Source organism: uncultured Anaerovibrio sp. (genome assembly GCA_902786545.1).
Classification (GTDB): domain Bacteria; phylum Bacillota; class Negativicutes; order Selenomonadales; family Selenomonadaceae; genus Anaerovibrio.
The window spans coordinates 1-53,296 of record CADACU010000011.1 but is presented as its reverse complement, the minus strand read 5'-3'; the positions used below and the strand labels follow the sequence as shown (position 1 = coordinate 53,296).

Genomic DNA, 53,296 nt, shown 5'->3' with positions numbered 1-53,296 from the left:
CCCCTACAAATCTCAATTTACTATTAAAATATCATGCTTATAATTGTGTTCAGTTAAGTGCAAGCACTATAAAAATGTCTGCCAAAACTGGTGATTTCAACGAAATCATACAAATAAGACACTTCTTGTTTATCTTTAAACTGTGTTTCCAGTTCTTTTTTATCACTTTTTAAATCATCACTATTGATAATACCATCATACACTTTTTTATTAGCAAACTGCTTCTCAAAATCCAAATCAATTAATTTAAGACGAGACAAATTTTCTAATGCTATTTTTAACTTATCTTTATTCTCAAACATGTTTTCTAAATATATGTAGCGTCCCATTACAAATTCCCGTTTTTCATTTAAATCTATTTTTATTCTTAATGCTGGTATTATTTTTCTTTGGTTTAACCAATCAAAAACTATTGCATCAAAAGGTGTCAACTGCTTTATAATTTCACCAAAAGATGGATGTACTTCACTTGCCTTATCTTCATTTAATGAATTAGCTATCAAAGAGGAAAACAACTGTCGTAATTCTGGCTCCTCAACACAAAATTTCATATTCTCCAAAGCTGTACACACTACATGAACATTAGGTTCTAACCTTTTATCATCTGGTATTTGTTCTATTTTCTCCTCTAATTCTTTAACAAATCTTTTCAATTCGTGATTATATTTTTCTCTTTTCAAAGCAGCTTTTTGGCTAATTCCCCCAAAAACTAAGTAGAAACAATCTGATAAAACTTGTCCTATTGTTGCACTTGTTTTATCTGTTAAGTTTCCTATTACTGTATCCACACTATCCGGTATTTTTATATTCTCTATATTTATTAAAACATTATTATCTGCCATTGTTCCTCCCAAAATATTACTACCTACATTATGTCACCAACTCATTTCAATAACTTTTCCAGCTCATCCATTTCCTTGCTGATTTCCGCTTCCAACGACCGGATATTCGCCATAATTTCACTGGTTGGCGGGTATTCCACTGGGATGTACTCTATCTCCTTGTATTTATTTATGGACAAGTCATAATCATTGTTCTCTATATCCTTTTTCGGTACCAAAAATGATTTATCTGTACGCTTTCTATCAGCTTCTCCGGCTAAATTCTTAAAACGTGCAATAATATCCGCAATATCATTTTCATTTACTGGGGTACGCTTATCATCCAGACTAAAACCATCTGCTGTCATATCATAGAACCAGACCTTATCTGTTCCGCCATGACCTGTCTTGGTAAATACAAGGATAGCTGTAGACACTCCGGCATAAGGCTTGAACACACCAGATGGCATAGAAATAACTGCTTCCAAGCGATTTTCATCCACAATAGCCTGACGAATAGCCTTATGTGCTTTGGAAGAACCAAACAATACTCCATCCGGAACTATGCAGGCACATCTGCCACCTACTTTTAACATTCGTAAGAACAATGCCAAAAACAGCAGCTCTGTTTTCTTGGTCTTACATACCTTCAGTAAGTCCGCAGATACTGCATCCGCATCAAGACTCCCCTTAAATGGTGGATTAGCCAAAATAATGGAATACTTTTCCTTGTCTTCATTTTGGTCAGATAAGCTGTCACGGTATTCAATAAACGGATTATCAATACCATGAGTCATCATGTTCATGGCACCGATACGAAGCATGGTTCTATCCATATCAAAGCCATTAAACATGGTATTCATGTAATGCTCTTTTTGGGCTTTGTTGAAGAATATTTCTTCCTTTTTGGTTTCTTTTAAATATTCTGCGGCAGATACCAAAAATCCGGAAGTACCACAGGCAGGATCACAAATTACATCATCAGCTTTCGGCTCCACCATCTCTACCATCATACGAATAATGTGTCTAGGGGTTCTGAACTGGCCATTTCTGCCAGCTGAAGCAATCTTGTTCAAGAGGTACTCATAAACATCACCACGGACATCAATAGACTGATTGGCATTCATCAGTTCATAGATTTCATCCAATGAGTCAACTACCTTCGACAACAGGAGCGGTGTAGGCAATTTGAAAATAGCATCGTCCATATATTTGCTGTAAGCACTGTTTTTATCCCCATGTAAATTTTTGATAAAAGGAAAAACCCATTCCTGCATTACAGTGTACATTCTGCCAGCTGGAAAATCATGAAACACAGACCATTTAAGCTGCTTCCCATTTATAGAGCGTTCCCCTATTTTCACATCATCAGCAAAAATGCTCTTATATGGCAATCCTAACATGGCACTTTCTTTTTCCCTCTTGTTGTCCACATCATCTAAATCCCTGATAAACATCAGGTATGTAATTTGTTCAATAACCTCAAGGGGATTTACCAGTCCACCAGCTGCAAATATATCCCAAAGTCCATCTATCTTGTTTTTTAATTCACCAGTAATCATAAAATTAATCCTCCGCATTCCAAACATACTTTGTGTAACGGCCCCCGCCAATCTTCTTTATCTCATTTTTTTTCAGAAGCGCTGCCAAAGCCCTCTGTACAGTTGTATCACTAATATCCGGATTTGTTGCTAATATCTCAGTTTTTGTTATAGTACCTATATGTGCCTTTATTATTTCACGAATTCTTTCCGGCTTAGAGAGTTTAGTATTTGCTACCAGCTTCACTCTTGATTCAAATTCTTTATAAGTGGAAACTATTACTCCCAGCATATAATTCACAAAAGGCTTATAATCATTGTTATTATCATGCCAACCTATAGAACTGTCCTGCAGAGCTTCATAATAAGTTTCTTTTGTTTCTTCAATAATTTTTTCTATACTAATATATTTCCCTACAATAAATCCTGACTTATAAAGCAACAGTAATGTAAGCAATCTACTCATTCGTCCATTGCCGTCATTAAAGGGATGAATACATAAAAAATCCAAAATAAACATTCCCATTAAAATCAATGGATCGACTTCATCTTTCGCTTCTTTAAAAGCCTTGCACAATTCTTCCAACGCTTCCGGAGTTTCCCAGGCAGGCACTGGATTAAATCTGATTTTCTCATTACCATTTTCATCTATTTCTCTTATAATATTGTCCGAAGTCTTAAAAACGCCACCGTCAACACTGCCAATATATTTATATAAATCCCTGTGTAATTGCAGGAAAAAATTAACATTAATTGGTATAAAATCATAGTTTTCGTGGATAGTATTAAGAACATCCCGATAACCTGCTATTTCAGACTCATCCCTATTTCGCGGTGTAGTCTTTTGTTGTACCAGATTTTTAAGTCTGTCATCAACTGTATAAATCCCTTCTATCCTATTTGAAGCTTCCGTACTTTGAATTTTAGCCAGCTCAAATAACTCTTTTAATTCATCTTTATGAGCCTCGATAAAAAGACGCTGTTCGCCTTTAAACTCATTGATAATTGCAAGTTTTTTTACAATCTCAGGTATTAGTAATTTCTCCCATTTTTCTTTATAACTATAATCTTTCATTCAACTACCTCATTTCAATCAACCTTTATCACCTACTACAATTATGATAAAGTTAATTCATTTTCATCATAATACTTTTTAATTTGGTAGTCAACAGTTTTAATTTAGTCATTTATGTATAAAATGACTAAATTAAAACTCAAAATGACATAGTTAAATCGTTACGACCAACTTACAAAACATAAAAAAACGGCAAATGCCAGAATGTAGCATTTACCGCTTTTTCATTTTAACATCAACTTAGTGTCAGTTTGTCTTATACGGCTTATAGTCCAATGGCTTGGTACAGCCCCATTTCTTCGCCACTTTTTGAAACATCTTGCGCTGTACAGTACGGAAAAATGCCATTAAAAGGAGTTTTATCGGCAACGGAAACACCTCTACACCGGTAAAATTCCGGCACTCTTGGCTAAAGAAATGCCCATCCATGGCAAAAATTCGTCCCATTTCCCGGTAAGGCTCGGTCATTCTATCCAGTTCCTTTCCTTGGGCAAACCTGATACCGAAATTATCCCCCTTCACCAAAGTGCCACCATATTTACAGCCCAGCAGCTCCGGCAACATCCTCAGATAGGCTTCCCCACAACGAAGCTGTGCTCCCTCGGCAAACCCACTCTGCAAAATAAAGGATATCTGGGTATCATCCTCCTTGGGTGCCAAAGTTTCCAGAAATTCCATCAGCAGCCCCGGTACACACTCCACATAAAGTGGCATTGCTATAACAATATTGTTATTTGTCCGAAACGCTTCCCTGAGTTCATCCCAGCTGTTACGGTCGGAAATCGCATAGACTTCACAGGTGCCGCCCTGTCCCTTAAGTCCAGCGGCAAATTTCTCAATAATTTTATCCGTATTACTATACTTTTTCACCCGGGGACTACCGTTAATAATCAATGCATGCATATTGCCGCCTCCTTTAACGCAGTCACCGGATAGGCGCCCAGAGAATGACAGTTCATATTCACAGCACATTTTTCTAACCATACCTGCAGGAAGGCCTGTTCCGCCTCCCCCTGATATATCAGTCCCAAATCCGCTGGCTTGGCATAACGGGTGATATGCCGCATCTGATTCCCACGAAACTCCAAATAAATACACAAAATAGGTATTATCCGGTCAAAAATCTTTTTCCCATTATGATTTAAAAAGCCGAGAGCTGTGTCGGAGATCACCCACACTTGGTCGGCAACAACAATCTTCTGTACTATCGCCCCATAATCATCCTTAATGGCACATATTCCCGGATCCTTCAGCCAGCAATGACCACAGCCAATGCAGTGATCAATATTCATATCTGCCGTATTGATGACTTCAAAATCCGTCTTTCTCTGATTCAGAAGCCAGTTGACTTTATTTGACAGTTCATTATTTGAAGTAGTGTTTATGATAAGAACCATAATTTCTCCATACCAAAGCATTCCATCTGAAAAACACCTCATCCGCCTCGCATAGCTCGGCACCTTCCCCTCAAGGGGAAGTCAGGGGGCTAAATAATTAAAAAATCTGTCCCGGCAAAACCTTCTTTTCCTTGAACGGGAACTGGGCATCAAAAGCCTCCAGCTCCGTCGGATTATTTTCAGCCACCATATAGCCGGCCGGTGGAGCATATTCCCCAGTGATACCGGACAAATAGCCTTTCTTCAATTCCCGGCAAAGGAAAAAGGATGCATCAGCCCCCTCCGGCAGTCCGTGATACCGTATGCCAAACTCACTGGCATAGGTGAAACCGCTCTTACCGTAGAACTCAATATTTCCCTCAAAGCACATAGCCCCACAGCCTGTTTGGGCTGCCTGTTCCAAACAGTAGTCCAATAATATTTTTCCATAACCCTGGCGCTTGTATTCCGGGGCAATAGAGATAGGCCCCATAGCCATAACCGGTATCATTTCCCCGTTATCAGCCTTAATATTAGCCCGCATAAATATATTCTGGCCAATAATTACGCCTCCCTTTTCCATAACAAAGTCCAGCTCCGGCACAAAATCCCGATCATCTCTCAGCTTGTGCAGCACATAATGCTCCACACAGCCAGGACGGTACACATTCCAAAACGCGTCCCGAACCAAGCTTTCCACTGCTCCATAATCCTTCTCTGTTTCCCGGCGAATTATTATATCATTTTTATTCATTTTTCCAGCTTCTTTCTATAAACACATATTCAGGTTTGCACCTGTACAATAGCACAGGCTTTCAACTTCTTTAACGCGTCTGGATTGTGTTCAATGATTGCCGCTACCTTCTGGCAGCTATCTAATTCCTTGCAATCACCGCAGGTGCTCATAGCCCTTTTCCGGGCACACTGGCGAATTTCACAATACTTTTCACAATATATCAGCTTCACCCCGTCACACCGACAGCCTTCACAGTTTATATCATCCGGCTTTATTGGTGAATTGTACAGCTCACTCCATGCCTTGGCTGTCTTTTCCCGCAAAGCATCGTCGTTATTTGCTGTAGCAATATAGGCATCACATTCCTGGCAATCCAGTCCGCAAAATGCAATCAGCTCATTCATAAATTTTCCTCCTAAATACACCATATAATCTCGTTAATTTGTTGTAATCCAATCATCCAAAAACTTCATCTGTGCCGCAGTGTGGAACCAATGCTCCCCCTTCTCCATAACCGTCAAAACCGCCTGATGTTTTTGGGCAAATTCCTGAATTGTTTTCAGAGAAGTCATGGTATCTTCGCTACCATATAAAATCCTGGTTGGCACATTCCAGCTGATAGGGTGCGTCCGCACATAGGTCAGATACTTCCAGGACAAGTCCTCGCCAAAAGAAGTTGGTATAACTCCTTGTTTTTCCAGCTCATCCTCAGTCACATTGGCCCAATCCATCATATCTGTTATAAGTTTTTCCATATCTACAATCGGTGAAATAAAATAGGCCTTCTTTACCAGCCCATCCAGCCCGCCGTTCATGCTGAATAAGGCTCCAATACTATTGGCAACCAATATTACATCATTAAATTTTTCCCTTAAAGCTTCTATGGCCTGCTTTATTTCCCGGCCAGTTTCCCATGGTGTAAAGGTCCGGTAATCCAGTCCAATCACCTCACTGCCTGGAAACAGTGCTTTGTAATGCTGGCTTTCTGCCGCGTTGCCGCCCTTTCCATGAACATATACTACTACAGTCATCCAATTCCCCTCTACTTGACAATAATTTGTGAATCATCAACCATTTCTTAATAAACCTTGTTTAATCATGTATGGCCTTCAAAGCCGCTTCCCGGGCATGAATCAAGGTTGTATCATATACCGGCAGCACACTGTCCTTATCCGTTATAAGGTAACCTCCCATTTATTCCGCGATGGTCTTATTCAAAATTTCATAATATGTAATGGTACTTTCCCAACTCATACCGCCCAATAATCCAATAGTTTTCACGGTAATTCCTCCAAACAATAAGCTCTCTGTCCTTTACACCAAATAACCAGCTTACTTTTTGACCAGCTCACTGAATATTTTATCCCGATCAAAATCTCCGGTAGGCAGTCCAGGAATTTCCTTATAGGCCTTGCAGAGGGCCAGACTCATTTCAGTGAACACACTGCTCATTTCCTGATCCGTATATGGACAATCATCAGTAACTATTAAGGTGGCAAAACTGAAGGCTATCAGCCAAAGATTTTGAAAATATCTGTCAGCAGTTTTGGCATCTATGTTATAAATGCGCATAAGGGAGTCCCTTACCAAATTCTGGGATAACCGGAGTGCCTCCATGGCACCGCCACCAGCTTCGCTTGGCTTAGTCAAAAACAACAATTTATAAAGCTCCGGCTCTTCCTTGGCGAAACGAATATACTGCTGGCCTACCCCCAAAAAGGGCACTGGCGCTGCCAAGCCTGCTTCAACATATTCCTGATAATGAGTCTTGGCCAGCTTATAGACATCATTCTTTAATTGTTCCATAGTATCAAACCAGGTAAATATAGGACGCGGTGACACCTTCAGCTCACCAGCCACTTCCCGGGCCGTTACAGCATCAATTCCTTTTTTTCGCACAATATTCATTGCGGCTTGTACAATCTCTTCCTTCTGAAATTTCACTTTAGGTGGCATATGGCATCCATCTCCTATCGCAACCATAAAACTTTAGTTATGCAACATTTGTTATGTAACAACTGTTATGATAAATGATGTTATTGGTAAAGTCAAGGAAAAAAATAAATATTCTTAGCCTTCCATTTCCTTATCCCCTATAGCTATATAGACAAAATAGTGATACAATAGAGAGAAACATTATTAACAAACATATGAAAAAGGATGTGCTATACTTGGATACTGCCCACCCCACACTTTTGTTAGGTGTAATATTCATTTTAATGCTGATCAATGTATTTTTTGCCATGGCAGAAACGGCGCTGACGGAAAGTCATAAAAGCCGTCTGGAAAAGCTGGTAGATGACAATGTGCCTGATGCCAAGGCAGCCCTTGAGCTGTTTGAATCCCCTGAGCTGGCCTTTGTTGTGGTGCAAATCGGTATCACCCTTATCAGTATTCTGCTGGGTGTGTCCATCAGCGTGCTGTTGGCACCGGTTATCAATGAGTATATATTACTCATCCCATATCACGAGCCATTGTCTCTGTTTATCAGTATTGCTCTGGTCACCTATCTCACCCTGCTGTTTTCCGAATTTCTGCCGAACTCCATTGCCCGGCGGGACCCGGAACGGACCCTTATCAACTGCCAGGGTACACTACGGACCCTCATCCGTCTTTCCCGGCCCTTTACCGCCATTTTAGGGATTTCCGCCTCATTCTGCCTCAGCTTTTTTGGTATTAACTTGAAATATGAAGATCCTGTAACAGAGGACGAGGTCAAGGATTTGATTGAACAGGGTACTGAGGACGGCACATTTGAAAAGACCGAGCAGGATTTGGTCGATCGGGTTTTCCATATGAGTGACCAGACAGCCTATTCACTGATGACCCCCCGCACCCAAATGATGTGGCTGGACATCAGCGATTCATTGGAACACAATCTGGACTTGATAAAGAATTCCTCGGAATCGATTATTCCTGTCGGCAAAGACAGTCTGGATGATTTCTGTGGTGTCATATACACCAAGGATATTTTAAACGCGGCCTTGGATAACCAGTCACTTGAACTGGAGCCGTTCATCCGCAAGCCAATGTTTATCCCCCGCTCCATGGAAACCTTTCGGGTATTGGAGCAATTCAAGGAAACCGGTATTCACGAAGCTGTGGTGCTGGATGAATACGGTGGTGTTATCGGCTTTATCACCTTACAGGATATTCTTATCGAACTTATTGGTGATACCAATAATGTAAATGAGCAGGAACAGCTGCACATTGTTCCGAAGGAAGATAATGTGTGGTACATTGATGGCCTGTGCTCCATTGATGATTTCAAGGAAAAATTTGATATTGACGAGCTGCCGGAGGAAGAGCAGGACCATTATCAGACCATGGGGGGATTTGTCACTGCCCTCTTTGGCTATATCCCGAAAAAAGGGGAAACTGTTGAATGGGATGATTTTACCTTTGAAATACTCCGACTGGATAAATACCGGATTGACAAAATAATTTGCACCCAAAAGGATGAACCGATACCAGTTGACGAAGAAGCGTAAAAACTACAACAGCTGGCGAGCATATCTCCCAGCTCGTTGAAACGCTAATTGGAAGATTTTTCTTCTAAAGAAGAAAAATTTGAACAATGGCGTTATAATCTAAAGGAGGACCGACTATGCTTCGATATGTAAAACCTCTGATTACAGGTATATTGCTTCTGCTATTTGTTCTCTGCCCCTTCAGTGCTCAAGCTGAAAAACTAAACTGGGTGGACAGCACCTATGATTTTACCAAAGTCAAAAAAGCCCTGGTTTACGATATCGATATGGTGGACACTGCTGAAATGGAAAGCGATTTGACAGAGAAAATCCTTTTGGAAGAATATCTAAAAACTGCCGCAAAGCCCCCTTATCGGCTCATTCGTCCCGACAAGGCAGCCGTTCTTTCCCCGGATAAGCCATCAGCTGCCGCTGATATCTATATAAAGGCTGAACTGTTGAAATGGCATGACGACTCATATGTAAAGTCCCCATATACCAGCTGGGAAACTGTCAGTTCGACCCGTAGAGTGAAAAAAGCTGATGGCACCTGGACCGAGGAAAGGTATTATGAAACAGTGCCGGTATATCACCCAGCTGAAATAGTTTATACATCCACCGTCCGAGTTAAGTTTGATGTATACGACTCCAAGACAGATAAACTGGTTATGTCCCGGGACGAGTTGCGGGAGCGAAGCTCCTCCCGGCATGGACAGCAAGGGATTTTCGGTCGTATCAGCAAATCCTTTTTTGATGACTTAGGCGAGAAACTTAATCAGGATGAATAGCACCAGACTGTCCTTTGACCATTATCAAACAAAAATGGGATGTGGAAAATGCAACAGCATTTTCCACATCCCTTTATTTTGCAAAAATATATATTTTTAGAATTGGAATTTCTGCAAGGAAGTCTGCAGTTCCTGAGCCAAATCAGCCAAGGACTGACTGGCATTGGCTATTTCAGTTGCAGAGGCACTTTGTTCCTCGGAAGCAGCCGAAACACTTTCCATTTCCTTGGAAACCTCATCCCCCTTACCGGCAATACGGGATGATTTCTCGTTAATGTTACGGGTATCCTCTGATACAGCCTGCAACTCGTTAATCATATTCTGCGCCCGTTCAACAACGCCATTGGACGCCACATTGATAGCCTGGAAGGTTTCCCGCAGTTTTTCCACCGAGGCACTGCCTTCACGCACAGCAGTACTGCCTTTTTGCATAGAAGAAACCGCCGCGTCAGTATTCTTCTGTATACCATTGATGAGGTCAGTAATCTGCTGAGCCGCATTCTGGGATTCTTCGGCCAATTTTCTGACTTCCTCAGCTACAACCGCAAAACCACGCCCCTGCTCACCGGCCCGGGCAGCCTCTATTGCCGCATTCAAGGCCAGCAAATTGGTCTGTCCGGCAATACCGGAAATTGTTTCCACAATCTGACCGATTTCCTGAGAGCTTTGTCCTAACTTATCAACCGTATCAGCCGACTCCTTTACGATAGCTTCTGCGGACAAAATCTGCTCAACGGCAAATTCAATCGCCTTCGTACCATCCTCAGCCTGGTCATTGGCCGCCTTGGCTTCTGTCGTAACAGCACCAGCCGCTGTACCAAGGTTCTTTACTGCCTTGTTGGAATTATCTACCGATTCCTTCATATCTTCCAACAGCTGCTGCTGTTCAATAACAGCGCTGGCCGAAATGGTAACATTCTGGGCAACCTGATCAGAGGCCTGCGCCGACTGACCAGCCGAAGCAGTTAATTCCTCCGAGCTGGCGGCCAGCTGTTCCGAAGATCGGCTAATCTGACGCATCAATTTATTAAGCGTATCACACACATTATCAATAGCATGTTCCATCGCCCCAAATTCATCACCACGGGTGGTCCGGTTTGAATTGGTACGGAAATCACCGTTGCTTAATTTGTGGCAAATTCCCATCATTTTCTGCAATGGTGAAGTAATCTCCTTGGTGATCCACAATGAAGCAACCACTAAAATTATCAAAGTCACAACGCTCAATACGAGCATATTACGGCGAGCTGCCGCACTCTCTTCATCATTGGCTTTATCGATGGCATCAGCTGCTTTAGCTGCTTCATCGGCCAGCTTTACCAAATCACTGGCTACCGCTATTGCCGACTTTGCACTGGTATTATATGCTTCCAGACCAGCAGCCTGCTGACCACTTTGGGACAGATTTACTGACTTTGTCAAACCTTGCTTTAATTCATTCCAATCCTTTACAGTTTTTGCATAAGCTTCAGCTGTTTCGGCTACACCACTATTGGCTTTATTAAAAGCCTCCAGACTTTCGTCCATCTCCTTTACAGCTGCATCAAACTTTTGCTTCAGATCCTGCATACGGGCCGGGTCATTTTGTACCGTAGTCATAATTACAGTCATGGTCTGGGCCGAACGCATTCCCTGGCGGGCATTGCCCAAATGAACAAGCCCAGTCACATTAACATTGTACAAATGAGTCATGTCATCCTGGGCCTTTTGCAGAGCCGATAGGCCAAAGAAGCTTATAAATGCCATTCCTATTGCTGCAATAATAGCAAGGATAAGCAGTTTATAAGCAACCTTAAGATTGTTCATAAATTGCATAAGCGTAGCCTCCCTTTTTACCAATGTGGTCATTAAGTCACGCAACGATTAAACCACATCACAATAATACACGCTTCAATAATGTCTATATTCGACAACAATCTATTTTTTCCTTCACCACATTGTATATATTGGTAAAATAAGACTAAAGCCCTTGCCTATAGGGCAAGGGCTTGCTGCTTAAATCAGTTCATACATATCCTTTGTTTGTTCCAAAATACTGTCACGCCGTTTTTTTGACTCGGCAAAAAAATCATGAACGGCCTGACGGTCACCGCTTTCGATGGCAACCACCACCTCAGCCAAAATCCCCTGTAAAAGTTTCAGGTGATTTGTAATGGCCTCCTGATTAGTCATACAGATGTCTGCCCACATATCCGCATTGGATGAGGCTATACGGGTAGTATCCTTAAAACCGCCTCCCGCCAATTTCAGGCAGGCCTCCTTGTCACCATGGCTGCGATTAAGCAGTGTCACCAGGCTGGCTGCTGTCACATGAGGAATATGACTTATCACCGAAGCACAACGATCGTGCTTAGCAATATCCAGAGTAGTGAGATTGGCTCCGGTTAGCTTAACCAAATCGCATATTTTATCATGGGCTTCCTTTGGTGCACCAGTGTTCTCTACAATTACATAGCATTTATTCTCAAATAAATCCTTCTTGGCAGCCGTTACGCCACTCATTTCCCGGCCGGTCATAGGATGTCCGGCAATATAATAAATATCCTTTGGCAAAAGTTCCTTCAGGCTATTCCAAATGAACTGCTTTGTACTGCCGGCATCGGTAATAATTGCTCCTTTTTTTAAAAAAGGAAGCATCTTTTTCACCATAGGTACCATCTGCAACACCGGAGTACTGAGAAAAATCACATCGGCATCCTGTACCACCTGCTGAATATCGTCGGATACAAAATCCACTGCCCCCAGCTCCTTGGCTTTATCCATGGAGCTTTTAGTACGGCATTGCCCCGTGATATAGATATCATCGCCCAGCTTATCCTTCAGGCATAGCCCCAGTGAACCACCAATCAGGCCGACACCAATAATGGCAAGATTTAACCTGGCCATATGATTACTCCCCTCTCAATATCTCGGACATACGCTTTATCTCGTCCATCACCTTGTTAAACTCTGCCGGAGTCAAGGACTGATCCCCATCGCAAAGAGCCACCTCCGGATGTGGATGAACCTCAATAATCAGGCCGTCAGCCCCAGCAGCAATCGCTGCCTTGGCCATTGGCCGCACCATACTGCGCCGTCCAGTACCATGACTAGGGTCAACAATAATTGGTAAATGGGACAGCTCCTTAACCGCTACTACCGCACTGAGGTCCAATGTATTTCTGGTATAGGTTTCGTAGGTACGGATTCCCCGCTCACAGAAAATCACATCATCACAACCGGCACTCATAACATATTCAGCTGCATTCAGCCACTCGTTGATAGTAGCACATAAACCACGCTTTAACAATACCGGACGACCGCAGCTACCTACTTCCTTCAGCAACTGGAAGTTCTGCATATTTCTGGCCCCAATCTGAAGCACATCGGCATATTCTGCCACTTCCTCCACAGTACGCTGATCCAGTACCTCGGTAACCACCTTCAAATTATATTTATCAGCCGCCTGACGAAGCATTTTCAGCCCTTCCTCGGCCATGCCCTGAAAATCATATGGGGAAGTCCGTGGTTTAAATGCACCACCCCGCAGGAACTGGGCACCTCCCTCGGCAACAGCCTTGGCCGCCTCCATCAGCTGATCCATGCTTTCGACGGCACAAGGGCCGGCCATTACCACCGGATGTCCGCCACCGATTTTTACACCGCCAATATCTATAACAGAGTCTTCATTTTTAAATTCCCGGCTTACCAGCTTGTATTTTTCAGTTATGCGAACTGTTTTTTCTACCCCTGGCAGTGCACAATGCATTTCCAGATTGCTGATGGCCTTTTTATCGCCAATAACCCCCACAATAGTCCGGGAAGTACCGGTGGACAGATGATATTCCAGACCCTCTGATTTGATTTTAATTTTTACCTTCTCTAAATCCGCTTCCGTTGAATTTGGTGACATTACAATAATCATAATAATTCCTCCTGCTAAATAAAAAAGCCCGCCCCTACAACAGGGACGAGCTACAACTCGCGGTACCACCCTGCTTGCCTTGGCAAGCCACTCTCATCAGGTACTAACATACCCTAGCCCATGGTAACGGAGGCGCCCGGCAAGGCCTACTATTAGGTTCAGCCTGCAGCTCACGGGTGTATTTCGTCAGTTTCTCCTGCTGTGTTGCACCTCCCCACAGCTCTCTGAAAGGGTCTGCTGATTACTTCTCCCGCTCAATGCCTTTTCAATATGAACATACTTTACAATTCACATCTGTTATTATAGCTAAATCATATTTTTGTGTCAAGCATATTGATCAGAATTATTTTCCTGCAGGCCAATCAAACTCACACCCTGTATATCATAGCTATTTCGTTACAATTAGGAAACTTTGGACAATCAATACATTCCTTCCAAATTTTATGTGGCAGGTCATTTTTGCTTATTTCACTAAAACCACATTTGGCAAAGAACTTATCCTGATAGGTCAAGGTAAATACCTCCGTTATCCCCAGTTCCTGACCTTCTTCAATGAGGCCACGAACAATTTTCCGGCCAATGCCCTGCCGGCTATGAGCCGGGTCTACAGCCAACGAGCGAATCTCAGCCATATTTTCCCAAGTAATATGCAGACCGCCCACACCTACTATACCATCTTGCTCGTCCACGGCCACTATCATATCCCGCAGGGATTCATACAGGGCATTACGAGACCGGGCCAACATCAGCCCTTCGTCGGCATAATGGTTAACCAGCTCATATATTTCTTCTATATCAACAAATTTTGCTTTACGATAAATCAAATTACTTCACTCCAAAAACCACGGTATAAATCACAGTTCACAGCCTGGACACAGTTCATTTAGTGGACATTCCCCGCACAGGGGCTTTCGGGCCTTGCACAGCTTGCGACCATGCCAAATAAGCCAATGATGCGCTGCTGACCACTTGTCCTTGGGAATAGCTTTCATCAGTCCCTGCTCCACCTTCAGAGGAGTATCACCGGGAGCCAGCTTCAGTCGATTAGCTACCCGAAATACATGGGTATCCACTGCAATAGCCGGTCGCTCAAAGGCAATACTGGTTACCACATTAGCCGTCTTGCGTCCCACACCAGGCAATGTCAGCAGAATATCATAATCCTCCGGTACCTGTCCGGCAAATTTATCCACCAGCGTCTGACAGGTGGCCATTATATTTTTAGCCTTGTTGCGATATAGTCCACAATCCCTTATCTCCTGTTCCAGGGCCGTAAGTCCCATATTCACAATAGACTGAGCATCAGGCGCCTTTTTAAACAGACGGGCCGTGGTAATATTCACCCGTTTGTCGGTACACTGGGCCGATAAAATAACCGCAATCAATAGTTCAAAGGGATTTTTGAAAATAAGGGCCGGTTTGGTATCCTTATACAGTTCCCCTAAAATTTTTATTTGTTGTTCCTTGATTTGTTTGGTTACGCGCATAATATGTCCCCAGATAAACCGACATCAGTTGGTCAAGCTGCGCAACGGCGCCGGAATACGGCCACCTCGTGCAATAAAGGCCTCTGAACTCCACTGACTGCGAACCGGAACAATAGGACAGCGACCCAAAAGGCCACCAAACTCCACACTGTCACCTACTTTTTTACCAGGAACCGGAATCACCCGAACAGCAGTGGTTTTGTTATTTATCATACCGATAGCTGCTTCATCGGCAATTATTCCCGAAATAGTAGCAGCAGTAGTATCACCCTCTACAGCTATCATATCCAGTCCCACTGAGCAGACGCAGGTCATGGCCTCCAGCTTCTCAATGGACAATGAACCGCACTCAATGGCATCTATCATTCCCTGGTCCTCACTGACCGGGATAAATGCTCCGGAGAGACCTCCTACATGGGATGACGCCATAAGGCCACCCTTTTTCACCGCATCATTCAACAGAGCCAAGGCCGCCGTAGTACCTGGTGCACCACAGCTTTCCAGTCCCATTTCCTCCAACACATTGGCCACAGAGTCACCTACAGCCGGTGTTGGTGCCAAAGACAAATCTATAATGCCAAACGGAACCCCCAAACGGCGGGAAGCCTCGCGGGCTACCAACTGCCCCACTCTGGTAATCTTAAAGGCTGTCTTCTTGATTGTTTCAGCTACCTCAGTAAAATCGGCCCCCTTCAAATCTTCCAGAGCATGTTTTACTACCCCCGGACCACTGACCCCGACACTGACTACCTTTTCAGCCTCACTAACTCCGTGGAAAGCTCCGGCCATAAATGGATTATCCCCCGGTGCATTACAGAATACCACCAGTTTGGCACAGCCAATGGCATCCTGATCCCGGGTCAGCTCAGCTGTACGCTTGATAACCTCCCCCATCTGGCGGACACAGTCCATATTTATACCAGCCTTGGTGGAACCAAGATTTACAGACGAACAAACCACCTCGGTGGAAGACAGGGCCTGGGGAATGGAGTCGATAAGGATTTTATCCCCTTTGGTAAAACCCTTCTCCACCAAAGCTGAAAATCCACCGATAAAATTAACCCCAACTTCCTTGGCAGCCTTGTCCAACACCTCGGCCACCGGCACATAAGAATCCGTTTCACAGGCTTCGGCTGCAATGGCAATCGGCGTAACAGAAATACGCTTATGAATTATTGGAATACCGTATTTAGCCTCGATATCCTCACCGGTCTTAACCAAAAATTCAGCACTCTTGGTAATCTTGTCATAGACATTTTTGCAAAACTGATTGATATTGGGATGAGCGCAATCCCGGAGAGAAATCCCCATGGTGATGGTACGCACATCCAGCTTGTTTTCCGTAATCATACGGTTTGTTTCTAAAATATTGTCAACGGTAATCACTTGGCAGACCTCCACAGCTTACATCAGACATTGTGCATAATATTGAATATTTCCTGATTTTGGACCTTAATTTCCAGATTCATTTCCTGTCCTTTTTCTTTCAGGAGCTTCTGAATATCTGCCAGCTTAACCGAGTTATCGGTAAGTTCAGCCATCATGACCATATTGAAAAAACCATCTACGATATTCTGGTTTACACTGGTAATATTGACCTTCTTGGTGGCCAAAATCCCACTGACATTGGCGATAATCCCTACCTGGTCTTTTCCGAAGATAGTTACTACTAATTTCATGATTTCATTCTCTCCCTTTATCCGATATTATTTGCCACGGGGCTTTGTTCGACTACATTCAGTTGGGTTTTAAAGCTTCAACTGAGTAAGTCTCATTTTACTAAGCATAAATACAGTATTGTGTAATTATACCACTTTATGTATAAATATACAACAACACATTACTTTTAATTCATTTCATCAGCCTGCATCAATAAATCCAGAATTGCCACCTCATCTGACGACAAATTTGTTTTTTCACCACTATGATGCCGTAATACTATTCTGGCCTCCCGGTCCAGTCCCATTTCCTGTAACAGCTTGCAACTCAGTTCAGCATGATGATAATACCTATACATCATATCCTTTATCGGGGCCTTGCTGGCGGCCTGACCTTGTTTCATCGCCCAGTTATGAAAAAATTTATCCAGTAAAACAGCATATGATTTTTTCAACGAATCCATGTCCGGGCCCCGGCCTATATCATGCAGGAGGCAGCACCGCTGCAAGAGAGCCATATCAATATTTTTCACTGCACCGGCCAACGCTCGGGCATCTGCCAATACATTTAACGAATGCCGCTGATCAGCTAAATTCATTCGATAAAAAGCCTGGCGTGCTTTAGCAGGCAACAGGTCACTAATCATATTTTGCTCATCCCGGTTCGGGGCCTTGGCTGATATTCCCCGAAAAAACTGTACTACTCTACTGCTCATTATTTGATATATATCAGCTGCTGATATCCCTTTCCCCCACGGCATTCTTCCGCTTCCGGCTCACTGGATGGTCCGGGAGCCAACTCACAGGCCTCACCAGCCCGGCGCAATTTCTGTACAGCCTTTATCGCCTCAGTTGCTTTGCCGGCGGCAAAAGCTACATACACATCCCGCTGCTTTTTCTCACATTTTAGTCCATGGCGCTCCAAGGCCAGCATTATCCGCTCAATTCCCACAGCAAATCCGGTAGCTGACAATTCCGTCCCAAAATCGGTCAGCATATTGTCATATCGGCCACCACCACACAACGGATACCCCAAGCCTGGGGTATATGCCTCAAACACCATACCGGTATAGTAACTGAAATCGCGGATAACGCCCAAATCAAAGGTAATATACTCAGCCACATTATAGGCCTCAAGCAGGGTATATATCTCTGACAGGTTATCCAGCGCCTTGCGGGATTGCTCGTTATTGATCATGGAATACGCTTTTTTCAGCACATCCTTGCCACCATGCAAAAGGGGAATTTCCTTCACCTTGGTTTTAGCGTCTTCGGAAATATCCGTATGGTCCACAATGCGGTTCAGTCCCACCAAATCCCGCTGTTCGATGGCAGAACGGATTTTAGCCTTGTCCTTTGACTCAATACCACATTGCTTCATAAGCCCATTTATGAAATCCACCTGACCTAAGCAAATAATGAAATCATTCAGCCCAGCTTGCTTCATCACTGAAACGGCCAGGGCAATAATTTCCGCATCGGTGGTCGGCTTATCACTGCCCAGAAGCTCTACCCCCGCTTGATGAAATTCGCACTGGCGACCGGTCTGAGTCTGCTCATACCGAAAAACACTGCTGATATAGGACAGCTTCAACGGCAGCTTTTCCTCCTTCATCCGGCTGGCGGCTACCCTGGCAATCGGTGTAGTCATCTCGTGCCGCAAAGCAAGGGTCCGATTATTTTTATCAAACAGCTTGAACATATGCGGCTCCATATCGCTGCCGCTTACCGCTGTAAGGGTATCGAGAAGCTCCACTGTCGGGGTAACGATTTCATCATAGCCCCAACGGTTGAATTCTTCAGCAATAGCCGTTTCAATAGCCCGCTTTTCGGCGGCCTCCCTTGGTAAAAAATCCCTGGTTCCATACGGAATTTCCCAAACCTTTTCTTTGTTTTCCATAATACTTCCCATCCACAATCAGATATTTTCGATTTTATTTTTTAGCTGGTAACCGGTCAAAAACCAGCTCATAGCCATCGGCCCCGTAATTCAGGCACCGCTTCACCCGGCTAATGGTAGCCGTACTTGCTCCGGTACGGCTCACAATATCATCATATGTATGATGATCACGCAGCATTCGGGCCACCTCCAGCCTTTGGCTCATAGCCTTCAGCTCGCTAATGGTACAAATGTCTTCGAAGAATTGATAGCATTCCTCCACCGTGTTCAGCTGCAATACCGCCTCACACAGCTGGTCGTTTAATTCATCCCGCAATTTTGGATTTACCATATATACACCACCTATTTACTTTTATTCTTTTACGCTTTACTCTGTAAAAATCTAAAAGAATTATAACGCATTTGTTCAAATTTTTCCATAGTTATATGGAAAAATATACTTTATGAGCGTTTCACCGATGGTTTAAAAAATATCTCGGTATAACGCATTTGTTCAAATTTTTCTATATTTTATATAGAAAAATATACATACCGGCGTTTCACCGATGGCTTAAAATATATCTCGGTATAACGCATTTGTTCAAATTTTTCCATAGTTATATAGAAAAATATACATACCAGCGTTTCACCGATGGCTTAAAATATATCTCGGTATACAACTTATCGCAATATTTTTCCATACTTAATATGGAAAAATTGGAATAGACAATATAAAAGTGGCTCTTATATGGTTGGTACACCATACTAAGAACCACTTTTTCATCGCACTACTTCCACCGGGGCAAGAATTTCCTCACCATGACTATTTGTAAACACCTCACCCTTTACCCCAAACACATCCTTCAGAACGGTTTCGTTCATCACCTGGGACGGGGTACCGGTAGAATATACCCCCTTATCCTTGACCACCACCAGATAGTCAGAATACTTAACCGCCTGATTTAAATCGTGCAGCACCATCATCACCGTCAGCCCCAATTCTTTGTTCAAACGGGTGATTATGTCCATAACCTCCAACTGATGGGCAATATCCAGATAAGTGGTAGGTTCATCCAGCAGCAGTACCTCCGGCTTCTGAGCCAACGCCATAGCAATCCAGGCCCGCTGCCGTTCACCGCCGGACAAGGACATCACCTGCCGATCCGCCAAAGAAGTTACCTTGGTTTCCTTCATGGCCCAATCAACTATTTCCTCGTCCTCTTTTTTATTGCTCTTAAACCAGCTGCGATATGGAAACCGACCATAATCCACCAGCTGTCTGACCGTCACATCAGCCGGAGCCTGCATTCCCTGTGGCAAAATTGCCAGTTTCCTGGCAAAAATCTTACGACTGATGGATTTAATATCATAGCCATCCATAACAATCTGGCCGGTATAACTGGTATTTATACGGCCAATGGCTTTTAGGAGAGTTGACTTACCGGCTCCGTTAGGACCAATTATTGAAGTTATTTTGTTCTTTGGTATAGAAATATTTACATCATCCAAAATGAGCTTGTTATTTATTTCAACAGCTAAATTCCGTACATCAATGGACATTACAGCTCCCTCCTTAGCAAGAACAGAAAGAATGGAGCTCCCAAGGCCGCCATCAATATTCCTACCGGAAGCTCAACAGGGGCAAAAGCACTGCGAGCAATGGTATCACATATTGTAACCAGAGCTACTCCCAATAAAGCTGATGCCGGCAACAAGAAACGGTAGTCTGAGCCAATCATCAGGCGAGCAGCATGGGGGACAATCAATCCAACAAAGCCCAACAGCCCCACTACCGATACGGCACTGGCCGCCAACAGAGCTGCAATGGCTGTCAACACCACCCGGGTCAACTCCACCCGTATCCCCAACCCTTTGGCAACATCATCACCTAACTGCAGAATATTGATATGCCGGGCAGACAGCATGGCCAAAATACCCGCTCCCACTGCATAGGGCCAAATCATGGCCACATGAGGCCAGCTGCGGGCTGACAATCCCCCCACCATCCACATCAAGGCGTTATGTATTCTATCACTGTTAAAAATCATCATGCCTGATATACCGGCCCCCAAAAAGGCTGATACAGCCACTCCGGCCAAAATAATCCGCACCGGGCGTATCCCGTTTTTCCAGGCCAAAATATAAATACACACCGCGGCCAACATGGCTCCAACAAAGGCAACTGGCGTAATAAACATCTCATAGCCGGGAAACAGCACTAGCACCATAATGCCAGCAATACCTGCACCGGAGGAAATGCCTATAATATGGGGATCAGCCAAAGGATTTTTCATTATGGCCTGCAAGATGGCACCGGACAGGGCCAAATTGATGCCCACCAAGGCCCCCACTATAGTCCGTGGCAGCCTAATGTTCATAAATATGTTTTCATGGATGTGGGAATTATTGCCAGTGACAGCTCCCAATATTTCGGTTATGGGAATCTCCACGGAGCCTTTTATCAAACTAAACAGGAAGCCTACTCCCGCCAAAATGGCGAATATCACCAGCAGGGATACTCGCCACTTAATACTTCGATTCTTACTACTGCTTTCAGCCAACTTTTTTATACTCCCTTAAAATAATTCTGGGTAAACCATCTTCGCCATTTTTTCATAGCATTCCGGATATTTAAGTCCCGGATTTATCAGGAAAGTATCCTGTGGCAAAAAATAAACCCTGTTTTTCTGCACTGCTTCTACCGTGTTCCAAGCCGGATTTGACTTGAATTCCTTCAACAGATCCTGCTCCAGGGACTGAGCATTTCCCATAGTCACCACAAAAATCACTTCCGGATTCTGTTCCACCATGGTCTCCAAGCTATATGGGGTAGCATCCGGATTTTTCTCCATCGGTGTCAAACCCTCGGCAATATTTTTCCAGCCGAAATCATGACTGATGGAACCGGCAATACTGCCTTTAAGCTGTATATTCAACCCCTGGGATGAACTGAATAATATGGCCACCCTTTTTTCTTCCTTCGGCAGTTTGGCTTTTATTGCTGCAATCCGTTCATCCATTGACTTTATGGCTGCTGCCGCTTTATCCGGCTGACCGGTCAACTGCGCCATAATGTTTAATTCCCGCTTCACATCCTCGTAGGTACGAGCTTTAATAACAATGGAGGGGATACCATTATCCTCAAACAGCTTTACCAGCTTCTCATTCATGCCTTTATTGATAATCACCAAATCAGGATTCAAGGCCAGAACCTTTTCCACATCAATTTGAACGGCCTTACCAATTTGGGGAATATCCTTGGCAAACTCCGGCACCATCTGGGAAGTGGCACGACCTACCACCGTCCCCCCAACCAACTGCAGGGGCTCCAGGAATGACACTGAACATACTACAATCCGCTCCGGCCGCTTGGTCAGCTTTACCCTACGACCAGCATCATCGGTGATGACGATTTCTGTCCCATCACCAGCCGGCTGGGTAACAGCATTACCCCCGCAACCAATTATGCTTACCAATACTATAGTCAGTACCAGCAACATAACGGATTTAATTATTTTCATTAGCCATTCCTCCATCTTTAATCAGATTATTGGAGCTCGTTGGACTGAAAATTCTTTTTGAATTCCTCCGAAGCAATATAATGCTTCATAAAATTCAAAAACCTCATGTCACGCTCGGTCAGCTCTTTATCCTTCCCCCAATACAGGCAAATATCCACACTAAGGGGTGGAGTAAGCTTCCGCCGAACGAATTTTGTCTCCTCCCGGGTAACAAAATCCGGCAACACCGAAATCCCCAATCGATTAGCCACCAGCTGCTTAATAGTTTTCAGCTGGGTAGTACACAACAATATGTTGGGCACAAAGCCTCGTGCCACACAGCGGTCATACACATGCTGATACTGATATGTGTTGGACTGCTGCATAATGAATTGCTCGTTGCGCAAATCATCAAAATCAATGCGTTTTTTCTTGGACAGGGGCAGCTCCGGGCTGACACACAGACTAAGATTGTCCGTCTGAATCAGCATTTCATGCTCACTGCCACCTAATTTATCAGTAAAAATTATGCCAAAATCCAGCTCACCTTTGTCAGCCTTTTCCATAACCACCATAGAGTCCCCATATTCCTTGACATCAAGAATCATATCCGGGTACATATCCTTAAAGGTGGTAAAAAGGTCCGGAAAAAGATAGGCCTCCACCATAGGTGGAATGCCAAAATGAATTTTCCCCCGCTTTTCCTGCTGAAAACGCTCCATATCCTGCCGAGTTTCGTCCACATCCTTCATTATCTTTTCAGCGTGCAGCAAAAAAGCCTTCCCCTCCGGAGTCAATGTTACATGCTTTTGCCGGCGGTCGATGAGAGTTAGTTGGAGTTCACTCTCCAGCGACTTAATGGCTTTTGTTACAGAAGGTTGGGACACATGAAGAAACTCAGCCGTTTTGGTAAAATTTTCCAACTTGCTGATAGCACAAAAATATTCTAGCTGCCTAAGTTCCACAATTTGCCTCCATACATTTCATTCAAATAAACCGGTGTTTTTCACACTCTCTATAATTACAGCACAATAAAGGTAAAGGTCGTATTATGGAAACAGTTGTGACTGTTTTTGGAATTTTCGGCCACTACCGGGCAAAATTCGCCAAAGGAATACATTCCGGAAAATCTTATATTCTGTGGAATGATATTGGCATACCCCTTAGCTTCATCAACGATGGTATCACTGGAAAAGGTCATAAGCCTTGAGGCACATGAGGTGATAATGGCCGATGTATATATGTATTCATGCTCATTTGATACATCTACAACAGCAGATCGAATCGCCTCCGCTACCGATTTGGTTACATCCTTGCGACTAAACATAGCCAGCCGCACCACGGCTCCCTTTGGCACACTGCCAATAAATGTACCACTGCCTTCCTCTTTATTTATGGAAGCCAGATTTCGCATCAGTTCTATTTCATCCCCATTTGGCTTTTTGTAGGTTACCAAAAATGGCGATCCCACAAATTTTGACAGCAGATTTTCCGAGTCAAGGTCAACGCCGGCTTCCCGAACCACATCCACCAAGGTCCGATTTCCCAGCTTATATACGGTATTCCCTTCCACCTCGGTAACCACTTCCTCAAAATCAGTAGTTTCCACTGAGAAACGGCATTTCAAAACCGGCTTGGTATTACCGCCTACCAGTATCATCCCCATACCAGCTGCGCGCACTTCCCGGTTCACCATAATCCTGCAATCCGAAAACAGGAAATTATCCGAACTGAAACCGCCAAAAATCGGCACACCACCACTGGCATCATTGAGAATATCCACATATTCATCACCAGCTACAGCCGCATCCTTAACCGCGTAGGTAATAATTACCTTTGGCTTTTCACCCAATTCCTCCTCCAGACGGCTATATGTACTCTTGATTTTGGCTTTGTAGTTATCCTGATCCATTTCATCAGTAACACCAGCCACAAAAGTACAGTCATCAGCCGTAAAAACATGAAGAGAAATTCCCTCAGTTACATAGCCATCCGACTCAGTAAACATGGACATGGCACTGGACCCCAATATAGGGAACCCAAACTCATCCTGCAGGGCATTAGCCAGCTCCTGAAAATCCGTATCAGCATGGGCAAATACTATACCCATAGAATTTTTTCCTAACTCAAAGTTATTTAATTTCGCCCGAAGCTCTTTTATGCCGGCTTCCAAATCATCCATTTCGGCTGTATAGACAGCTAAAGAACGCATTTCTTAATCACTCCTATTTATGTATCGTTCCATTTGTTAATCAGCTGCTCTAACGCATCATAGTCAAAGTCGTCTTCTGCATCTTTCATCTTGCTAATCAGTTCCCGCTGTTCATCGTTGACTCGGAATTTGGACAATTTATCCAACAAAACAGCAAAATTATCCATATCAAAATCCGCAATGGCAGAATCCATATCATGGATTATATTGTCCAGTTCCTGCCTGGAAATTTCCTGCAGCTCTTCATTCTCCTGATCATCCTGATACAGCTCATCAGCAAACCGGTCCCCCAAATGGGCGATAACCGTTGCATATTGGGCCACCAATCGATCAAAATTTCTCCGGATGAAATCGAAATTACCATCCTTGCCGGCCATTTCATGATCCTTGGCCATCTGGGAAAGTTCCTTCTGATTGATGATGGCTGCCACCGTCTTCAGGGCATGTACCTCAATAATATAGTTAGCGTAGTCACCATTTTCCAGCAGACTCCCCAACAGCTTGATTTTTTTCCTGCCATCTGTATAAACCTGTCTTAAAATATCCAGATCCACATCATCGGTCTGGGAGGTAAACGGCTTATCCGATACTGCTATTTTTTCCGGTGGCAGGAACTGTCTGAGACAGTCATCCAAATCCTTTACATCCATCGGCTTGGCCAAAAAACCCTGGAAGCCGTATTCCAGATATTGTTCCCTCATACCACTGATGGCGTTAGCCGTAAGGGCGATAACCACTGTATATTGGCACCCCGGTATTTCCCGGATTTTATACATACACTCCACGCCGTCCATTACCGGCATCATATGGTCCATAAAGACGATATCGAATTTCTCGGTAGTCATAAGGTTCAGCGCCTCAGCACCGCTTTCCACACAAGTAACCTTCAGCTTGTACGGTGCCATCATCCCTTCGGCCACCTTGAGATTTACCCTGTTATCGTCCACCAGCAATACGCTGGCCTCTTCCGCCGTAAAGGTGTATTGGAACAGCTTCCGCTGGACAAGGCTGGCATCTTTGGTAATCTTCCCCATGGGCTGCCAGTTGTCCACCTTGTTCACAATGGTCCAGGTAAAAATACTGCCCTTTCCATATATACTGTCCACGGTAATATCGCCACCCATGGACCGGCACAAGCGCTTGCTTATGGCCAGGCCCAGGCCAGTCCCTTCAACGGACCGGTTCCGCTTGGTATCCACCTGCTCAAAACTGGAGAACAGCTTTACCAAATCCGTTGGCTTAATCCCGCAGCCGGTGTCTTCCACACAGGAAAATATCTTGATATAGCCTGCCTCGTCCTCCAGCTTTTCAAACCACATTTTCATTTTTATGTAGCCGTTATGGGTGAACTTTATGGCATTTGTCAAAAGATTTACCATAACCTGCTTTATGCGGATTTCATCGCCGATAAGACTGACCGGTATATTTTCATCAATGTCCAGGATAAGCTCCACATCCTTATCCTGCAGCCGGACATTTATCATTGTAACAACATCGTTAATAATAGACGACATCTGGTATGGCATATTGATAATATCCATCTTGCCCGCTTCTATCTTGGAAAAATCCAGAATATCGTTTATGATTGCCAGCAGGGATGCCGAAGCACTCTTAATGAGCATGGCATTTTCCCGGGCAAAGGAATCAGTAGTATCCCTGATAATGAATTCTGACATACCGTTTATGGCATTCATTGGTGTACGGATTTCATGGGACATATTGGCCAAAAAGCTGGACTTGGCTCTATCCGCACTCTCAGCCCGTTCCTTGGCCCGAATAATATCAGTGATATCCACCATTATGAGCATGACTCCGGCAATTTCCTTATCCTGATTGATGGCCGGACGCACATAAATATCGAAGTTTTCCTCCATTCCATGAACCTCCATCCGGTCCATGTACTGGATGTTTTTTCCTTCATCCCTGGTCTCCTTGCACATCTCCTCCATATGCCGACGACCGATGGCATCCATCATTCCATCAAACAAGTCATAAATATAAACACCGTTATTTATCTGTTCAAAAGAATAGGTAGACCTCTGATAAAACGGCTCAGTGGCCATAACGGTGTTTAAATCCATATCCAGCATAATGGAAATATTCGGTGAGTTCTGCAACAGCATGGCATTGTAAAACACCTGCTGCCCCTTGGCATGCTCACTGTATTCCCGAAACTTATTGGCCTGCTCCGCCAAAGCCGCCAGTATGTTATTCTCCCGTTGAAGGCGCTTGATTTCGCGGTTGGCCTTTTTCAATTCAATTTGCAGAGATTTTACAGTTGTATCGGTCTCCTGCATCTATATCCCCCCTATGCCAAATGCTGCGCCACCAGCTTTAGCAAATCATCCTTGTCAAAAGGTTTCAATAAACACCCCTGAGCTCCGGCTGCTTTTATTTTCTCCTTTAAGGCCGAGTCCTCCTCCGCAGTCAGGAACAGTACTGCCACATCAGCCAAATCAGGATTGCTTCTGATTGCTGTCAATACCTCGAAGCCATCCATTTCCGGCATCAAGACATCCAGCAAAATCAAGTCCGGTACATTTTTTTCCAAAAACTGCAGTGCTTTTTTACCACTGGGAATGAGTACCGGCTTGTAGTCCTCATTGACCTTCAAAATTTTATCTACAACCTTCAGATTTACTACATTATCGTCCACAACCAAGATTTTTTTCATAAAGAGCCCCCCTATTCATGCAATTTAAAATCTTTGTCTTCATCAATAATCTGCAGCATATGGCTGGCCACCAGCGGATCAAACTGAGTGCCCAAATTTTTCTCTATTTCCTCACGGACCCTAGTCTGACAAAAGCTATTTCGATAAGCCCGGGACGAAGTCATGGCATCATAGGCATCAGCCACACCAATAATCCGGGCAACCTCAGGGATTTCCCTCCCCTTCAGTCTATCCGGATACCCCCGCCCATCATAGCGCTCATGGTGCCAACGGGCTGCTTCATATACTTCCCCCACTGAGGTAATTGTCTTTAATATATCGCCACCAATACCGGGATGACTGCGAATAATCGCAAATTCTTCATCCGTCAGCTTGGCCGGTTTGTTGATTATTTCGTCCGGAACACCTATCTTGCCTATGTCATGGAGCAAACCGGCATATTTGATATGAATCAGCTGATCCTCCGTATAGCCCATCCGCTCAGCCAACATTACCGTATATTTGGATACCCGGTCCGAGTGGCCTTTTGTGTACTTATCCTTGGCATCAATGGTGTTGGCCAATGCCTGAACAATCTGCTCAAGCATAGTGGCCATTTGCTGACTTTTATCCACAATAGCCTGAGTCCGTATCTGAACCTCTTCCTGCAAATTGGTCTGCAAATAATACAAATCCAAAATACGGTTTATTCTGGCCCGCAATAAGGCTGGGTTCAGTGGCTTGGCAATAAAGTCAACCGCCCCTTCTTCAAACCCCTGTAATTCAAGGGACAGGTCACTGTCAATGGTCATAAACACCACTGGAATGTTTACATATTTTTCGTTGGACTTCAGCTTGCGAATGATATCATGGCCATCTTCTCCCGGCATATGTATGTCCAGAAGCACTAAATCCGGCATAACGCCTGCCTCCAGCTGGGCAAAAAACTCCGCCCCGGAGCTGGCTTCCTTTATGTTGTAGGTACCGGACAACACCTCGTATACCACCTGGCAATTCATACGGCTGTCATCAACCACAAAAATTGTAAACCGCTTTATCTGAGTACCGGCTTCGGTGTTTATCCGTTTTGGCAGCACAGCATCAATGTTTCGCAATACTTCCTCATAAAGAGCCAACAGCTGATGATGGTTCAAATTTATGTATTCCACATCCCCCTGCCTGGCGGCATCTTCCATCCGCTTGGCCTTGGCCCGAAGCTCCTCCGCTCCAATATAGGCTGATGAACTTTTCAGGGCATGAACCTTCACCCGATAGCCATTCCAATCATTACCGAAATAGCAATTCTTCAGTTGCTCCAAAACATTATCTTCCACAAAGGTACTGACAATATCCAGATAAAAATCCGCATCATCCATACAGCGCTTCAGCCCTTCCTCCGTAGCCAAAAAGCTGAGCTTGTCAATTATCTGACGATTGTCCGGTGTTCTTTCCACTTCTATCTGATTTTCAGAATTTTCCATAACATCACCATTATGCAATGAATTTTCATACTATTCCCTATATTAATTTATTATAGCATTTGTCAAAGTGTTTTACCACAGATAACCTACGGTAATAACCATTCAAACAAAACAACGGAAATTTCTTTTTTAAAAAAGGAAATTACACTATCCTCATAGAATGTTACACATGAATATAGTTTATAAACAATGAAACGGACGGATAGGATATGGATACAGATTTTGCCCATAGATTAAAGGAATTGCGCATATCGAAGGATTTGACCCAAAAGGAGTTCTCAGAGCTGTTAAAAATCAGCCAAAGCGCCATATCTATGTATGAAAGTGGCCAACGGGAGCCTACCATGGAGGTTCTGGATATTTTTGCCAAATTTTTCAAGGTTGATGTCAGCTATATAATGGGTAAATCCAAGCAAAATCCAGCCATTGACATTGTCTCGCCGGGTCCGGCAAATCCCGATCCGGATGAGGATATGAATAAAAAACTCATTGCAGCCTATCACAAGGCCCCGGAGCATATTCAAAAAATCGTTACAGTATGCTTGGAGCCTTATCTGGAAGAAAAATATTAACCTTAATTAAATATCGACTCGAAGGGCCATTCAGATTGCTGTTTTAAATGTAGGAGTGATTGTATATGAAATATCATCTCCCCCGTGGAACAAAGCTTCCATTTTTTCTGGTAACCAGTCTGTTTTTGATTGCATTCCAACTACTCTCTTATTGTGTTGCTCCGGCTTATGCCGGCTCGGATGCAGGCAATGTTCAGCGAAAAACCGTCAAGGTGGCCGCCTACAATGCCGATGAAATATTTCTAATCAATAAAGACACCGGTAAAAAGAGCGGTTATGCCTATGAATACATCGAAACAATTGCCAGATATGTCGGATGGGATGTGGACTATGTTCTATATCCTGGTTTTTTGGCATGTATTGATGCAGTTAAGAACGGCGAGGCTGATTTGGCCTTTGACATAAGCTACACTGATGAACGGGCACAATTTATGTCCTTCCCTAATGAGCCAATGGGAAAGGAAAACTACTATCTATATTTTCTTGATTTTAACAAAAGCATTGTTTCCGACAATCTCGATACCCTGCAGCACAAAAAAATCGGCGTAACCCGTGGAACAAAGCAAATCGGCATATTACGGGAATGGCTGAGGAAAAACCATGTAGATGCAGAAATCGTGGAATATGCCAATTCTGCTGAACGAAAAGACGCCCTTTGGAAAGGTGAGGTAGACTTAAACCTCATTGCCAACCGGTACAGTAAAGAGCACTTTATCGCTTTTGGCAGTGTCGGTGCAGATGACTTTTATCTGACAGTTAATAAGGCCCGACCGGATATATTAAACGATCTTAATGATGCCCACAGACTGATGATGTCCATCAATCCATACTTCATCACCGATATAAGCAAGCGTTACTTTGCCTATGCCAGCATCTGCAAAAGCTTGTCAACACAGGAGCTGGATTGGCTGGAACAACACCCGGTAATTTATGTTGGCTGTCTTAGCGATGACCCACCATTCAGTTACCGAAGCACTGATACCAATGAAATAAAAGGAGCCGCCGTAGATACCCTAAATCACATTTTGAAGGTTCTATATATCGATGATATAAAACTGGAATTCAAAATGTATGAATCCTATGAAGCACTATTGGATGCCCTTCAAAACGATGAAATAGATATGATTGCCCAATACTATTTCGACTACGATAGGGCTGCCCAGGATAATGTTATCATTACCACAGACATTTATGACGCACAGATTGGCATTGTCCGTAAAGCTGGCACTTCCTATAATGATGCCTTCACAAAATTAGCTTATCAAAAAAGCCGAACTGACCGAGGATATGCCTGGAACAAGTATAATGAAGCCACCTTTATCCCTTGCGACAATCTTCTTGATTGTCTGGAGGAAGTCCACAACGGCAATGCCACTGGTGTTATTGGTCTTGGTTCCACTATAGCCATTTACGCCCAGGCCTATCCTGATCTGGAGTATACGCCAATGCTGGAAACAGTCCCGTTGTGCTTCGCCGCTTCAAAAGAAAATGTTCCTTTGATTTCCATGCTGGATAAAGGCCGGGGACTGATTAACGCCGGCGAAATTGATGCCATTATGGCTGGTCATCAGCCAATGGCTCCATTTTCTGTATACAAATTTATATCCTCCCACATAATAACCAGTCTGGTGGGGGTTACTGCCATTATTACCATCATCCTCATAGTTTTCTTTATGACCATAACCAATCGGCGTCTAAAAGCACAAAACAAGCTTATCGATGATCAAAACGCTGCTATGAAGGAATATCAGGTACAGCTGAAGAAGTCCCTGCAGGATGTCAAAAAAGCTGATAAAGCCAAGACAACCTTCCTCTTTAATATGTCCCATGACATCCGGACCCCGATGAATGCCATTATTGGCTTTACTAACCTTCTGGAAAAAAATATTGACAATAAGGAGCTTTCCCTTAACTACATAAATAAAATCCAGTCTTCCAATGAATTCCTGCTTTCCCTTATCAACAATGTACTGGAAATGGCCCGAATCGAAAGTGGCAAGGCCACCCTTGACGAAACATACATTGATTTGGAAAAAATGATACCGGAAATAGCCGCCGTTTTTGAACCGCAGATGAAAGAAAAGGGGCTTGATTTCAGCTATTCCTTACAGGTGGAGCACAATCATATTATGATGGATGCCACCAAAGCCAGGGAAATAATCTTAAATATTATCAGCAATGCTTTAAAATACACCCCAGCTGGCGGCAGTGTATCATGTGATGTAACTGAAATGTCGTCCACCACGCCAAATCAGGCCGTATTTAAAATAACCATCAAAGACACCGGCATCGGAATGCCAAAGGAATTCGTTGATACCATTTATGAAGCCTTCACCCGAGAACGAAATACAACTCAAAGTGGGATTTTGGGTACCGGCCTTGGCATGCACATTGTCAAGAAGCTGGTAGACCTGATGGGAGGCCGGATACATATCGAAAGCGACCTGGGAAAAGGTACTGCTATAACTATCACTATAACCCACCGGATAGCACCGGAACACCTGCGTCGGCATCAGGCCAGTGAAAATGTGGAAATCGACACCGAAAAATTCAAAAATATGCGCATTTTATTGGCAGAAGACAATGCACTGAATGCAGAAATAGCCCAGACCTTATTGGAGGAACAGGGCTTTAAAGTAGAGCTGGCCCGCAATGGGGTGGAATGCATCGATATGCTGACCACTTCCCAGCCAGGATATTACGATTTAATCTTGATGGATGTCCAAATGCCATTGATGGATGGATATCGGGCCGCCATTTCCATCCGGGGAATGAAGCACTCATCCTATGCCGATATTCCCATTATCGCCATGACGGCCAATGCCTTTGATGAAGACAAACGCAATGCTCTATGGTCCGGTATGAATGCCCATATTCCTAAACCATTTAATATCAACCTGCTTTTTGAAACCATTGAAATGGTTATGGAACATAAACATTTCTTCATTCGCAGTGACATAATGAATGAATTTAAAGAAAAGTATAAAGCAATGGGCCTAAAGTGCGGACAACTGATTTTCCGACCGGATTCAACTGCAGAAATTCTCTATTATGATGAAACCACGCAAAACATTGTCGGTTGTATCAATAATGAGGAATTTATGTCATATACCAAAGGAACATTTATCAATATTATCCCATCAACGGAGCTAGCGAAAATTGACCGGCAAATTGGTGTCATTGAAGAAAGTCAAGCCCCTCAGGGTACCTTTGATTTTAACATTATTCGCCGGGATGGCCAGATACGACAGCTAAAAACCATAGGCTGTCGGGCCTTCAACGGAAAAGAAATTGTCTGCTTCGTGTACTTAGCTGACATTACAGATATAAAATAACGGCTACAAAAAATAGCTGAGACAAGATATCATCTCTTGCCTCAGCTATTTTACTGAGTAAATTTATCCCATAAACAATCTTAACCGGCTCAATTCTTTTTCCTCCCTAAAGGTTATTCAATAATAATTTCAGCGTCTGGTGCATTTTGCTGGCGGATGATGACATCCGTTGACTCAGTCCCGAAGAGCATTGGCTCCCGCATGATATGCCCAGGCTTGGTCAGTTGCGTGCTGTCGAAGGCGTACCAGCCGTGCAAGTTGGTGAGACGCTCACGCATCATGTCCACTACACTGAGATTATCGCCATAGAGCTTGTCATAATTTCTGCCGGCATCAATCAGAACGGCACCATTGGTCCTGACCTTACCATCAGTATACAGCTGGAAGGCCCGTTCCTTATCATATGCCATATCCAAATTGTTCCAGTATACCAGTTGTTCGCCATCATGCGTAGGCGTGCGACCGTAGATGGCCAAATTCGTCTGTGAGTTATCAATATACAGTTTGTCCACGGCTAGCGCATCATCCACGGCAAGGTCACCTTTGTCCACATGAAGATAACCGTATTGCGTCCAAAGGCTAGGCATTTGCGTACCATACTTAGAGCGAAGGCTTCCAACATAAAAATTTCTGCCAATTAGCTTCTGGTCATCCGGGCCAGTGGCTGAAAATTTAAACACCGAGCCATCGGTAACTGCTGTAATCCCTCTGGCGTAGATGTCGTTGCCAGACAATGCTAGATCGCCTTTCAAGATTGCCAGCTTCTCGAAGTACACGCCGCCGTCTTCGCGGACTTTGGTCGTCAAATTTCGCTTGACCAGAATGGCATCCGTCACATGCAGGTCGCCATTCCTTTCCGTCAGACTCACATCCCGTCCGGAATCCACTAATCCGTTTAAATCAATGATGATATTTTGGGCACCCGGCGTATATTGACTGCCGCCGGCGGACATGGAAATATCTCCCGTCTGTGTGGAAGTTTTTCCTTTAACATATATTTTGCCTAAATCCACATCAATATTGATATTATCCTGTGCTGTAACAGTGTCCACATTCGGCCCATTGTCGCCGATGGTGACATCGCCAGTTCCCACACGGATATCAATGCTGCCTCCGGTGGAGGTAACGGCGCAACCTATGTCGATATTACCTTTGTTCGTAGTCATATCAATATTTTCAGCAGCCTGCACCATATGCCCGACGGAGATATCGCCATCATCAGTCTGGATGCTTACGCTTCCATTGACATTAACATCCCTTTCAAAATACACACTTCCCTGGTCGACGATATTGGCCGTAATACTTTTCTTGGCTTGGATATCGTCAGTAATGAATATATCACCGTTACGGCCGTTCAGCGTGACGCCGCCGCCGGAATCCAGTTTACCGTTGTCCAGGATGATAAAGTTTCCAAGGTTCCATCCTTTTTGATAGTCGTTCTTTCCGGCTTTCATCGTGATGTCGCCGGTTTCCGTGGATGTTTTACCTTGAATGATAATGTCCCCGCGATTGGTTCCGACAGAGATATTCTTCTTTGCCGTTATAGTTTCATCATTCGGCGTGTTGTCGGTGCCGATGACAATATTTCCAGCTTCTGTCCCCATCGACACGCTTGCATTTTCGGATTGGACGGAATTATGAATTTCAACATTGCCTGTACCGGAAATATCCGCAATGACATCGCCCTTTTCGGCAATGACATCGCCGGCAAAATGAATATTACCATCACCATTTACATAGAAACGGGCTTCATTCCCAGCTTTAAGCAAGGTTTCATTCTCAGATAATTCGCCGATACGGATGCCTTTTCCATCAGAGCTTGGGTTTGTGACCCGAATATCAATGTCATTTCCGGCACTGATTGTTCCGATGTAAGTGAGCTCATCGCCCACAGATAAGAGGACATCGTGTCCAGCATCCATGTCTTTGCCCAAGCCAACAAACTGTCCGTTTGCGCTATTGACCACAATGTCATGCGCCACCTTGGTTTTTCCAAGCAGCCCCACATTATCGCCGGCGTTCAGGATCAGATTACCTTCGGCACCGTTCCCGCCAAGGACATCGATGGTAGCGTCCTCGTCCATAGCAATAACATCAAGTCCGCCCCGTTGAGCAACATTGGTGAGTTTAATATCCCCTTGTATAGGTGTCTTCACGCCCACGATGAAATCATCCCTGTCGTCGTCGTAATAGTTGGTTGTGGCCTTGACACTGCCGCCAATGACACCGCCATCCTTCAACGCGTCGGCAACGAAGATGGAAAACGCGTTTTTATCGCTTTCCAGAGACACACCTTTTCCGGTGTAAGTCTCCACCACCGGCGTTTCGATTTTTACGCCCGCCGCCTCATTTACAGCACCGCCCGCCTTGATAATCAGGGAGTTGAAATTCTTGATTGACGGATCGTAGTTTCTTAAATCGTCGAGGGCCTTATCGCCGGTGGAGATATCACCGTTGATAGACACATCTCCGCTGACGGAGGTGAGATTTATGTCGTCTGCTGCCACGAGCTTTACATCTGTATTCAGGCTACCGTCGGATTTCAGCGAGATAATCCCCTTGGCGTTGCCAGTTCCGTCGCCATTTGCCTGAAGTTTACCTGAAACCACATGGAGTATGCCTTTTTCTTTTGTATTTTCTACGGCAATGTCACCGTTTACAACAGACTGCCCGGAAAGCTCCAGCTTATCTGCGCTGTCCTTGACCAAAACATTTCCCTGAAGGGAAGTATTTTCGTCCACATTCTCTACTGCAAGCGCACCAAAAGCATTGTTAACCCCCCGCAAATCCACGCCTGCAGCGCTGACAGCGGTAACCTTTTGCGCCTGGATGCCAGTGCCCGTCTCTTGCAAAACAGAACCTGTCGTCGAGGCCAGTGTTACATCCTTACCCGCTTTAATTATCGTATCTTGCGCCTGCACCAAATCTCCGCTATTTTTGACGGAAACTGACCCAGTCACATCCCGGTTGATGGCGACGGTCAGCGTGTCGACACTGTCTTGAATACGAACATCCCCGGAAATGGCCGGCTTCTCGCCCGTTTGGGTTTCGATGCCGTCCACGGTGATGCTGTTGAACTTGTTTTCCCCTCTTTCCAAGGACAGGGATCCCCCGCTTTTTGCCGTGACATTATCGGCAACGATTTTGCCTGTGTCAGTCTGGGAGATTTTACCTTCGCTCTCAACGGCAAAATTATTCTTGATATTGATGTTCCCAAGAATTAATGTTCCGTTATGAATATCCTCGGCAAGGCTGTCCATGCCCCGGATATGGGCGGAGTTCGCCGCAATGTTCACCGTAGCGCGGTCGTTCAAGATGCGGATTGCATGATCATCGTCGCCAACGATGCCGTTGTCATCGTCCGTATCAAATACCAGTTTCTTTCCTGCATTGATGTAGGAATCGGCAATATCCGCGTTTGCATCGCTCATCTTGAAGCCCTTTTCACTATTCAGGAAAATAGTATCCCCAGCGAACATGGCTCCCAGACGGAGGAAATCATTACTATTCACATTCTTGATGAACACATTTTCATCAGCACGGACCTCTATCAAGTCACCGCTCAAGGAAACGTCCAAAGGCTTGGCCGAAGTTCCGATGCTCTCCGCACCGCCGATGAGAATCAGATTATTGGCCGTAATATTGGCTTGGTTGCTATTAAGTGCGTTATAGATTCCTTTTTCGGAAAATAGGCGCACATCGCCCGTTGCGCCATTTTGGGTTGCATCGATAGTGCCAATGTTTATAGCAGAGTTTTCCTCCTTCATATCGGTGCGGCCAGCCACGGAGACGGTGCCACCAGCCTGCACATTCAGTATGCCGCCTTCCTTCAGATTAACACCCAATGGAATGTTACCTATAATCTGGAAAGACTCTACATTGCCGTTTTCGTCACGATTGACGGTAACATCGGCGGCATCTGCGTTCATAAGCTGCTTCATATATGCAATATTATCTGCTCCGGACAAATCGTCCACGGTAATCGTTATTGGCTGACTATCGAAAGTACCTACGCCCTTTGCGGCGGTCAGGTTTATATTCTTGCCAAAGACACTGGCTTCCCGATCTGTCTGATCGCTGTCACCACTGTCCTTATTCACCAGCTTTTCTCTGACGGCGTAGAGCATCATTTCCTTTGTCCACTCAAAGGTTGGATTATTTGCCTTATCGACCAAAGACTTATAGGTGTCATCCTTCGCCAAATATTCCTCTGCATTGGCGTACTGGGAATACTTGTAGGCGGCGGTTTGTTCAAGATAGGCACCCGCGGTGTCGTACTGCGCGTAAGCAACATAGTTCTTATTACCGTCTTTTGCCAGCTTCTCTGCCTTTTGCGCGTCAGTAAGGCCTGCGTAAGCACCTGTGCCTGCTTTGTAGTTTTGGTAATCGGCTGAAGCATAAATCTTCTCCACCGCTGTTTTTTGCTCCACATACTCGGCTGCCCACTGTTCCTTCGTCTTGCCCATATAAGCAAGCTCCACATTAGCCTTGTAGTCGTCGCGTTTCTTCTCCAAGCCAGTGATATACGCACCCTTATAGGTATAGTTCCCATCCGCGTCCTTTTCGCCGTCGATTAGTCCCGCATCAATCCAATGGTGTACCTTGCTGTCCACGCTCTCAGAGGACAGTGAGGTGCCAGAAAGCACATCGATGAAAGAGCCATCAGCTACAGTTAGGTTAACATCACCTTCTTTGGACACGATTTTGCCAATGCGCATATCGCCACCAGGCGCCGCTTCCGCCAAATAGATGTTGCCGTTCGCGCTGGCGTTAACCTGCGCGCCATGGCTATCATTAGAGATGAGCGCATCCGGAGAGACGATTTGGACGGACTGCGTCTCCGTGCCGATGCTGCCTTTCTTGCTGGACAGGTTGATATTCCAACCAGCTACGGCCACACCGCCTTCCGACTGGGTGATATTCCCCGTGGCGTTCAATGTCACATTCCCCAGCACCGCATCTTTGTTGAAAACAGTGCTGCCGTCTTGGCTCTCCAATGCTAAGATTTCCACATTCCCAGGCAGGAATCGATCTTCCAGCACACCGCCGACGGCGGTAATATCGATATTTCCTTTGCCGGTGGAAACGGCGTGCAGCTGGATATTGTCCGTCACATTGCCGTTTGCATCTTTCGAGCCGAGGGAAGCAATATGGAGACCTGTAATATCGTCATGGGCCGTCAGCCTCACATTCTCGCTTCTTAAGGTCGTGTTGCCACTCTGGGAAATGCCGCCACCTTCGGATACAATCTCAAGCTCCGCCTCATTGTGGGAGTTGGCCATATTGCCCGTCAGGTTCACATTGCCGACGCTATCGATTTTGATACTGCCCTTTTCATCACCGAGCAACCCAATTCCAATGTCCTCGGAGGCGTCCATTAAATAGTTGTAAAGTACCAGGGTAGTCGCATCGTCCTTCCACCGGGTAACTTTCTTCTTGTTCCAGCCGAGAAAACCGGATTTTTTAGTATAGGTTTCCTTGTCATAAACCCTTTGGCTCAAAACCTTGGTACTTCCGTGAAGAGTCAGATAACCAGGCGCCACTTCACCTCTTGGATTAGCAACCTCATCGGTAGAGAGAACAGCTCCCTCAGGCAGACCCATATCCTTTCTGTCGCTTTCATCAATTACTTCTGATTCCTGCTCCAGTGCTACCAGCTCCTCGCTGCTGGAGGTCTTAATCAAGCCCCAAGCAGCGTACTTCTTCGTGTTCTCATAGGTCTTGGTTGACTGCACATTTTTGCCATTGACCCATGTGTATATCTGCCCATCTTTTACATCGTACGTCAACGGGTTGTCGTAGGAAAGATTGTTGCCTGATACTTCGGCATCCTTGTAAATATCGCCTTCAACATTCGCATGCTCGCCCAAATAGGTGGCATGGTCCGCTATATAACGGGTCTGCCCTCTCCTGTATTCGGTCCAGGTATTCTTAGCCGTGTCGGCAATGGTGATTACGCCCTCCCGTTGGTTGTTGATGACTTTGCCCACATTCATGTCCAGCCCAGTCTTGTTCGTCAAAAAAATGTTCGCTGCACCATCAGCCACCAATATTCTGCCGTATGCGCTGCCGCTAGGAGGCATGGCCTCATTAAGGATTCCGTCGGTGCTGGCAATCCTGCCCGTCAGATAGACCTTGCCCCCCGTCGGTTCGATATCTTCCACCACCAGATTGTTCGCGGAAGGATCCCAATAGACCTGCGCCTCATAGTAAAAGGCATTATCATAGCTATCCCATTTGACCCCGCCGTCGTTGACCTTGTACATGGTGCGGTTTTGGACGATTGCTGCACGGTCCGCCGGACTCTTTTGCGCCGTGGCCAGCTGCTCCTCCTCCACTGTGGCGGCGTATGTCTTGTAGCCGCTCTGAATCAGTCCGTTCACATTGATATTGGCGGCGGATATATAGATATCACTACCAGCGATATAGCCTGTCGGCACAGTGATGCCGTCACGACTATATTCTTTCAATTGCGCTTCATCGCTATTACTCGTCTCGTCAAAACCTTTCTGCTTCAAGTCTTCTTGCAGATTATTGGCCACATCCGCAAGGTAATTCTCCGGTTCACCGCTGATATGGACTATGCCCTCTTTGTAGTCTTGAACAATACTGCCTTTTGCGATGAGTCTGACATTGGCTCCCGATATGCCTGTTGGCCGCTCCTGTGTACCGCCATTGATGTGGATATCCCCATATGCGGTTTCGTTTTTGATGGTCACATTGCCACAGGCATTGCTTATTGTGCCATTCACTTCCACATCGGTGATGGCAATATATTTGAAGTTGCCGTTTTTGATTTCTGCAATGTATGTTTGCTTTTCTTCATCCGTCAGCTCATCGCTATCCATAATCTCTTTTCTCAATTCCGGCGTCAGCTTGACAGTACTCTCTCTGTCGCCCTCGAAGGTATTGTCCACCAAAAGCTCCGATGGCTTTCCATCGTTTTCACCATAAATACTGCTGAAGGCCGCTTTTCCCTTAGCTTCATTGATTTCGTTGATTTTTGCGTTCCCTTCAGAAACATTTGGCGGAATGACATTATCGTCATTGTAAACGATCTGGCCCCCCTGCTCACCCATGATGACATTGTTCAGTCGCAGATAGGCGTCGGATTCATTTTTGATGGTGATGTCAGGGGCAGCATTGGCGCGCAGCTCACCGGTGCCGGTCAGGTTATTGGCCTGCACATTGATATTTCCACCACTGGTGGCGATATCCGGAATATCTACATAGAAAACCGGACGGCCGGAGCTGATATATACAATGTTACCGTCTGTATCTGTCTCCGTGAGCCCCAGTTCTACCATCTTGCCCTGTATTCTCCCTCGCTCCAGGACATAGGCTTCCATCTTGCCGTCATTTGCGCCATCATTTTCGGCATCATAGGCGGCAATCAATTTGTTTAGCTCATCCAGTCGCTCGCTCAAAGTGTTGGCATAGTCAAATGTCCCCTGTGTTATGCCAGCCTTCACCTTTTGGTTGGTTAGGTTGTTGTCCGTTTCGATTTGGAGCCCGCCCGTTACGGTGCCTTTGATGGTTACATTAATAGGATCGGCAGTGCCCGCAATGAGGGCACCAGTCACATTGACAGTACTTTCTTTCATCTTATCCGATGATTCTCTTTCAACGACCGCATTGGAGGAAAGGAACTTCTTGTCCGTGCTGGAGCCACCAATGGTCCACTCCCACTTGCTCTCGTCCTTGGCAATCTCTTCCCTGCCGCCACTGGCAATAGCGTTGATGTTTCCGGTGGAACGCACGGTCCCGCTTACATCCACCATTCCCTTGTCCGCGGCAATATTATAGTCCACATCCGGGGATGTAACAGGGATTGCCGAGTAGTTGTAGGCACCTGCCTTGAGGTCGGCCTTAAGATTGGACTTTATGCCTTGCGCATCGTATCCCGTGTAGAGACCAACATCGCTACCACTGTCAATTGTACCCGCTACATTTACATTGTTCGTGCGATTCATCGTGGTCTTATTTTTGGCCGCAAGAGAGTAGCCGGCAAAAGCATACACTGTAGCGTCGGCATGTGATTTCAGGGATTGGTTGTCGTAGGCGGAGAGAATGATATTCTCTTTTGAGGCCTCTTTTTCGCTGTTTAGCGTCGCACCACGCAGCACATCCACCGTGTTGTTGATATTCAGCTTGTTTTCGCTGACTGCGTCGGTTTCCACTGCTGCGCCGCCGCCCTTGGTATTGACATGGTTCGTCAGGTCATTCAGGGAAGATGCGATGTATTCCTGTAGTTTTGATGTAGTGATTTTCGCATTTTCGCCGATGCTGACATTGCTGTTTTCCGTGATGTCCATAAGGCTACGCAGACTATTGCCGGAAATGATGCCACCGAAATAGTCCTCCAAGGTATGGGAACGTACATCGGCTTTTCCGTTTTCGTCTATATCGTCGTAGGCTCCGGTGATAATGTAATTCATGGCGCTCGCCTCTAAACGGTTGCCGATGATATCCGCACCCTTTTCCACCGTGGCCCTGGTGGTGGTGGTGATTACATTATTTGCACTGGTACCGCTCAGGCCCACAACTTCACCATGCCCTTCCGATGCCGTCAGACGTGTCTCATCCCGGTGAGTAGCAGAAAGGGATACAAAATCACGAACATCCCATTGGCCGCCGATACGGCTTTCCACGCTACTCGTTGATGTGTTCCCCACATGGGCCCCCACATAGTCAACCAGTCCACCGCCACCTGCGGTGGCAAGTGCCTTGCCCTTGTTCTCGCCATAAGCCAAGACCCGCAGACTGTTTAGTATTGTTGTTTGTCCTGTTTTCCCCGTGAGGGAAGCAGTCAGTGTTTCCTTGCCACTGATGTCCGCGCTGGTATTGCCCACCGCCACGGCACCCACGGTGACGTCATTGATATACGCCTTACGGTCCACATAGGACTTACTGTTTAAGACGAGATTAGCATCCGAGTCAAAGGTGCTGTTCTCCACGATGACCTTGGAGGTAGCATTGGTGTCCAGTACAACTGCATCCGGATCGACAGCCACGCCGGAGACGTTCTGCCCCTTCACATTGCCCTCAAGGGTGCGACCATTGACATCCCCCAGCAGGGAGGTGAAAGCTACCGTTTTTGCGTTGAAGGTACCACCTGCCACGCTTACTTCCGCGCCCAAATCCATATTGCCCTTGCCCAGCATCCGGCTCACGCCGAGAATGGAGACGGTGGTATTGCCTGCACTGAGCTTGCCCATGGTGTTGTTGGTTGCACCCAGATGGAACGACTTGGCGGCGAATGTGCCAAATGTGTTGTTAATGCCCGTAATTTTGGCCGCAGCAGTCCCCTTGTCATCGATGGTGGCATGGTTCACTGCCACATCAGCGCCGCTGACGCCCACGCCTTGGGTATGGGATTCCAGTGCGTTATTTTTCTTCGCATCGATAGTGATACCTTCGGCAGCGGAGATTTCATTTTTTCCGGCCAGTGTGACGCCCACATTCCCGGCATTTTTCACATTGGCAAAGGTGAACGCAGCTTGGGCCAGAGAAACCCCAGTATTAGCAATTTTTGCACTGCTCTTGCTCTCGTCGTTTGCGTTGACGGTGATATTCCCCTTGCTTTCAATGTCACTGTTCGTGATATTGATATCCGTTGCGCCCTTGTTCACGATGCCAGCGTAGCCAACGCCAACGCCAATGCTTCCCACTTCGACTGCGTTCACATCGACTTTGGAACCGTCGCCAGTTTGTGTCTGAACGGCTTCGATATTGATATTATTGCCCGTAATGGCAGCATTATCCAATGTCACATCCGTGTCATGGTTCACATGGATGATGGCATCCGTAACACTGGCGGACACAGTGCCACCCACAGCAACTTCTGTATTTTTTGCAGAAATATCACTGGTCTCCTTTGCCGTCATAATGACATCCTTACCGGCTGTTAAGGATGCGTTTCCATCGAACTGGGTATGGACGCCCTGCTTATTGGCCGCAGAATCAGGTACAGAGAGGTCTATTTCCTTATTTTTTGCCGTTTCGAGGTTTTGCTTATCTGAGGCTGTCAAGCCGTAGAATTTTGCACCGGCAGTACCAAGTGCCCCCTTCGCGTTGTTCACGCTGTCCAGGTGAATTTTCATCTCGTCTTTTGTAACCTTATCAGTGCCCATGCTCTTGCCGTCCTCGTCGGCAGCATTGCTGAGCTGGGCATCGGTGATGCTCTGGTTTATCGAGGTGACTGCCACATTAATGCCCGCACCGACACCACCTACAGCAACACCTGTCACGCTGCTCTTGATATCCCGCGTTTCATCTGCTGCTACAACGGCATTATTTGCCGCCTTGATGGTGCCGCCCGTTACATTGGCACTTACACTGTTGCTCACATTGTTCAGGGCGACAGACACCCTGACGCCTGCGAGACCAATAGCACCCACGCCACCTGTGGAATCAGCTCTCAGTGTGTCCGTAGCCTTCACAGTGATATCATTGGCTTCCAGATTGCTGTTTGTCACCAGGGCGGTAGTTTCACTGGTAGTGTTGTTGATGCCCACATTGGCGGCCAGACCTGCGCCAATTCCCACAGCTCCGCTGGCTGTGACGAGGGTATTCTTCCAGTTGTTCTCGTTTTCCGCAACCACGGAAATATTCTTTTCGTTCCCTTCAGCCTTTGCTTTTAGGTTGCTGTCCTTCACTTCCGCCTTCACGATGGAAGCATCGTCCATGATGGACACGCCGGCCCCTGCTGCCGCTGTGCCGTAACCGCCGGAAATACTTCCACCGATATTCATGGTATTGCTGTTGCCAAGATGTGAAGCCTTGATTTCGGCGTTACCGTCAAAGACTGTATCCACATTGTCCATCTTTGCACTGATTTCGCTTGTATTATCACGGCGCACGATGCTGTCGCCGGAAGCAACGCCTGCGTCTCCGCCGGCACCCACGGCCACGGCGAATGCCAATGCTGAGGAGCCATGCTTGGCGGTAGCGTCAACGGTGAGATTCTTTGAGTATACCTTCTTTTTATCAGAGGTGGAGAACACCTCCGCCGCTGTCGTCCGACCCAAAGTCTCCCAGTTTGTGGACACGCCAAGAGAGACTCCCACTGTTCCCGCCGCGCCAACGGAGGCTGTGCCGGTGAAGGAGCCTAAATTAGTATAGTCTTTAGCGTTTACATTCACATCAGAATATTGCTCCGAAGAATTAATGCTGGCATCCTGAATTTTGGCCGTAGTTTTCCCTTTGACGGTATTCAGGTTCACCGTGCCCGCAAGGCCCCCCCCCACATTGGAAGAAGCCGCCACACCGCCGGAGGCCATCTGGGAAATGATGGTATGGGTGGCGGAGCTGTCCACCACGATGCCGGATTTTTGTTCTTCGGTACGGTTGTCGCTGAGCTTTTCCCTGTCCGTAGTGAGGTCTATATTTTCCGTGGTAAAGAGATTATCATCCTGCGGTCTTGTAACTGTGATGTTATCAGTGCCCGCTGCCACAATAGAGCCACCCTGCACCAGTGAATCGGTGCTACCGGTGATCTCATTGATAGCAACCGCCGCGCCCAATGCCGCCTTGGTGTTCGCGCCGATAGCAAAGCCCCCGGCGAAATTGTAGAGGCGGTCATCACTCTGGGCCACCGTACCTACGCTGCTGTTCGATGTGATATTTTGGTTCTTGATGATAGCGTCCACATCGTTATCAATGTAATTGTAGCTTCCGGAGCCAGCAAAGGAAGCTGTTCCGTTTACGGCCACGGTTCCCCCGATGCCTACGGAATGTATATCACCATCGCCGGTGGCACGCACTTGGGTGAGTCCCATGTTTGCTTTCGTGGTTTTTCCGTCGTCAGTTGCCATCTCTGCCAATGTATCTTGATTAATACGATTGATGGCCAGGCCAACGGATCCGGCCGCAAAATTCCCCACCGATATATCGCCTACGGCGCCCACGGTGTTGATTTTGCTCTTGGTATCTGCCACAACATCAATCGTCGGATGCTTTGCGGCATCGGCTGCGTTGATGTTTGTGTTGTTCAGGACGGCACGATTTTCTTTGTTGATTTCCGATACTGCCGCTGCGCCTTGGAGATTGAGAGGATTCTTGCCCCAGCTTACGCCGATACCAGCCCCCACGGTGGTTACACGGGACTTCTCCGTTGTGGTTCCGTCTGTCCTGTTGTCCGCAGTGGAGACTTCAATCTTGCCGTTTTCAGTCGTTGTAATGTCGGCATGGTTGATTTCTGCCCGCAATTTTTCTTTGTTGTCGGCAGAACCAATGGCAGTGTAGGCAACGGCACCGCCGACCCCCACTTTGGCATTTCCTACGGATACGCTTCCCGCCACAGTAGTCTTTTGCGTCAGGTCCGTCGCCGTAACAGAAAGCTTCTGCACGTTGTTAAGTTCAGTATTGGCAACGGTATTCCCAGCCGTCTTGCCGTCGATGATGCTTTCCGTATTGCTATTGCCCCGGTTGATGGCCACGGTTCCCACTGCACCAGCAACGGCCTTGCTCGCCTCTACATCCACTCCGGCGGCCACTGCCAAAGCAGTGCTCTTGTTCGCAGACGCAAGGGTAATAGAGGCCGCATCGGACAGATTTACGGTATTGCCTGTCAGATACGTCCCAGTGGTATTGTTGATGGAATTGTAGGCAAGGGACAGTCCAAGGGCCATGCCTTGTCCGCCCGCTGTCTCGCCGGCGATATTGAAGATGGTGGAGGCATTCTCCGCCTGTTCGCTAATGGTCTTTCCCGTAATGGTGTTGTTTGCGAAAGTAACCTTGGTATCGTTCTTGAGGTCATTCCAGCTGCCGGAGCCAGCCCCGTTAAACGCCTTGCCGCCAATGGCAACGCCCGCGCCCACAGAAACAATAATAGAATCGCTGGCCGCCTCACCGTTCACGGTATCCGCTTTGATGACAGAGTTTTTAATGTCCGCCGCGATGTCGTTCTTCACATTGCTATAGGCAATGCCTGCGCCAACACCGGCCTTACCATTCCAGCCGCCGGCCATGGCGGCAGTGATGGTGAGGCTCTTGTTTGCATCCAGTGTCCGCTTGGCAGTGTTCTCATTGTCCGCCGCCTGGTCCGCTGCCTTGCCAGCGTCGGTATTCTCACTATTGCCGTCAAGGGCGGATTTTGCCTCTGTCGTATCGAGATAGCTTTTTCCCGTGGTGTCTATTCCTTTTGCTTCAAGGACTTCCTTATTATTCTTATCTGCGTCCACCGCATCCTTCAGAAGGGACTTGGTCTTCTCATCGAAGCTGTCATCGCTGTCAATTGCATTTTTTTCTTCGGTGCGCTCTGCATCGGTCTTGAGAACAGGGACTTCCCCTGCTTTGACATTTACTGCGCTTGCTTGTGGACCCTCTATGGTTGCCCCGGAAATATAGGCATGGGTGGTGTTCTTTGCGCTGGTGTAAGCAAAGGCTCCTTCAAAGCCGTAGCCACTGTTACCTCCGGCATAGGTCGCTGCCAATGCACCATTGAGTTGGGTGGTTCCTTTTTGGGTTTCAATGTTCACCGACTGGAAATTTTGATATTCTCCGCCGATGATGCCACTGGACAGATTGTTTTCCAGAGCACTGACAGCCACAGCACCGCCCACACCAACATTGGTTGTACTGCCGTTGGTTAAGTTAGCGGTAAGGCCGCCCGCAATTTGGTAATCAGTGCCCTTGGACTTGTTGGTGATGATTCCAGTGCCGTCAGACGCTCCCGTGATGGTGTTGTCAATCATCAAGGCGTGAATGTCCTGCTTGGCCCGATTGTAATACACCACACCTGCACCAAAGATATTCGTACCGTTGCCTTTGGAGGCGCTGACGCCCATGCCTGCCGCCGCTTCAACACCCATTTTGACGGCGGAATTCGAGACAGACTTCACCTGCTGAATAATGGAATTTCGCAGCAGGGAATCCACATCCCGTGTGGATTCGTTCATGGCGAAGGTGCCGCCGATGCCTACCTTGGTGGCAGAGCTGTCCGACCGCAACGTGTTCTTGATGTCCGTGCCGCCGAAGGTGACGGAACCAAGAATATCCGTCGCAGAAAGGGAGACGGATTTCACATCGGCAGGGGCAGAATTATCTACATTTTTTATCGTCACGTTATCCAGCACAGCGTCTGTCCGTCCACCGAGGAAGGTCAGGGCAACGCTGCCCTCGGCGCCGATGGATGCACCAGCGCTTTTGCTTGTTCCTATTGGTGGTGCTGCACCATCGTTTTTCGGCACCGCATCCGGGTTGGCTGCCTTTCCGGCCTCCTGCGCCGATTGGGAGGCATTCGGCGCAGCTTCGTCATTCTGCGACGCTACTTTGTCCTGTTCCAGATTTTCGGTGTTGGCCTTGGCCTCCTCTGCTCCCTTCCGGCCTTTCTCGGACCATTGCCCCCACTTTTCAGAGTCCTTCCGCTGGTTTACGTTCTCGCTCATATCTGCTGTGGCAGAGGAAACGGTCTTGGCCTTGGCGTCGTTCGAAAGCAGGCCCATTGTGATGGCCGAAAGAGAAAGTTTTTCCGTAGTAATGCTACCCTTGGCGTCACCGGTCGTGGCTGCTCCCAATTTTTCGGAGAGGGTATTCCCAACAATGTTTCGTGCCAGTGCCGCATCAGCGTATATTTTCTTGGCAGCTTTTTCCTCGTCGGTGGTATTTCCTGAAGGCGCATTAATACCATTGCCATTGTCGCCGACCATGGCAATGCTGTTCACGTCATAGTTGACAATGCCCACACCGATGCCGAATGCCTTGGAGCTTTCGCTTCCCTCTGACTGGCTACGGGCAGAGTTGTCTATGTTTGTTGAGTTCATGGCAGTGAGCCTAATTATAGGGGATTGGATGACAGTCTCATCATCCAAGGAAATAACGCTATTATTATCCCCATACGAGAGGGCCACCATGCCGGAAACGCCGATGGAATCTCCCTTGCCGGCATTTTTCACTTCATTCTTACCATCGAGAGCAGTGCTGGCGTTAGCACTAACCGACTCAGTACCATTAAGAGTTACGCCCTTACCGGCCATAATCAAGCTGTTGTCGCTGATGTTCTGAAGTCCCATGGTGGAACCTACCCCCACCTTGCCGTTAGCCTCGGTGGCACCATAGGTTCCCTTGGCGTTGGTAGTAGCGTCGGCAGACAGCTTTACCTTACTACCATCGATTTTGGTCTGCTGACCTAAAAGTACAATGGCATTATTCTATAAGGTATTGATACCTACAGAACCATCCAACACAACAGTGGCCGGGGTCACCTTATTGGCCTGGCCCTCACTGCTCACTTCGTATGAAAGGACACTGTTCGTATCCTTATTATCCTTCTTGTACTTACCCATGCCGGCGGAAGCATCCATGGAGACGGCTTCGCCCTTGATTTGGGCAGACTTATCCCCTTCGCTGTCAAGCACTATATTGGCATTGTTCTTTACATTGCTGACCAAAACGGCAGCACCAATTTCCACCTTGTCCGAGTTGGCCTGGGTATTCTTCACTGTAAATCCAAGACTATTCTCATTGTCTTTGGTGGCCGTCATCAGGGAATCAGCCGCCACCTTAACCGAGCCATCTACAGTATCCGATACCTTGGTAGCAGTAATAACTGCATTTTTACCAATGGTAATGTTGGCATCATTTTTATTGGAAACAACACCTACAGCTGCACCAAGACCAAAGGCAGAATAATTATTTGCATTGTCGCCACCCTCATTGGTGCCTTCCACCTTGTCCTTGATGTCCTTAATGCCCCCCTTGCCATCTGTTCCGGTGGCATCCTTAGCCTTTTCATCATTAGTGTCTACATTGGCATCCTTAACTACCTTGGTAGGGTCAATGGACTTTTGCTCGCTGTTCTTCTCATCCTGGGATTTCTCAGAATCTGGTTTATTTTTTTCCGCATTAGCCGCCGTATCATCTTCGCTCTGCTGGTCACTGTCAGCCTGGGCGGTTTCTTTCTTGGCGGAAGCATCTGATTTAGCCTCATTATTCACAGTCAGCTTCAACCCAGTGGTATTATTAGCGGCTTTTATGTCCACTGCTCCGGCATTTATGGAGCAATTCATGGTCACATCAGCGTTGGTATCGTAGTTGACTAAACCAACATTGGAAACTACATAGCTGGTTGCCCCCACGGCTTTCACATCAACATTGATGTCACTGGTGGTGCCAGCCCCAATGGACACCTTGCCCTGAGTCGCCGTCAGAGCTGTAGTCCCTGTCGCAGGGGCATTCACTGTTACCCTGGATTTGGTGTCACCGGTCAGAACTGCCATACCAACTACGGCCGAAGTATTAACACCGCCACCGGCTGTTGCTGAAAGCTCGGCTTTGGTATCAGCATTGGCAGAAATCTTAATGCCATCACCATCACCATTTGCTCCACTAGCCGTTAGATTGCCATCGATAACTATGTCTGCCGTGTTATAGACGCGAGAAATAGCCACGGCAGCCACTGGCATAGCAGAAGTGTTTCCCACCGTATTGCCATTGCTGTCCTTACCCTGGGAAGGGACAGCAACGGATTGCTTTATTTCCACCTGAGAGGTGGCAGCAATATCAATATCTTTACTCGTAATAGTGCTATTTGTCCCAATATTAACGGAAGACTTGTTCTTCTTGCTGGAATAGTTCACAAAGAGATACTTGTTGGCTCCGGCTTCATTGCTTGCCAGCTTGTCAATAGTACCTTCCAGGGCGGAATCTTCCCCGAATATCATGCCCTTCAATGTGTCCGTCAGGGTCATTGGAGTACTGTCCTCATAGGTACTGGTGCTTGCTGCCGTAAGCTTAACAGTCCCGTCACTGCTGGTAATCTGAACACCATTAGTCTGGGCATCCTTACCAATATTTATGGCAGCCGAAAGGTCCGTTGAACGCTCGCTCCAACGGATAGGGTTGGTATCCTTGACATTGGATGTCTCTTTGGCCGTGATAATAATATCGCCGCCAGCACCTTGAGAGGCGGTAAGGCCATTCAAACCAGCGGATACCCCGCCCGATATATTAACCAAGCTGTTAAAATCCAAATCCTTCGTGCTCCGAATTTTGGCCCCATCGTTAATATTGATGATGCCCGCCCCTAGCATAACTCCACTGTGGGTATTTACTTGTCCCTTTATGTCAATGCTCTTGGCATTGGCATAGGAACCGGTATTAAGCGAATTAACAGCCGCTAGCGTAATATTAGCCGGAGTATTATACAATGTATCAAAGGCATTTCTGGTAGGAACCAGCCCCGTAAACTGTCCCGCGTTAATAACACCTGATGCCCCCACGGCTATTCCATCAGGACTAAGGAAAATAAGATTACCGTCAATCTTTCCGTTCCGTACAGCATTAACGATGCCGTTTATATTTATTTGATTATTTACCAGATTAGCTAGGGTTGACGCATCACCGAACTTAAGGTTAGCAATATGCCCCTGATTCAAGTCAAATTCCTTGAATCGGTTGTAGGCAAAATCATTGCTCACTACCTTTTCCGGATCAATATCATGAACCAGCCCCGAAGCATCCAGAACAGCACCGTTTTCTCTGACAATCGCCGCTTCACCAAGGTCAAGCGGATAGGCGAAAACACCTGCTGCCATAACCAATGATGCAAGAAGCAACCTCGGTTCCATTTGCCTTGTTTTCGCAAGGCTCTTTTTGTTGCTTAGCTTTTTGCTGCTATATCCGTATGCCATGGAAATCACCTATTCCTTTTTGTCATTGAAATCGACTAACCCTGCTATATCTTTTTACTCAAAAATTGATTCGACTACTTTTAGTTGGAACTTAAAGGTTCAACTAAAATAAGTCTCAATTTACCATTCAAATCTATTATGTTTATTGCTGTCCGCTCCAATTCATTAAGTAAGAAATCAAAACCGGGTATCTCCCCATTTTCTTTTTTAGTAGTTTACCCTCCTTCCAACTCATAATAACCTCTGTATAGTTATATGTTATCAAATTTAATAACTTTTTACTAACAAATATTCATTTTTACCTGCATCACATAGTTATTTGGATATTATTATCTGCATCACACCTCCTGTCCACCTTCTCATATACTCGTCTTAAACGCCACGCAAAAAGCCGGAAGCAAAGCTCATCAGCTCGCTCCCGGCTTATTTTTTATTTATGGTTTTCACAGCTGCACCCGCAGCCACAACCACAATCCGTGCCACAACAATCGTGCTTGCCGGATTTATAATTGTTATAAATGTGACGACAGGCCAAGCCAAACAACGCCACCAAAACAATGCCTATTACATAAGTTGCCATATATGGCACCTCCTTATTCAAAGCCCAGAAGCTTTCCTCCCTGATATACCACCAAAGAAACTACCCAAGCTATGGCAAACATATAGCCTGCAGCAAAGAACATCATCTTCCAGCTGTTGGTTTCCTTTTTGATTGTACCCAATGCCGTTACACATGGAGTATACAGCTGGGAAAATACCATAAAGGCCAGAGCCGACAAGCTGGTAAAGGCGGCGGCCATACCAGTAGCTCCCAACGCTTCAGCTGTCTCAACGGCATCTTCGGCCTCAGCCGATACTTCAGGCAGGCCATACAGCACACCAATGGTGGAAATAACCGACTCTTTGGCTAAAATGCCGGAAATAACTGCTGCACCGGCCTCCCAGTTGCCAAAGCCATGGAAGGTAAACAGAGCTCCAACCACCGCACCAATAGAGGCCAGGAAGGACTCACTCTGTTCCTCTACCATACCGCTGGAATTAAAAGCTCCCAAGAACCAAATGATAACGCAACCGGCAAAGATAATGGTACCGGCCTTCACCAGATACCCCTTGCCCTTGTCCCAGGTCTCCAGAAGAACCGTCTTCATATCCGGCATCCGATACGGAGGCAGCTCCAACAGGAATGTGGCAGTTTCCGTCTTATACTTGGTCGCAGTAAGCAGCTTGGTAGAAACAATAGCCATTACCACACCCACAATATACATAGCAAACACTACATTTGCCGCATTATCAGGAAAGAACATAGCCGCAAACAGGGCCATTATCGGCAGCTTAGCTCCACAGGTCAGGAACGGAGCTGCCAAGATGGACAACATTCTATCCTTTTCGTTATCCAAAGCCCGGGCTCCCATAATAGACGGTACACCGCAACCAAAGCCCATCATCAGTGGCATTACACTCTTACCACTAAGACCAGCCCGACGCATAATCGGGTCCATAATGAAGGCTACTCTGGCCATATAACCGGTACCATCCAAAAAGCTCAAGCAGAAGAACAAAATAAAAATCAACGGAACGAAAACCAGAACTGATCCTACACCACCAATAATACCGTCAAGGATTAAGGCCTGCATCCAATCAGCCACCTCGGCCCCCTCCAAGGCACCGGCTACCCACTCGGTGAAATCACCGGCAATAAAGTCATCCAGCGCATCCGCTATTGGCTGACCAATCCAGGCAAAGGTAATCTGGAACACAGCATATAGAATGACCAAAAACAGCGGCAGAGCCAAAAAGCCATTGGCCAAAACCCGGTCCATTTTCTCAGTGAAGCTAGGTCCCACATTGGAAACCTCAACTACTTCATCCATAATAGTGTCAATAAAGGCGTAACGCTGCTTGATGATTGCTTCCTGCAGCTCAATGCCGGAAAGGCCACTGGCTTCAATCTCCTGTATCTTGGCAATATGCTCCTGCAGTCGTTCACTTGGTCCATAGCTTGCCATGGATATGGAAGTAAACACATGCAACATATTTTTAATACTTTTGCCATCACGGGCCATGGACACCAATACAGGATATCCTAAAATATTTTCCAGCTTCTTGATATCAATTTTAATACCACGACGCTTGGCCTCGTCCTGCATATTGAGGTCCAGCATAAGTGGAATGCCCTTTTCCAGCAGCTGTACCGTAAGGAAGAGATTTCTCTCCATATTGGAAGAATCAATAACATCCACCACCAAATCCATGGTATTTTCCTGCAGGAAATCAATTACTATTTTTTCCTCCGGACTGCGGGCGTTTACACTATAGGTACCTGGCAAGTCGATAACATGGATTTCCTTGTCACCAAATCTCACCGAACCCTCTTTTTTGTCTACAGTCACGCCTGGCCAGTTACCAATCTTCTGTCTGGCTCCGGTTATTTCATTAAATATGGTAGACTTGCCGGTATTTGGATTACCAGTAAGGGCTACCCGCATTATATTGTTGTTAATTGCCATTGTATTTCCCCTCATCCCACCTGCGTTACTTCAATCTTTTCAGCGTCATCACGACGCATTGCCAAATTATACGAACGAATACTTATAGCCATCGGGTCACCTAAAGGAGCTGACCGCATCACCTTTACCCGTACTCCCGGAATAAGTCCCATGGTCATAAGCCGCTCTTTCAAAAGGGAATCACCTATGGACTCCACCCGTAGGGTCATTCCCTGCTTAGCCTCTTTTAAATTCATCAAGAAACCTCCTTGTCTAAAAAGACCTCATTCCCCTCCTGCAGAGGGCGCCTCTCCAAAGGAAAAGGCTGAAAAATTTTGACTCTCACCCCTTGCCTCCCTGTCTGGGAAGTAACACATAAAACCTGCCGGATGAGATACCAAAATGATAATAACTATCATTAACACAGATTATGATACAGTTTCTCAATTCCTTTGTCAAGTGAAACGCACTCTCATTTGCAAAAAAGCCACAAAAAAGGAGAATGGTTTCCCACTCTCCTAAAAATCTGGATTATACTAATCATTTCAATTTTAGTAATAAAAACTCAATTATTTATTGCTATCATAATTACTCAAACTTCCCACATAGAAAATACCAACGGCTCCTTGAAAACCGTATATCTCAAGAGATAAAATCCTCAAGCCGCCTGCAATAGGTGTTGCATGGAC

The 53,296-nt window shown here is 46.0% G+C and carries 36 protein-coding genes and 1 other annotated feature; of the genes, 4 read left to right on the top strand and 32 right to left on the bottom strand.

Features of this window, described 5'->3' with window-relative positions:
* Positions 1 to 53 precede the first annotated feature (53 nt).
* The 9 genes from QZV24_RS03670 to QZV24_RS03630 all read right to left on the bottom strand — a co-directional run bounded on the left by QZV24_RS03670 (position 54) and on the right by QZV24_RS03630 (position 7,505).
* A complete protein-coding gene (locus tag QZV24_RS03670) occupies positions 54 to 842 on the bottom strand; it encodes a DUF4393 domain-containing protein (protein WP_294520272.1) in 789 nt (262 codons plus the stop codon).
* 41 nt (positions 843 to 883) lie between these two features.
* A complete protein-coding gene (locus QZV24_RS03665; RefSeq protein ID WP_294520269.1) occupies positions 884 to 2,383 on the bottom strand; it encodes a class I SAM-dependent DNA methyltransferase in 1,500 nt (499 codons plus the stop codon).
* A gap of 4 nt (positions 2,384 to 2,387) precedes the next feature.
* Positions 2,388 to 3,437: a Fic family protein gene (locus QZV24_RS03660; protein ID WP_294520266.1), complete on the bottom strand. Its 1,050-nt coding sequence runs from the start codon at positions 3,435 to 3,437 to the stop codon at positions 2,388 to 2,390.
* Positions 3,438 to 3,683: 246 nt separating this feature from the next.
* Positions 3,684 to 4,340, bottom strand: coding sequence for an NAD(P)H-dependent oxidoreductase (locus QZV24_RS03655; protein ID WP_294520263.1), 657 nt, complete (start codon positions 4,338 to 4,340; stop codon positions 3,684 to 3,686).
* Positions 4,328 to 4,834, bottom strand: coding sequence for a hypothetical protein (locus QZV24_RS03650; protein ID WP_294520260.1), 507 nt, complete (start codon positions 4,832 to 4,834; stop codon positions 4,328 to 4,330). The genes QZV24_RS03655 and QZV24_RS03650 overlap by 13 nt, the downstream gene beginning before the upstream one ends.
* 97 nt (positions 4,835 to 4,931) lie before the next feature.
* A complete protein-coding gene (locus QZV24_RS03645) occupies positions 4,932 to 5,567 on the bottom strand; it encodes a GNAT family N-acetyltransferase (protein WP_294520257.1) in 636 nt (211 codons plus the stop codon).
* A 29-nt stretch (positions 5,568 to 5,596) separates the two neighbouring features.
* Positions 5,597 to 5,953 carry a DUF3795 domain-containing protein gene (locus QZV24_RS03640; RefSeq protein ID WP_294520253.1) on the bottom strand — a complete coding sequence of 119 codons (357 nt, stop codon included), beginning with the start codon at positions 5,951 to 5,953 and terminating at the stop codon, positions 5,597 to 5,599.
* 33 nt (positions 5,954 to 5,986) lie between these two features.
* On the bottom strand, positions 5,987 to 6,580 hold the full coding sequence (locus tag QZV24_RS03635) for a carboxylesterase (RefSeq protein WP_294520250.1): 594 nt from the start codon (positions 6,578 to 6,580) through the stop codon (positions 5,987 to 5,989).
* A 301-nt stretch (positions 6,581 to 6,881) separates the two neighbouring features.
* Complete coding sequence (locus QZV24_RS03630; RefSeq protein ID WP_294520246.1) at positions 6,882 to 7,505, bottom strand: TetR/AcrR family transcriptional regulator; 624 nt, start codon at positions 7,503 to 7,505, stop codon at positions 6,882 to 6,884.
* A gap of 194 nt (positions 7,506 to 7,699) precedes the next feature.
* Here QZV24_RS03630 and QZV24_RS03625 point away from each other — a divergent pair, with 194 nt between their 5' ends.
* Both QZV24_RS03625 and QZV24_RS03620 read left to right on the top strand, forming a co-directional pair.
* On the top strand, positions 7,700 to 9,040 hold the full coding sequence (locus QZV24_RS03625) for a hemolysin family protein (RefSeq protein ID WP_294520243.1): 1,341 nt from the start codon (positions 7,700 to 7,702) through the stop codon (positions 9,038 to 9,040).
* A 116-nt stretch (positions 9,041 to 9,156) separates the two neighbouring features.
* A complete protein-coding gene (locus QZV24_RS03620; protein WP_294520240.1) occupies positions 9,157 to 9,807 on the top strand; it encodes a hypothetical protein in 651 nt (216 codons plus the stop codon).
* Positions 9,808 to 9,903: 96 nt separating this feature from the next.
* On the opposite strand, the gene QZV24_RS03615 is transcribed toward QZV24_RS03620, so the two are convergent.
* From QZV24_RS03615 to QZV24_RS03530, 18 genes are all read right to left on the bottom strand, one after another.
* Entirely contained in the window at positions 9,904 to 11,622 is a 1,719-nt protein-coding gene (locus QZV24_RS03615; RefSeq protein WP_294520237.1) for a methyl-accepting chemotaxis protein, read from the bottom strand.
* Between the two features lie 180 nt (positions 11,623 to 11,802).
* A complete protein-coding gene (locus QZV24_RS03610) occupies positions 11,803 to 12,693 on the bottom strand; it encodes a prephenate dehydrogenase/arogenate dehydrogenase family protein (RefSeq protein WP_294520234.1) in 891 nt (296 codons plus the stop codon).
* Positions 12,694 to 12,697: 4 nt separating this feature from the next.
* Positions 12,698 to 13,711 (bottom strand): 3-deoxy-7-phosphoheptulonate synthase, encoded by a 1,014-nt coding sequence (aroF, locus tag QZV24_RS03605; protein ID WP_290655348.1) that lies wholly within the window; start codon positions 13,709 to 13,711, stop codon positions 12,698 to 12,700.
* Positions 13,712 to 13,749: 38 nt separating this feature from the next.
* Positions 13,750 to 13,978 (bottom strand) — a binding site (T-box leader).
* A 101-nt stretch (positions 13,979 to 14,079) separates the two neighbouring features.
* A complete protein-coding gene (locus QZV24_RS03600) occupies positions 14,080 to 14,535 on the bottom strand; it encodes an N-acetyltransferase (RefSeq protein ID WP_294520230.1) in 456 nt (151 codons plus the stop codon).
* Positions 14,536 to 14,565: 30 nt separating this feature from the next.
* Positions 14,566 to 15,198 carry an endonuclease III gene (nth, locus tag QZV24_RS03595; RefSeq protein WP_294520227.1) on the bottom strand — a complete coding sequence of 211 codons (633 nt, stop codon included), beginning with the start codon at positions 15,196 to 15,198 and terminating at the stop codon, positions 14,566 to 14,568.
* Between the two features lie 24 nt (positions 15,199 to 15,222).
* Positions 15,223 to 16,584, bottom strand: coding sequence for a PFL family protein (locus QZV24_RS03590; RefSeq protein WP_294520225.1), 1,362 nt, complete (start codon positions 16,582 to 16,584; stop codon positions 15,223 to 15,225).
* Between the two features lie 23 nt (positions 16,585 to 16,607).
* Complete coding sequence (locus QZV24_RS03585; protein ID WP_290655341.1) at positions 16,608 to 16,877, bottom strand: ACT domain-containing protein; 270 nt, start codon at positions 16,875 to 16,877, stop codon at positions 16,608 to 16,610.
* A gap of 167 nt (positions 16,878 to 17,044) precedes the next feature.
* Entirely contained in the window at positions 17,045 to 17,572 is a 528-nt protein-coding gene (locus QZV24_RS03580) for an HD domain-containing protein (protein ID WP_294520222.1), read from the bottom strand.
* A complete protein-coding gene (hisZ, locus tag QZV24_RS03575; RefSeq protein ID WP_294520219.1) occupies positions 17,572 to 18,756 on the bottom strand; it encodes an ATP phosphoribosyltransferase regulatory subunit in 1,185 nt (394 codons plus the stop codon). Before hisZ ends, QZV24_RS03580 begins: the two co-directional genes overlap by 1 nt.
* Before the next feature lie 34 nt (positions 18,757 to 18,790).
* Positions 18,791 to 19,087, bottom strand: a complete 297-nt coding sequence (locus QZV24_RS03570; RefSeq protein ID WP_294520216.1) for a YerC/YecD family TrpR-related protein — start codon at positions 19,085 to 19,087, stop codon at positions 18,791 to 18,793.
* 428 nt (positions 19,088 to 19,515) lie between these two features.
* The gene (locus tag QZV24_RS03565; RefSeq protein WP_294520213.1) at positions 19,516 to 20,295 is read right to left on the bottom strand and encodes an ABC transporter ATP-binding protein; all 780 of its coding nucleotides are present in this window, start codon (positions 20,293 to 20,295) and stop codon (positions 19,516 to 19,518) included.
* Complete coding sequence (locus tag QZV24_RS03560) at positions 20,295 to 21,266, bottom strand: iron ABC transporter permease (RefSeq protein WP_294520275.1); 972 nt, start codon at positions 21,264 to 21,266, stop codon at positions 20,295 to 20,297. Before QZV24_RS03560 ends, QZV24_RS03565 begins: the two co-directional genes overlap by 1 nt.
* Before the next feature lie 45 nt (positions 21,267 to 21,311).
* Positions 21,312 to 22,256, bottom strand: a complete 945-nt coding sequence (locus QZV24_RS03555; protein ID WP_294520210.1) for an ABC transporter substrate-binding protein — start codon at positions 22,254 to 22,256, stop codon at positions 21,312 to 21,314.
* Between the two features lie 26 nt (positions 22,257 to 22,282).
* A complete protein-coding gene (locus tag QZV24_RS03550) occupies positions 22,283 to 23,200 on the bottom strand; it encodes a LysR family transcriptional regulator (protein WP_294520207.1) in 918 nt (305 codons plus the stop codon).
* A gap of 56 nt (positions 23,201 to 23,256) precedes the next feature.
* On the bottom strand, positions 23,257 to 24,447 hold the full coding sequence (locus QZV24_RS03545; protein ID WP_294520205.1) for an FIST signal transduction protein: 1,191 nt from the start codon (positions 24,445 to 24,447) through the stop codon (positions 23,257 to 23,259).
* Between the two features lie 17 nt (positions 24,448 to 24,464).
* Positions 24,465 to 26,744: an ATP-binding protein gene (locus QZV24_RS03540; RefSeq protein ID WP_294520202.1), complete on the bottom strand. Its 2,280-nt coding sequence runs from the start codon at positions 26,742 to 26,744 to the stop codon at positions 24,465 to 24,467.
* Between the two features lie 11 nt (positions 26,745 to 26,755).
* Positions 26,756 to 27,121 carry a PleD family two-component system response regulator gene (locus QZV24_RS03535; RefSeq protein ID WP_290655327.1) on the bottom strand — a complete coding sequence of 122 codons (366 nt, stop codon included), beginning with the start codon at positions 27,119 to 27,121 and terminating at the stop codon, positions 26,756 to 26,758.
* Positions 27,122 to 27,132: 11 nt separating this feature from the next.
* Positions 27,133 to 28,581 carry an HD domain-containing phosphohydrolase gene (locus tag QZV24_RS03530; protein ID WP_294520198.1) on the bottom strand — a complete coding sequence of 483 codons (1,449 nt, stop codon included), beginning with the start codon at positions 28,579 to 28,581 and terminating at the stop codon, positions 27,133 to 27,135.
* Between the two features lie 209 nt (positions 28,582 to 28,790).
* Between QZV24_RS03530 and QZV24_RS03525 the strand changes: the two genes are divergently transcribed.
* Both QZV24_RS03525 and QZV24_RS03520 read left to right on the top strand, forming a co-directional pair.
* Entirely contained in the window at positions 28,791 to 29,153 is a 363-nt protein-coding gene (locus tag QZV24_RS03525; protein ID WP_294520195.1) for a helix-turn-helix domain-containing protein, read from the top strand.
* Between the two features lie 65 nt (positions 29,154 to 29,218).
* Positions 29,219 to 32,488: an ATP-binding protein gene (locus QZV24_RS03520; protein WP_294520192.1), complete on the top strand. Its 3,270-nt coding sequence runs from the start codon at positions 29,219 to 29,221 to the stop codon at positions 32,486 to 32,488.
* 113 nt (positions 32,489 to 32,601) lie between these two features.
* Here the strand turns inward: QZV24_RS03520 and QZV24_RS03515 are convergent, their stop codons facing one another.
* The 5 genes from QZV24_RS03515 to QZV24_RS03495 all read right to left on the bottom strand — a co-directional run bounded on the left by QZV24_RS03515 (position 32,602) and on the right by QZV24_RS03495 (position 52,864).
* Entirely contained in the window at positions 32,602 to 47,502 is a 14,901-nt protein-coding gene (locus tag QZV24_RS03515) for a hypothetical protein (protein WP_294520189.1), read from the bottom strand.
* Positions 47,503 to 47,640: 138 nt separating this feature from the next.
* Complete coding sequence (locus tag QZV24_RS03510; protein WP_294520186.1) at positions 47,641 to 50,121, bottom strand: leukotoxin LktA family filamentous adhesin; 2,481 nt, start codon at positions 50,119 to 50,121, stop codon at positions 47,641 to 47,643.
* A 430-nt stretch (positions 50,122 to 50,551) separates the two neighbouring features.
* Complete coding sequence (locus QZV24_RS03505; protein ID WP_294520183.1) at positions 50,552 to 50,701, bottom strand: FeoB-associated Cys-rich membrane protein; 150 nt, start codon at positions 50,699 to 50,701, stop codon at positions 50,552 to 50,554.
* A 13-nt stretch (positions 50,702 to 50,714) separates the two neighbouring features.
* The gene (feoB, locus tag QZV24_RS03500; protein WP_294520180.1) at positions 50,715 to 52,628 is read right to left on the bottom strand and encodes a ferrous iron transport protein B; all 1,914 of its coding nucleotides are present in this window, start codon (positions 52,626 to 52,628) and stop codon (positions 50,715 to 50,717) included.
* 11 nt (positions 52,629 to 52,639) lie between these two features.
* Entirely contained in the window at positions 52,640 to 52,864 is a 225-nt protein-coding gene (locus QZV24_RS03495; RefSeq protein WP_290655310.1) for a FeoA family protein, read from the bottom strand.
* Between the last annotated feature and the right edge of the window lie 432 nt (positions 52,865 to 53,296).

Coding starts and splice junctions, on each gene's coding strand:
- QZV24_RS03565 (WP_294520213.1), bottom strand. CDS start 20,295: ATGTCCATTGATGTACGGAATTTAGCTGTTGAAATAAATAACAAGCTC.
- feoB (WP_294520180.1), bottom strand. CDS start 52,628: ATGGCAATTAACAACAATATAATGCGGGTAGCCCTTACTGGTAATCCA.
- QZV24_RS03495 (WP_290655310.1), bottom strand. CDS start 52,864: ATGAATTTAAAAGAGGCTAAGCAGGGAATGACCCTACGGGTGGAGTCC.
- QZV24_RS03525 (WP_294520195.1), top strand. CDS start 28,791: ATGGATACAGATTTTGCCCATAGATTAAAGGAATTGCGCATATCGAAG.
- QZV24_RS03510 (WP_294520186.1), bottom strand. CDS start 50,121: ATGGCATACGGATATAGCAGCAAAAAGCTAAGCAACAAAAAGAGCCTT.
- QZV24_RS03515 (WP_294520189.1), bottom strand. CDS start 47,502: ATGGGACTTCAGAACATCAGCGACAACAGCTTGATTATGGCCGGTAAG.
- QZV24_RS03650 (WP_294520260.1), bottom strand. CDS start 4,834: ATGGTTCTTATCATAAACACTACTTCAAATAATGAACTGTCAAATAAA.
- QZV24_RS03615 (WP_294520237.1), bottom strand. CDS start 11,622: ATGCAATTTATGAACAATCTTAAGGTTGCTTATAAACTGCTTATCCTT.
- QZV24_RS03580 (WP_294520222.1), bottom strand. CDS start 17,572: ATGAGCAGTAGAGTAGTACAGTTTTTTCGGGGAATATCAGCCAAGGCC.
- QZV24_RS03620 (WP_294520240.1), top strand. CDS start 9,157: ATGCTTCGATATGTAAAACCTCTGATTACAGGTATATTGCTTCTGCTA.
- QZV24_RS03585 (WP_290655341.1), bottom strand. CDS start 16,877: ATGAAATTAGTAGTAACTATCTTCGGAAAAGACCAGGTAGGGATTATC.
- QZV24_RS03535 (WP_290655327.1), bottom strand. CDS start 27,121: ATGAAAAAAATCTTGGTTGTGGACGATAATGTAGTAAATCTGAAGGTT.
- hisZ (WP_294520219.1), bottom strand. CDS start 18,756: ATGGAAAACAAAGAAAAGGTTTGGGAAATTCCGTATGGAACCAGGGAT.
- QZV24_RS03570 (WP_294520216.1), bottom strand. CDS start 19,087: ATGGTAAATCCAAAATTGCGGGATGAATTAAACGACCAGCTGTGTGAG.
- QZV24_RS03660 (WP_294520266.1), bottom strand. CDS start 3,437: ATGAAAGATTATAGTTATAAAGAAAAATGGGAGAAATTACTAATACCT.
- QZV24_RS03635 (WP_294520250.1), bottom strand. CDS start 6,580: ATGACTGTAGTAGTATATGTTCATGGAAAGGGCGGCAACGCGGCAGAA.
- QZV24_RS03625 (WP_294520243.1), top strand. CDS start 7,700: ATGAAAAAGGATGTGCTATACTTGGATACTGCCCACCCCACACTTTTG.
- aroF (WP_290655348.1), bottom strand. CDS start 13,711: ATGATTATTGTAATGTCACCAAATTCAACGGAAGCGGATTTAGAGAAG.
- QZV24_RS03630 (WP_294520246.1), bottom strand. CDS start 7,505: ATGCCACCTAAAGTGAAATTTCAGAAGGAAGAGATTGTACAAGCCGCA.
- QZV24_RS03555 (WP_294520210.1), bottom strand. CDS start 22,256: ATGAAAATAATTAAATCCGTTATGTTGCTGGTACTGACTATAGTATTG.
- nth (WP_294520227.1), bottom strand. CDS start 15,198: ATGCGCGTAACCAAACAAATCAAGGAACAACAAATAAAAATTTTAGGG.
- QZV24_RS03645 (WP_294520257.1), bottom strand. CDS start 5,567: ATGAATAAAAATGATATAATAATTCGCCGGGAAACAGAGAAGGATTAT.
- QZV24_RS03540 (WP_294520202.1), bottom strand. CDS start 26,744: ATGCAGGAGACCGATACAACTGTAAAATCTCTGCAAATTGAATTGAAA.
- QZV24_RS03530 (WP_294520198.1), bottom strand. CDS start 28,581: ATGGAAAATTCTGAAAATCAGATAGAAGTGGAAAGAACACCGGACAAT.
- QZV24_RS03665 (WP_294520269.1), bottom strand. CDS start 2,383: ATGATTACTGGTGAATTAAAAAACAAGATAGATGGACTTTGGGATATA.
- QZV24_RS03640 (WP_294520253.1), bottom strand. CDS start 5,953: ATGAATGAGCTGATTGCATTTTGCGGACTGGATTGCCAGGAATGTGAT.
- QZV24_RS03655 (WP_294520263.1), bottom strand. CDS start 4,340: ATGCATGCATTGATTATTAACGGTAGTCCCCGGGTGAAAAAGTATAGT.
- QZV24_RS03545 (WP_294520205.1), bottom strand. CDS start 24,447: ATGCGTTCTTTAGCTGTCTATACAGCCGAAATGGATGATTTGGAAGCC.
- QZV24_RS03505 (WP_294520183.1), bottom strand. CDS start 50,701: ATGGCAACTTATGTAATAGGCATTGTTTTGGTGGCGTTGTTTGGCTTG.
- QZV24_RS03670 (WP_294520272.1), bottom strand. CDS start 842: ATGGCAGATAATAATGTTTTAATAAATATAGAGAATATAAAAATACCG.
- QZV24_RS03610 (WP_294520234.1), bottom strand. CDS start 12,693: ATGGCCAGGTTAAATCTTGCCATTATTGGTGTCGGCCTGATTGGTGGT.
- QZV24_RS03520 (WP_294520192.1), top strand. CDS start 29,219: ATGAAATATCATCTCCCCCGTGGAACAAAGCTTCCATTTTTTCTGGTA.